The sequence below is a fragment of the Cytobacillus sp. FSL W8-0315 genome (assembly GCF_038002905.1).
GTDB classification, from domain to species: Bacteria; Bacillota; Bacilli; order Bacillales; family Cytobacillaceae; genus Cytobacillus; species Cytobacillus pseudoceanisediminis.
Genome location: NZ_JBBOOC010000001.1, coordinates 4,550,947 through 4,608,617 on the forward strand (window position 1 = coordinate 4,550,947; position 57,671 = coordinate 4,608,617).

A 57,671-nucleotide genomic window follows, 5' to 3' on the forward strand; every position below is an offset into this window, starting at 1 on the left:
TCGGCCAGACGGCTTCATGTACAGGCAAATCTTCCTCACCGAGGAGCATGTCCTTCTGAATGCCGATGTTGATAAATACACCGATGCCGGGCTTTACATCACTTACATGCGCCCATCCATATGTACCAGCCTGAACTTCCGGAATCACAGTTGTTGCTGCAATTCTTCCCTGAGAGTCCATATAAAGAAAAGCCTCGACTTCCTGTCCTTCCTCCAGCTTTTCATCTGTCTCGTTCTGATGAAGAAGAACATCTTCCTCTCCATCCGTCAAAAAATAGCCAAAAGCCGCTTCCCTTGAAACAATCAGTTTAGCAGCACGGCCTAAATTCTCTTCTAAAGCCATCCCTTTTCCTCCTTCTTAGTTTCCAGTAAACAAATATTCATTATATTAAATCTTTCCCAATTAAGATCACATAACTCCTAAAGTTGTTTGAACTGCTATATTTTACTATAATAAGGACAAGAAGTGAAACTTAAAATGTTATCTCCAAGGAGGCTGTCATGTCTAAAGAAAGCTCATTTGATATTGTATCCAAAGTTGACTTTTCTGAAGTAACCAATGCCATTAATATTGCCATGAAGGAAATCTCCACCCGTTATGACTTTAAAGGCAGCAAAAGTGATATAAAGCTCGATAAAGAAGAGCTCGTGCTTCTATCTGATGATGAATTTAAAATGGAACAGCTTAAAGATGTTTTATTGAGTAAATTGATAAAAAGGGGCATACCTGTAAAAAATCTTGATTACAGCAAGATTGAGGGGGCATCAGGCGGAACTGTACGCCAAAGAGCAAAGCTTGTCCAGGGAATTGATAAAGACAATGCCAAGAAGATCAATACCCTTATTAAAAACAGCGGTTTAAAGGTGAAGAGCCAGGTTCAGGATGATCAGGTCCGAGTAACCGGCAAAAACCGCGATGACCTGCAGAAGATTATTGCTGCTGTTAAAGAGGCAGATTTGACTGTTGATGTTCAATTCGTAAATTATCGGTAATTTTAAGCAAACGGAGAAAATCCGTTTGCTTTTATAATTTTTCAGAAAAACCAGCTTGCTTTAAATGAATTTATTTGCTGATTTTTTAATTTTCACCGTTTGAGAAAGAATGCTAAGGGTTATTTTACAAATTTATACATCATTAATTCATCTGCATAAGACCCATCGCTTCTTTTAATATGTTTAATTTTGCGTCCTTCCTCCTGAAATCCAAATCGCTTGTACAGATGGATTGCTCTTTGGTTATACGAAAAGACTTCCAGGCATACTTTTTCAAGACCCGGTTCCTCTTGCGCCCACTTCAAAAATTGCTCCATCATTTTGCTTCCCAGTCCCTGGTTACAATGCTTCTTCTGTATTGTAATCCCGAAATAACCCAGATGGTTTACCTTTTTGCTTTTTGAACGCCGAAAGTTCAGCATTCCAATCACTTCATTGTCAACTTCCGCTAATAAAATAAGATCTCCAGTTCTTATGCTCTGCTCAATCCACGCTTCCTCTTCTTCAATTGTTAAATTAAACTCATCCGCCTCAGTCATTAAAAAATCAGTTTCTCCAAATGCTTTCCGGCAATGCGCCAAAATGGCTTCTGCATCACTTTTGTCAGCTGATCGAATCTCCAAATCCTGTTCCACCACCCTTTTTTAAATCCATTATATAAGAGCAATGCAAATAATTTCCATGTTTTTTTACCATAATAAAATGGAATTAAAAGAGTATTAATGATTTGGAGGGATTTCGTAATGTCTAATACTCAAAACAATCCAAAGGAATTTCCGCCTCAGCATCAGGATCATCAGCCCGGCACAGAGGCGCCAATGCAGCCTGAGCCCCAAACTGTTGATCCAAATTATAAAGGGTCCGATAAATTAAAAGGAAAAGTTGTTTTAATAACAGGCGGAGACAGCGGCATCGGAAAATCAGCCGCCATTTATTTTGCCAGAGAAGGAGCCAGCGTGGCGATTGTCTATCTGGAAGAACATGAAGACGCAGAAAAGACTAAAGAGGCCATTCAGGCTGAAGGACAGGTCTGTCTGCTGATCTCCGGAGATCTCGGAAGCGAAACATTCTGTAAGGATGCAGTCAGGAAAACACTTGATAAATTTGGGCAAATCGATGTACTGGTTAATAATGCAGCCGAGCAGCATCCTCAAAAAAGCCTGCTCGATATCACTGCTGAACAGCTTGAAAAAACATTCCGAACAAACATCTTTTCATTCTTCCATCTGACAAAAGCAGTACTTCCTCACCTTAAAAAAGGGAGCTCAATTATCAATACTGCTTCGATAACAGCTTATGAAGGCAACGAGCAGCTAATCGACTATTCTTCAACAAAAGGAGCGATTGTCTCCTTTACACGCTCATTGGCCAAATCGCTGGCTGGACAGGGAATTCGCGTAAATGGAGTTGCTCCTGGACCTATTTGGACACCGCTTATTCCATCTACATTCACAGCGGATAAGGTATCAAAATTTGGATCAAATACCCCAATAGGCAGAGCAGGACAGCCTTATGAATTAGCTCCGGCTTATGTCTATCTTGCCAGTGATGATTCATCTTATGTGAGCGGCCAGATGATTCATGTCAATGGGGGCACTATTGTAAACGGGTAGAGTGAAACTTCAATCAGAAAGGGTTCAACTAACCCCTCTGATTGTTAGTTGAACCAATCTGGCCTATACGGGCAGTTTGACTCCCAATGATCTCTTATGAATCCTCTGGAGTCTTCCATTGGTGAGTCTTACTGACCGTTAGACGGCGATAAAAAAGGGAAGCCTGCATCAGGCTTCCCTTTTTTACGATACAATCTGTGGTTCTTCAGTTTTCGGACTGCTGCATGAGCAGCGTTTTACAATTTTATGGGGAATAATAATGCGCTTTACAGGCTCCCGCGGGTTTTCAATTCTGTATATAAGGCTTCGGGCAGATTCAAATCCCAAATCGAATATATTGATATCGACAGAAGTTAGAGGAGGTCTGGACATTTCAGCCAGAAGCACATTATTAAAGCTGATGATAGACATATCTTCAGGAACTTTTATACCCATTTCATCCAGAGTATTCAGGACACCCAATGCCATTAAATCGTCGGCAACCACAAGGGCGGTTGGAGGTTTTGTCAGGGAAATGAGTTCTCTGACAGCTTCCTGGCCTCCTTCTTTTAAGAATTCTTCATGAACAATATACTCATTTACCAGTTCAATTCCAGCATCCCTTAATGCTTTTTCATAGCCGAGCAGACGTTCAACTGTAACAGTTAGATTCAAGTTTCCGCCGACAAACGCAATTTGCTTATGGCCCAGCTTAATCAAATATTCCGTTACTTCTTTGGCTGCACGGAAATTATTATTATCCACGTAAGTGATTTCTTCTTCGTCCGAAAAAGGCTTGCCAATAACAACAAATGGGAAATCCCTATCTTTTAAGAAGGCCAGAACTTTATCCTCCACTTTTGAATACAGCAATATCACTCCATCTACCCGGCCGCCCTGTACCATTTGGACAACACCTTCATAGATCTCATCATCTGTTTTCCCGGTTGTCATATGGAGAGCATAATGCCTTTCATGGGCTCCCTCGCTCAGACCCCTAAGGACAGTTGGAAAGAAGGGGTTCTGAAATACAACATCCGTAGAACTGGGCATTATCAGCCCAATTGCGCGGGTTGATTGGCTTGCAAGGCTTCGGGCAATAAAATTCGGATGATATCCTAACTGTTCCATTGCTTCCCTGACTTTTTGCTTAGTTTTCTCGCTGATGCGAGGATTGTTGGCAATTACCCTTGAAACAGTAGAAGGCGCAACTTTTGCCATCTTTGCTACATCTTTAATTGTGACTGCCAATAGAATCACCCTCTCCGTGAGGTCTCTGTTATTAATATTATAATCAAAACAGGTTTGATTTTCTTTCCTTTTTTAAACAGTTAACAGGAATAGGAAGAAGGGGAGGCTCTAATGCCAAAATTACTCGGATTTCTTCTGTTTTGACCGCTTCCATAAAAGATAGATAAAAATCATAAAGGCTGAATAAACTGCTGCAAGTGCTGCAATCAGCGGAATATTCAATCCCGATTTTTCTGCCAGAACATATACTTCAGCCTCTTCCCGGTCAATGATCATCTCATATTTTCCGTCTTTATCTCGGATGAGATCATCAGCAATCATGCCGCGAAGCTCTTTTCCTTCTTCTAATTGAGTGGAATCAAGTACCGCTTTCTGTGACTTTGTTGAATTATTGATCACAATAACCGTTGTTTCATCTTCGTAATTCCGTTTATAAACGGCAAAACCGTCCTTTTCCTCCAGCAGTTCCATGTCGCCCCTTGTTAAAGATGGCAGCATTTGCCTAACTTCCCCAAGTTTTGCGATATAATCAATCAGTTCTTTATCTGTACGGAAATCCATTTGCCTGCGGTTGTCAGGGTCCTCACCGCCATCCATAGCTATTTCACTTCCATAATAGACAATTGGAATCCCAGGTGTGGTATACATGTATGTTAAGGCAAGTTTCCACCTTGGACCCGGATGATGATTTTTTGTGATAGCATCCCGAGTGAACCTGACAGTATCATGATTATCCATGAAGCTTCCCATTAGATAGGGATTTTCATAAAATGCCTTATTTCGGTCCCAGTTTGCAAAAAGCCAGCTTAACGATTTGTCAGGCTCTGCAAAGGCAGTTCTTAAATGATCATTTAAAGGATAATCAACAAAGCCGTCTATTCCTGTTTTTTCATATTCAGCAATATATTTTGGATCATCCGACCATACTTCCCCCAGCAAATAAAAGTCTTCTTTGACTGACTTTACATTTTTGGCGAATTCGGTCCAGAATGATTTTGGAACATGCTTTACAGTATCAATACGATATCCATCAATATCCGTTTCTTCGATCCACCACTTTGCTGCATCAATTAAATAGTTTTGTACCTCAGGGTTTTCCTGCTTTAAATCAGGGAGTCCATAAATCCAGCCATTTTCAATCTCAGATTGATTCGTCCAGTTGATGATATCTTGTTTTTCATGGAACCAGTCCTTTTTCCCGGGGTCATTAACCCATTCGTGATTGGTGCCCACATGATTTACAACAAAGTCCAAAATCACTTTCATGTCTCTTTTGTGAGCTTCTTGGACTAACTGCTTGAATTCATCCATTGTGCCAAAGTGCTCTTCCGTGTTATAAAAATCTTTAATCCAATAACCGTGATAGCCCTTCTCTTCATTATCAAAAACAGGAGTCAGCCAAATTGCGGTAAACCCCATATCTTTAATATAATCCAGGCGTTCTGTAATCCCCTTAAAATCTCCGCCATGATAAGCTTTTGGGTCCTGAACATCGACTTTAAAGTCATTGTTGGGATCTCCATTGCTAAATCGGTCAACCATTAAGAAATAAAATGTTTCATCTTGCCATTTACGCTCTTCTTTTTCAGCTGCTCCTGCCGGCAGGGCATAAAAAAGAAGAAACGGGATTAAGATGAAGGTTATGATTCCTTTATTCATCGCCGCTCCTCCTTCATTTTTCAAGCCGCTGAGAGACTGCAATCCAGTTCAGTTCGCAGACTGCAGCGGCCAGTAAAGTTTCAGCCCTTTAAGATTAGCCTTTTGTTCCCCCTGCCGTCAAACCAGATACAAAGTATTTTTGGAACATAAGGAACAGTGCAGCAATCGGAATGGCAATTAAAACAGAGCCAGCAGCAAACTTTGTAAATTCATTTCCAAATTGCTTCGCAACCATTTCATACAATCCTACAGCCATTGTGAACTTTTCATCTGTTCTTAATAAAATTCTTGCAAGGATAAAATCCCCAAAAGGAGCTATGAATGAAAATAGCGCAACTACCGCAACAATTGGTTTTGCCAGCGGCATAACAATTTGCCAGAAGACACGCAGATGGCTCGCACCATCCATTTTCGCAGATTCATCAAGTTCTTTTGGAATCGTATCGAGATAACCCTTCATCAGCCAGGTATTCATTGGAATCTGTCCGCCGACATACACAAGGATTAATCCAAGATGTGTATCAATTAAACCTGTTCTTGTCGCTAATACAAATATGGCAATCAGCGCTGCAAAGTTGGGTATCATTTGCAGTATCAGGAAAGTTAATAATCCATTTTTCCTTCCGATAAAGCGGTAACGGGAAAATGAGTACGCAGTGAAGGATACTGTAATAACCGTTAAAATCATGGTCAATGTACTTATTTTCAAAGAATTCCAGTACCATTTAACATAATTGGATTTATCTGAATCAAAAAGGTATTTGTAATGGTCTAATGTCGGATTTTCAGGAAACATTGTGGATCCCGACAAACTTTGGCCTGGATTTAAGGAAGAACCCACTACCCACAAAAGCGGATAAATCACAATAAAGCTCATCAAGGTAATGATTACATAGGAAAAAGTCAGCCGGATAATTTTATTTTTCTTCATGCTCATAGCTACATCAAATCCTCTTCTTGGAATGATTTTGTTCTTCTAAACTGCCATAGGGCTACCGTGATGACTATGAGTGATAGGATCATGGTAACTGCAGCGGCTTTGCCGTATTGGGCAGAAGTCATTGTCAGTTTATAAATCCAGGATATAAGAATATCCGAACCGCCGGCATTTTGGCCCGGAATGGCCGGTCCCCCGCCATTAAACAAGAAGATAACATTAAAGTTGTTGAAGTTGAATGTATACTGAGTAATGATAATGGGTGCCGTTGCAAAAAGAACCAGCGGCAGAGTGATTTTTGTGAATTTCTGCAGGATCGTTGCACCATCCACTGTTGCAGCTTCATAAAGCTCATCCGGAATGGACTGCAGCACACCTGTTGTCATAGCAAAAATGAACGGGAATCCAAGCCATGACTGAATGAAAATTAATGCTAAACGTGTCCAATTTTCCTCTGTCATCCATGGAACAGGACCGATGCCAATTGCATCCAGAATCGTTTTATTAATCACACCAAATGTCTCATTGAACATCCCTGAGAAAATCAGGATCGATATAAATGCAGGAACTGCCCAAGGGAGAATGAAAATTGTTCGGATAATCGCTTTCCCTTTAAGATCCTTCTGGTTAACGAGAATTGCCAGGAAAATACCCAGAGCTACCTGCAAAGAGGTAGCTACAAAAGTCCAGACTATTGTCCAGCCCATTACGCCAAAGAAGGTTTTTCTCCATAAATCCAGCTTGAAGATATCGATAAAATTCTGAATGCCAACCCAATCTACCAGTTTTGCAGGCGGAGAATGATATAGATCATAGTTTGTAAATGCAAGAAGAACTACGAATAAGATATGAAAAATAACTACGAAAACTAAGAGAAAAAATCCTGGTGATATCATTAAATATGGAAAACCATTATCAAGGAGATTGTGGTACTGTTCCCTGACACTGTTTAATTTCAGCCCCAAATCACGTTTTTTTCCATTATTATATGCATCATAAATATTGAAAGCATATATGATAAGTCCCAATGCTGTTACAATCAGTGCGATAATTCCATCGATCAGGAGAAAAATTGAGTGGTCCAGAACTGGAATTTCCCCCAGTGTAATAAGTCCCCAGAATCCCCAATTTAGTGTGTCATAGAATGCTGCAAAGAACGAAACAGTAAGAATTAAGAATATGGCACCTTTCACGAATTGTTTATTATAAAACTGTCCAAATCCAGGCAGGATGGATAATAGAGCAGCATTTCTTCCATGATTGGATGTCATTTTTTTTGTTTCCATATGGCTGTGGCCTCCCCTTTCTTTATAGGAGAAAGTATTTTCTATTATTATAATTCATTTCCAAAATAATAGCGGCTGTTTTTGTGCAAACGGTTGCTTTAAAGAGGAACAGGAAAGCGGCTTCTGCCGCTTCTATTTAAAGATATGAATGTATTAATTCTGAAGTTGATTAACTGTCTAGCTCCAGACAACAGCGGCTCTTGGAGCTAAGCCAAGCGGGCTCCTTCTGCTTTTTTTGGCATTATATAAAAATGATGGGCAATACCTCCTGGGAGGTACCGCCCTTTGTCTGTCAAGATTTACTTGGCAGGGTGATTTGTTTCGATATTTGTTTTAATCGTTTTTACTGCATCGTCAAGTGCTGCCTTTGGTTCAGCTTTTCCTGTTGCAATCGTTTGAAGTGCAGAGGCCATTGGTCCCCAGACTTCAGCCATTTCAGGAATGTTTGGCATTGGAACAGCATATTGAGATTGCTCTGCGACTGCTTTTGCAGCTTCATTATCTGCAATTACAGGATCTTCAATAAGAGATTTTACAGGAGGGATTTCCTGAGTTGTCTCGAAACGGATTTTTGAGTTTTCTTCATTTGTAATATGCTCAACAAATTTTGTTGCCCAATAAGGGTTTTTAGTGAATGCAGTTACATGCCAGCCTTTAACACCCATGAATGTTTTAACAGGCTCACCGTTAGGAAGCTTTGGCATTACAGAAACTCCAACATCAATTCCTGCATCCTTCATGCCTTGAAGTGCCCATGGACCATTCATAACAGAAGCAGCTTTTCCTTCATTGAATAAGCCATCCATTGCTGCTCCGCCGCTTTCCCCGATGATTCCTTTAGGGAATAAGCCCTCACTGTACCATTTTTGAATGAACTCAGCACCTTCAACAGCGCCTTCGTTGTTTAAGCCTACATCTTCACGGTCTAATGCACCGTCATTTTCCTTGAAAACATATCCGCCCATGCCAGCAATAGGTCCGTGTGCGAAATAGAAGTTATCGAATAGAGCCAGGAATCCGTACTGTCCGCCAGCCGTCAATTCTTTAGCTTGAGTGTAAAGCTCATCCATTGTTTCAGGAGCTTTTTCCATTAATGCTTTATTATAGATGAAAACTGGTGTTTCAGTTGCTTTTGGAAGACCATATAATTTTCCGTCAAACATTTGAGCAGTGATGGATGATTCTGTGAAAGTATCAAGAACACTGTCTTCTACCTGGATTTCCTGAAGAAGACCTTCAGTTACAACCTGGCCAATCTGGTCATGAGGAAGTGTAACAACGTCAGGTGCATTTCCCGCAGGTCCATCAAGTCTTAATTGGTCACGGATCTTATCTGCCATGCCCAACTCTTTAAATTCAACTTTAATTCCATATTCTTTTTCAAAAGACTCAATGGCAGGCTTTAAAGCTATGCCTTTATCTGTGTCTTCCCAAACTACTAATTTTTCCGGTTTTGGCTCTTCAGCCTGGTTTTCGCTTGTGCCGTTATCTTTATCTGTGTTTTCCGGCTGTGCCTCACGCTGAGGACCGCAAGCTGCCAGCATTCCGATCACTAATACCAGCATCATAAAGAAAGATAGTGACTTTTTCATGATATTGCCCCCTTTAAATAAATCTGTTGAGTAATGCAAAAAGTACAACCGTTTGCACAAAAGTGTAAACGCTTTTATCTATTTCTAAAAAATATGAGCGTTCACTTAAACTATTACCCAATGAAACCGCTTAATGAAAACGATTGCACAATTTCTAATTTTTATTATACAAGGTTTTTGGGCTTTTACAACTACTTTTTTCTAAATATTTTTAAGCGAAAATTAATTTCAAAAGATTGATACTCATTTCTCTACTATATTTTCATTTCTTTCATATGGTATAATGCAAGCGATTGCACTTTGAAAGGGGAATTTCAATGGAAAAAGCAGCTATCATACATTATCCTGCTGATCATTATGTTTATCCCATCAGCAAGAAAACCTTACATATTAGACTGCAAACAAAGAAAGAAGATGTTTCTGAAGTCACTTTAATACACGGTGATCAATATCTTTGGGCAGATGGAAAATGGCAGTATGAAAAAACGGAAATGAAGAAATCCGGATCTGATGGCATTCATGATTATTGGCATGTATATATTGACCCGCCACATAGAAGATCCAGATACGGCTTTCAATTAAAGTCTGGTGAAGAAAAATTAATTTTGACCGAAAAAGGTTTTTACGAGGAGGCTCCTTCTGATTCAGGTTATTATTTCAACTTTCCTTATCTGCATCCTGAAGAAGTATTTAAAGCTCCTTCCTGGGTGAAGGATACAGTCTGGTATCAGATTTTCCCAGAAAGATTTGCTAACGGGAATCGCGGCAATGACCCCGAAGGAGTTCTTCCCTGGGGCAGTGAACAGCCTTCTAAGGATAACTTTTTTGGCGGTGATTTTGAAGGTGTCATTGAACATCTTGATTATCTTCACGAGCTTGGCATCACCGGCATCTATTTCACGCCTGTTTTTAAGGCATTTTCCAACCATAAATATGATACAATAGATTATCTGGAAATTGATCCCCAGTTCGGTTCAAAGGATACATTAAAAAGACTGGTTGAAGAATGCCATAAGCGGGATATTAGAGTGATGCTCGATGCTGTTTTCAACCATAGCGGATACTATTTTCCCCCTTTCCAGGATGTGCTTGAGAAAGGAGAAAAATCAAGATATAAAGATTGGTTCCATCCTCATAGTTTCCCGCTAAAAGGCGGGGAGTATCCTAATTATGAGACCTTCGCTTTTGTTGAGCAAATGCCAAAGCTGAATACACATAATCCAGAGGTAAAAAATTATTTGCTCAAAGTGGCCAGTTACTGGATTGAAGAATTTGATATCGACGGCTGGCGGCTGGATGTGGCCAATGAAGTTGACCATCAGTTCTGGCGTGAATTCAGACAGACTGTTAAACGAATTAAACCAGATCTCTATATTTTAGGGGAAATCTGGCACAATTCTATGCCCTGGCTGCGCGGAGACCAGTTCGATGCTGTCATGAATTATCCTTTTACCACGAACTTGCTTAATTTAATTGCAAAAAAATCCATTACCGGAACTGAATTCGCCAACAATATGACCGCTGAAATCCACAGCTACCCGGCCAATGTCTATGAAGCTGCATTCAATCTGGTTGGAAGCCATGATACACCCAGAATTTTAACGGAATGCGAAGAGGATAAAGACAGGGTAAAACTTATTTATACACTTTTATTTACCTTTATGGGTTCACCATGCATATATTATGGTGATGAAATTGGGCTAAGCGGTGAAATGGATCCCGGCTGCAGAAAATGCATGGAATGGGATGAGGAAAAACAGGATCGTGATTTACATTCTCATATTCAAAGGCTGATTAAGCTGCGGAAAGAGGAAAAGCTGCTGGCAAATGATGGCCATTTTGAATTTATTCAAACTGATTCTAATGTAGTTGCCTACCGCAAATACGATGACTTTAAAACAATCATCGTGCTCGCCAATCCTGCGGATGAAAATGCGGAAGTTACTTTGCCTTATCCGCTGAAAGGTGTAAAAGTTACTAATATGCTTACAGACGAAGAATTTGCAGCAGAAGCGGAGAACCTTAAAGTTCAGCTTGATGGGTTTGGGTTTGAAATCCTGTCCTTCCCCGCCAGCTTCAATAAATAGGAAACCTGATTGAAGTAAGGAAAGTTCTTAAGGGCAAGACCTTAAGGCTTTTCTTTTTTCGTTTTTAATTGTCGTCGGCCCCTCCTATTTACATGAAAATTTATTTACAAACAGGGAGAATAACCATGACTAAGAACCAGAAAAAATTGACATTATTTGCATTAACCTGGCCGATCTTTATAGAAATATTGCTTCACATGCTTATGGGGAATGCTGATACGCTTATGCTCTCGCAATATTCGGATGAATCCGTAGCTGCAGTTGGTGTGGCAAATCAGATCCTTTCTCTCGTGATCGTCATGTTTGGATTTGTTGCAACTGGGACGTCCATCCTTATTGCTCAAAATTTAGGCGCAAAAAATAATAAAACAGCTGCTGAAATTTCAATTGTCTCCTTAGGGGCAAACCTTGTATTTGGAATCATCTTAAGTATCCTTCTATATGTATCTGGCAAACCGCTGCTCCGGATGATGGATTTGCCGGTGGAACTTTTAAGCCAGGCAAACGCCTATTTGGTCATCGTTGGCGGCTTATCCTTTGTCCAGGCATTAATTATGACAATTGGAGCCATCATCAGAAGTTATGGGTTTACCAGAGATGTTATGTACATTACCATCGGCATGAACATATTAAATGTTATAGGCAATTACTTATTCATTTTTGGCCCATTCGGCTTTCCTGTATTGGGTGTAGAAGGAGTGGCGATATCCACTGTCATCAGCAGATTGATCGGATTTGCTGCTGCTGTCGCTGTCCTGCTTAGAAGAACAGAAAAAGCGCTTCCGTTCCGCTTACTTTTCCGCTTTCCAAAAAAACATATCAAAAATCTTTTAAGAATCGGGATCCCTTCAGCAGGTGAACATTTATCCTATAATGGGTCGCAGATGGTCATTACCATTTTCATCGCTGCTCTGGGTACAGAAGCTCTGACTGCAAAAGTTTATGCACAAAATATTATGATGTTCATTTTCCTTTTCAGTGTTGCCATCAGCCAGGGCACTCAAATCTTGATAGGCCATATGGTAGGTGGAAAGGATTATGAGGCAGCCTATAAAAGGTGCATGAAAAGTCTGCGCCTTGCCATCATGATTTCGTTCGGAACAGCCGTTATTTTCTCCTTATTCTCAGAAGAATTGATGGGCATATTCACTTCTAATCCAGACATCATAAAGATTGGCAGTGTTCTCATTCTTCTAACCATACTCCTGGAGCCCGGCAGATCGTTTAATTTGGTCGTCATTAACTCCCTCCGCGCAGCCGGCGATGTAAAATTCCCCGTTTATATGGGGATCCTGTCCATGTGGGGTGTAAGCGTCACCCTTTCCTATGTTCTTGGAATTCATTTTGGACTGGGACTTGCCGGCATTTGGATCGCTTTTATTGCCGATGAATGGCTTAGAGGATTACTCATGTTATGGCGCTGGAGATCCAGAGTCTGGGTTAACAAATCGTTTGTGTCATCAAAAGCAGTCTAAATAAGAAAAGCGGAAGCGCCTTGCTCACTGAGGAACGCAGACTAAATACGCCACGTCCTCCCAAAAGCTACCGCTTTCGGCCGTGCGATGTATCGCTGCGGCAGCTTTCCTTATCCTGCGGCAGCGTCTGCATGACCCCCATAATGAAAGCGGCAGTTAAGACTGCCGCTGTTTTTTCATTCTAAAATATTTATATTATAGTCTTTAAACCAAATATGAATCTGTGCAAGATGTGCTAACAGCTGAGGACCAGTCATAAGCTGCCCAAACCATGGTTCCTGGAATGAGTCACCGCCCGATTCTATTATATTCTTCAGCTGGCTGTAATCAAAGAATTCATACAGAGCGGATGACCGGTCTTCCAGGTATCCAGTGAGCATCTTTTGGACTGCTCCCGTATATTCCGGATTATGCGTTTTAGGGTACGGGCTTTTCTTTCTGTATAAGACTTCATTCGGCAGTATGCCTTCGAGTGCTTTGCGCAGGATTCCTTTTTCGCGGTTTCCATGCATTTTGATCTCCCACGGAATATTCCATACATATTCCACCAATCGATGATCGGCAAAAGGCACCCGGACTTCAAGGCTCGCCCCCATGCTCATTCTGTCCTTACGGTCCAAAAGGGTCGTCATAAAGTAAATCATATTAATATAGAAAAGTTCTCTCCTGCTTGCGTCTTCCTTGCTTTCCCCGTCTAAGGCAGGGGTTTCAGAGATTGCCTGAAGATATTTTTCCATGGCATAGTCATGGATATTTAATTTCTTCCTCCAATCTTCTTTCAATAGCCCCTGTCTGGCTTCGAGCGACCTCATCCACGGGAAGCCCTTGCGCTTTAAGTCTTCCTCTCTATGGAACCATGGATAGCCGCCAAATATTTCATCCGCGCATTCACCTGATAAGCTTACAACAAAATCCTTTTTTATTTCCCTGCAAAACCATAGCAGGGAGGAATCGACATCAGCCATGCCCGGAAGATCCCTTACATGCACGGATTCGATTAAATCCTCTGCCAGCTTCTGCTGGGTGATTATACAGCTGTTATGTCTCGTATTAAAGGACTGGGAAATTTTTCGGATAAATGCTCCATCCGAATTGGGCTGAAACTCATTTGCCTTGAAAAACTCTTCATTTCCCTCATAATCTATCGAATAAGTGTTCAATTGGCCTTTTCCATCTCTTTCGTAAGCTTTTGCCGCAATAGCGGTAATCGCACTCGAATCCACACCGCCGGAAAGGAACGTGCATAAAGGGACATCCGAGACCAGCTGCCTTGTTACAGCATCCGTAAATAATTCTCTCACTCGTTCAGCAGTTTCCTCAACATTATCCCCATGATGCGCACTTTTTACATTCCAATAACGCCATACCTTCAGTCCATTTCTCGAAAAGGTCAGCGCATGTGCAGGCCTTAATTCATCAATGCCTCTGAAAACTCCTGACCCTGGGGATCTTGATGGCCCCAGTCCAAAAACTTCTGCCAGACCTTCCCTGCCGATTTCAGCCTTAACATCAGGATGGGCCAAAATAGCCTTCAATTCAGATCCGAATATAATGCCCTGCTTCGTTTCTCTATAAAATAAAGGTTTTACCCCTAAACGGTCCCTGCCTATAAATAATTGTTCTTTCTTCTCATCCCATACAGCGAAAGCATAGATGCCATTCAAAAATTGAAGGCAATTTTCTCCCCATTCTATATAAGAAGTCAGCAAAACCTCAGTGTCAGAATGGCCATCAAACGAATATCCTTTTATAAGGAGTTCTTTACGGAGATCCTCCGTATTATAAAGCTCTCCATTATAGCAAATAGTATAGCGGTTTTGATGTTTTTCCCTAGTCATTGGCTGTTTTCCGCCTGCCGGGTCTACAACAATTAACCTTTTATGGCCGAATCCAGCATGCACATCTGTCCATATGTTTGTTTCATCTGGACCCCGCTTTGCCAGCGTATCCGCCATTTTTCCAATTGCTGCCGTTTCTTTTCTCATATCTTTTTGGAAATCAATCCAGCCGGTAATTCCACACATTTTACATCATCCTTTCAAAGCGGAATCGCATGGGCACATTTTTCATGATGCTATTGTATGCACAGCCTAGAAAAAAGTTAATTGTCCACATACAAGCGGTTATAAAAATCGCCAAAACTGTCTAAAAAGAAGTTGAGGAAGTTAATGGAGGTTTTATATGAATAGACAGCAGCGAACAAAGCTTATTGAATATCAATCCCGTGCTTTTACAGAAGGCACTGTAGAGTATATTAATGAACAATGGGTTTTTTTCGACCATGAAACAGATGAAGCATCATTATTGGATGAATTCCTCCATCAGGAAATGGAAATATTTCGCTTTAAACGGTGGAAGAAAGGCATTTTATTTGAGGATGGCAAAGTGGCCTTTGATGATGAAATATTCCACTTAAAGAATCAGGACTCGATCCGCATCCGAAAACATCTTGTTTTCTCCCTCGAGAGATTACTGGAGGAAATGAATGATGATGCCTTTTACCAGTTCGTAACCACTTTAAATTCCATGCAATTTTCGGTTTATGACTGTATTTATTGCTATAATCAGCTGGCATTTTTCAATGATAAAGACAGAAAAAGCGGTGTGAATTTTATCGTTTTTGATAATCAGGATCATATTTGCAATGTGCAGCACCATTTTTGCTATTATGAAAAAATGAGTGATCGGTTTGAATTTACCTTAAACAGCGGAAAAAGAATGGTTATTGAAAAGATTTCTTCATAAGAAATACGGAAGCGCCTTGACCACGAAGGAAAGCAGACTAAGAACGCCACGTCCTCCCAAAAGCTAACGCTTTCGGTCGTGCGAAGTATCGCTTCCGTAGCTTTCCTTGTCCTGTGGCAACGTCTGCATGACCTGCATCCTGCGGGCCTCAGGCATAAGACGGTTCCTGAAAGAAGGTGTTCTTCCTTCTGAAAGGAAACGGCTTATGACCCCGAGTCCCTATGAGCCGAAACAACACAAGCTTGTGATCTCGAGGGGGTAGGCAGATTGCACTAGTTCGACGTTCAAAATCTTATACTTTTTTCATAAAAAAACAGCAGCCTGCCTTTAATGGCGGTGCTGCTGTTTCTTTATTCTAGCTGTGCGTTTGGGCATATTTAGATAAGCCTTCCTCAAACTCACTGGTCATAAGCGGCTTATGAATATAGAAGCCTTGTGCATAATGGCATTTCAATTCTTTTAACAGCTCAATCTGCTCCTGTGTTTCCACCCCTTCTGCCACGACTTTAACAGCAAGTCCGTGTCCCATGGTGATGATGGCTTTTACAATGGCAACATCGGATGTGTTTAATCGCAGATTATTAATAAAAGACCGATCGATCTTTAATGTATTGATTGGAAGGTCCTTTAAATAACTTAGGGAAGAATAGCCTGTGCCAAAATCATCAATTGATACTTTGACTCCTATATTCTGCAGCGACTGCATGACTTGTATACTGTGCTCAACATTTCTCAGCATCGTGCTCTCCGTCAGCTCCAATGTTAAATATTGCGGCTCCATACCGGAAAGTTCCAATGCCATCTTAACTTCTTGAAGAAATCCTGGCTGCTGGAATTGATAGGCCGATACATTCACAGAGATGGAAAGCGATTTATAGCCAAGCATTTGCCAACGTTTATTCTGTTTACAAGCCGACCGCAATACCCAGCCGCCGATATCCTTAATGAGACCTGTCTCTTCTGCAAGAGGAATAAATTCACCGGGTGAAACAAGTCCAAGTTTTGGATGATTCCAGCGGATTAGGGCTTCGCTCCCGTATAAATTGCCAGTGTCAAGATCAATTAAGGGCTGATAGCATAGAAAGAATTCATTTTTCTGCAAAGCTTTTCTTAAGTAGCTTTCAAGCTCAAGTCTGACCATTGCCTGCTGATTCATTTCCATTGAGAAAAAGGTGACCCTGTTTCCTCCCTGCTGCTTGGAGCGATTTGTGGCAATATCCGCATTTTTCAGCAGCAAATGCTCATCGGCCCCATCATCTGGATGCAGGCTCGCACCAATGCTGGCAGTGACAATAAACTCCTGATTCGACTGAGATATAGGATGCGATATTTCATCTAATATCTTTTTGGAGACATTCATAACCTTCTCGATAGTTGCTTCCCTTGATAATACTAAAGTAAACTTATCACCGCTGAACCTTCCCAAATAAGAACCCGATGGCAAAACCCTTTCTATTCTTTCGGAAATTTCCTTTAACACCATATCCCCAGCAAAGTGACCCAGACTATCATTTATGATTTTAAATCGGTCGATATCAATAGAAAGAACGGCAATTTTCTTCTGTTTTTTTCTGGCTCTCTTTAATTGCATTTCCAATTGTTCTGTAAACTTCATTCTGTTTGGCAGCCCCGTATCCCGGTCAAAAAAAGCCAGTTCTGTTATCTTCTCTTCAATCTTTTTCTGTTCTGTAATATTTCTGCCAATTCCATAAATACCTACACATTCCCCATTAACAGTAATCGGAATATTTTTGAGCTGAAAAAGATTGGTTTCGCCAGATTTTGTATTGATATAAACGTTATAATATTGCTCTTTCCCTCTTAACGCCCGGTAAAAGTGCATTCTGACCCTTGGCACATCCGCATCACACACATATGAAAGAGCTGTTTTTCCGATTATTTCATCCTGCATGAACCCAAAAGTTTTCTCGAATGCAGGGTTAATACTTGTGAAATTCCCCTTCAAATCGGTTGAATAAACAAAATCTGCATTATTATCAAATAGAGATTTATAATATTGTTCAGACATTTTCAGACTGCTGTTTAATGCATTAATATCATCCTGAGAAGCATGCATTAAATGAGTCAAAGAAGTAATCGTTTTAAATTGGGCCGTCTTTTCATAAGAATATAGTTTTGGCTGATTCTTTTTTGATTCAGCAACATTTTCTGATAGAGCAAGATATGTAAGAGAATGTCCGACCATCTGCGGCACTCTGCCTTTTCGGAAAGAAATTTCCCCGTATGAAAAGAACCCATTCGCCGGGGCTATCCCCTGGAACATCTCCAGTTCTTTTTCCGTAAAATCTCTTGCAAACTGTTTTCGTGCCATACAATTGTATATAAATATGCTTTCAGGAGCTAACTGGTCAAGCTCTTTTAATTCCTGTAAAGACCGTTCAATGATGTCTTCCAGATTAGCATAAGCAAACGTGAGTGTGTCTCCTTCTTCAACCTTCCTGTTTACTTTAATAGCACCATTTCCGAGTAGTTTTATAATAAAAACAGAAACTTTTTCCCCGCGGTACTTTAACAGGAAAGGGAATTCAGTACCTGATTCCGGTAAATCCTTAATAAAAGCCTCACCCAAATAGTGCTTTAGAATATTTAAGGGCTTCTTATGATCTAAGGAATAGATGATAGATCCTTCGGCCTTTGTAACAGTAAAGCTTTTTCCAATCTCCTGCCACTGATAATTTGCAAACGGACGGACTGAAAGATGGCCGCTTTGAAGCGCAACTGCTGCAAGCCCATCGCTGGTGAGTCCATCTTGAGTAAAAGCTAAGCCCTCCTGAAATAAGCCATTATCTCCCGCAAGGCCCCCTGAAATCACTATATCTGGATGGGTTTCATTAATCCCCTCCAGCAAGGCTGTGGAATCTACATCAAATCCAGCAGGGAAAATAATTACAGCTTCTGTATTGAAGATAGCAAGTTCCCGTGCTAAGGTCTTGCCCATTTCATAACTATTCTTAAAATCAGTCCTGTTAAACAGGAAAGATTTTAATTCTGTTTTTTCAAAGACAGTAAAGCAGATCACTGTTTGTTTTTCCGTAATCCGGCCTTCATGAATTTCACCAGAAGTCGAACAGCCTGCTATTTGTGCAAATGGAAGCTTGTCTGCCAGTTCTTTTTGAAGTTTCGCGATATTTAGACTTTCAGGGTTTCCTGTAAAAACCTGCACCAGCAAATTAGGATATTCATCTAATTCGTTCAAGTCTATAAACCTATTCAGCTGGCTGGTATTCTTATATAAACATGAAATCGTCTTTGCCATAAAAACCCACCATCACAGTAAGATCATTAGAAAAATGCCAGTTACCCGCTAAAGGAACGCTCCTTATACAGCAGAGACTCCCATTTCTAATTTTTTATCATAGAGTTAGTTATATTTTTAAATTACCATATTTAGTGAAGTCATGACATGACAAAATTAGAAAAAGCTGCCTTTTTGGCAGCTTTCTCAAAAAATATCTTTATTTACGTCATAAATGTTAATGGCAATTTAACAAAGCCTAAATATAAAACCAGAATTAAAGCAACAACAAACTGCCCCCATAAAATAGATGTCTTTTTCCCTTTAACAGTTCGGATAATAATCATTTCAAACATAGCTATTACCCAAATGCCTACCAGGGACTTCAGCACATAAAGAAGGTCAATGCTGTTAAGGCTGCTTAAAATCCAAACCCCTGTTCCAATAATCAGCAAATAGAACAGTCTCAAGATCATGTGAACGACTTTTAAACCTTTTTGCTTGCCGCTTTTATGCATCATAAGGGCAATAATAAATAAAACTAGTGCCAAAAACCAAGTTGTTATATGGGCATGTATCATTCCAGTGCCTCCTATAGTAAAATTCGATACCATCATACCATATTGGCATAGAAAATCCTAAAATTATGGTGCTGCTAAGATCATTTAAGAACAACTTTGTGAACTATTTAAGGCAATATGTGATATTTTTCATGGACACTCTGAAAATATAAATTAATACGTAATGGCCTGTGATTTTGTACACAGGCCACCTGTTTATTTTTCTATACAATTTGTTAGAGTTCCTATTTTTTCAACTGTAATTTCCACTTTATCTCCCGGCTGAAGAAAGCGTGGAGGCTTGAAGCCTTTGCCTACACCTGCGGGAGTTCCAGTAGCAATAATATCTCCCGGCTCAAGGGTCATGCCTTTTGACAGGACCGAGATGATTTCTTCGATTGGGAAGATAAAGTTTTCAGTATTTGAACTTTGTCTCAATTCTCCGTTTACCTTTGTTTGAATATCAAGCTGATTCGGGTTTTCAATTGCAGATGAATGGACGATCCATGGACCCATCGGGCATGTGGCATCCAGGCTTTTTCCGATAAAAAATTGCTTATGGCGTGACTGCAGATCCCTTGCTGTCACATCATTAATAATGGTATAGCCAAAGATGTGATCCAATGCTTCTTCTTTGGGGATAGCCCGTCCTTTTTTTCCGATTACAACGGCAAGCTCTCCTTCATAATCCAGCTCTGCTGTAACATTATGATGATTTAATACCGTTTCATTATGGCCTATTACCGTTGTTGGCGATTTCGTAAATACCATTATATGCTCAGGAATGTCTTCTTTGCTTCCCATCTCAATTGCATGCTCGGCATAATTCTTGCCTACACAAAAGATATTCTTATCGGGACGGGGAATCGGGGCCTCCAATGCAACAGAAGCGAGCGGCCGGAAGAGTTCTTCCCTGCCGGGATTGCTGCTTAGCCAATCTTTTAATCTATGTACCTTCTCAATGAACTTATCTCCTAAGGCAATACATTCCTTCAAAGTCGCTGGCAAATCACTTTTGCCTTCCATTTTTACTAAAGCTGCATTTAGCGGAACAACCTTTGTGCCGGTTCCGTCCAATAAACCTGCCACACTTCCGCTGCCATCCTTAAAAGTAACAAACTTCATTCCCATCACCTCATTTTATTTTTCACTTTTTTAGTATAATATAAATTTTCAGATTTTTGGACTATTTATAAGTGAACCCAAATATTAACCCTTTCTCTTCCAACTAGGGATTTTCAAATAGGTGAAGCTCCTCCAAAGCCATTCAACCGGTCCATAATAATAGCGGGCAGCCCAGAAGCGGCTGATTATTACCTGAAAAGCGAAAATGAAAATAACCAGAAGTGTCCCCCAAAAAACAGATACCTTTCCATAGAAACCTAATCCATAACTATAAAAAATAAAAGTCGAGATAATAGACTGGAAAAGATAATTTGAGAGCGAAAGTTTCCCAACATATGAGAGCGGCAGCAGGAATCCGGGACCTTGACCATTTTTTATCATCACTGCTATCCCTAAACCATAAGCAATAGCCAGCAGCGGGCCTCCAAATATATCCTGCACGTAATCCAGTCCCAGATTGCTTTCCATCATGTATGGCAGCAATTTAAACAATACCCCTGCAGCCAAAGAGACCAGCATTATTTTCGTGAGGAATGCACGATTTTTTTCCGGTTCCTCCAGCCATTTCAGCTTGGCAGCTCCTCCTCCTATTAAAAATAAAGGAAAAATAGAGGCAATCATGATAGGCAGTGAAGCAAGATTATTAACTCCTGACCAGTCCTCTGCCCGCTGTACGGTAACCTCAGTAAAGCTTCCATTTTGATAGACCTGTAAAGAAGCTAATGCCGCTTGAGGGTCATAGATTGATAGCTCATCAGCAGGAACAAACAGAACAGTTGCAAAAAACAAAAGGGAAAATAACAGATTGGGAATGATGTAAAGCAATATTCCGATCAAAAGCATATTTCTTCCGGACATCTTTACAAACAGTAAAAACATAAAGCCAAAGATTGCATAATTAATTAGAATATCCCCATGCCATATGAGAAAAGCGTGAATGATGCCTAACAGCAGCAGAAGGGAAAATCTCCTTGCAGCCATTACTCCAAATCCAAGGCCTTTAGCCAGTGCACTCTCCCTCAGAATGACTAATCCGTAACCGAACAGCATGGAAAATAATGGATAAAAGCTGGCCTGCACAAAGATATCAATAAAAGCATAGGCTGCTTTATCTGCCGGGCTGTCCCACCATTCAAAAGGATCAATGTATAGATATGGCGAATGGAAAGAAAGCATATTAACCAAAAAGATCCCGAGGATGGCAAATCCCCTCATAATATCCAGCGAAATGATCCGATCCTTCTCCAGCACCGGACTGACTTGCCTGTCCATAAAACGCCTCCTTCTTTGGAAAGAAAATCTAACCTTAATGATAGAGAGCAGAATTCTAATTGTCCAGAAAAGAAATGCGGAAGCTCCTTGCCCACGAAGGAACGAGAGACTAAGGGGGCAGGCTGCTTGTGCTAGACAGCTATCATCATTCTTTTTGAAAAAAAAGACCCCAGCAAATGCTGTAGTCCCGGCTTTCAGTTAATTAACAAAACGGCCTGTTTTCCCTTTCAACTCCCAGTAATCATTCCGAAGATGGATTTTTTGGATTTTCCCCGAAGCTGTTTTCGGCAGCTCTTCGACAAAAGTCACTCCCGTTACAGCTTTAAAGTGGGCAAGTTTCTCCCTGGTAAAACTGATAATTTCCTGCTCAGTCAGTGTTTTCCCGTTTCGCAGCACGATGAACGCGTGCGGCGTTTCCCCCCACTTTTCATGAGGTACAGCTATAACGGCTGCTTCCAGTATTGCAGGATGCTCGTATAAAGCCCCTTCAATTTCGATGGATGAGATGTTTTCACCGCCGCTGATAATGATATCCTTTTTACGGTCTACGATATCGATATTTCCGTATTCATCTACATTTGCCATATCACCGGTATGAAGCCAGCCGCCTCGAATAGCTTCCATTGTTGCCTCTTCATTTTTCCAATAGCCTTTCATCACTCCGTTGCTGCGGACAACGACTTCACCGATTTCCAGGCCATTATGGGCCACTTCTTCACCCTGTTCATTAATTACCCTGACTTCACAGCCTATCATCTGGTGTCCTGCCTTTGCTTTCATCCGGTACTGCTGAGCAAGTGGAAGTTCTTTAAGATGAGATCGAATCGTCGATACAGTGCTTAATGGAGATGATTCAGTCATTCCATATACCTGTATGAACTCCCATCCAAGCTCCTTTTCTACTCTTGTTACAAAAGCTGGCGGTGGGGCGGAACCAGCTATAACAACTCTGACATCTTGTTCAACAGCCGGAACAAATTGTTCATAATGCTGCATCAGCGAATTCAGGACTGTAGGAGCCATATGCATGACGGATACTTTATGTTTTTGCACTTCATCAAAAATCCTTTCCGGAGTCGCTTTTCTTATACACACCTGAGAAGCTCCATTTGCCGTGTAATAAAAAGGAGAGCCCCATCCATTCACATGGAACATCGGGAGGACATGAAGCAATACATCCTGATCACTGACCCTTAAATGATGCATAGTTGACAATGCATGCAGGTAATTGTTGCGATGGGTCAGCATGACACCTTTTGGATTGCCTGTTGTACCGCTGGTATATAGAAGGCTGCACACATCATTTTCATCGAGGACTTCCCTCTGATATGGACTGCTGTCCTGGCTGCTGAGCCATGAATCATAATCACTCTCTTCAGTCTCTTCCTCTTTATAATGCACGAAGATTTTTTTCACAGTTTTCAGCTGATCTTTCACGGGAAGTATAAGGTGATAAAGATCCTGGTCTACAAATAGAATTTTGGATTCACTGTGATTTAATATATACAGATAATCTTCCGGCTTCAGCCGTATATTTAGAGGGACGATAATTCCTCCCAGCTGAAAAATGCCATAAAAGCCCTCCAGCATTTCGACGGAATTTGGTGCAAGAAAAGCCACCCTGTCCCCTTTTTCAATCCCTGAAGCCTTTAAGCCATGGGAGAGCTGATTAACTCTCGTATTCAATTCCTCATATGTAAAAACTCGATCATCTGCAAAAATGGCTTTCTTTGAACCGTAAAGAGACACAGCACGATCTAAAAACTGCGTTACTATTAATGGGACATTCATCTTATGGCCACCTCACTGAAAATTTAGTGAATTCTATATTTTCTATATTATCATAAAAAATATGACAGTTTCACCTGAATTTTGTCTGTTATATAACATTTGCAGGCCTTCTTATTAAACGCATTTCAGATATTTGGGCTAATTAATCACAATCAGCTAGCAGGCACATACGATATACAAGAAATCATTTTAAAGGGTGTTATGTATGCCAGCTATTGTCGGAGTCGCACAGGTCATATCAATCGGAAGCAGTTCTGTCTTCAACATTGGGGATGTCTATAAAATCATGCCTGTTTCTAACGCTAAGACCTTTTCAGGCGCTGGATCGTTTAACACAGGGGATGGCCTGAATGTCTACAATCACCGGAGCACAACAAACACTTATGATTGTGATGGCGTGGATCAGGGCAATTATTTCAATGCTTAAACGGGTGATCTTATGAATTTTTATATACAGCAATCCATTCATATTAATTTTATTAAGATAGGCGGGATTTCAAACTCTTCCGTCATGCAGATTGGAAGTGCAGGCATAATAAAGCCAGCGTCTTATTTGTATAATACTGGCGGCTTTACTGAGCCTGCACCTGAAGCGGAATTGCCAACGCCGGCGGGGCCAGCAGGGGGGAGTGTTTTGCTGGCACCTTCTGTCCCTTTGACTGGAGCGCAGAAACGTTAAGTTCATTTTTAATAAAGCGAGGTGGTGCGCTTGAATCAGCAATTAAATACCTATCTTCAGCAATTGCATGCTTTTGTGGAGGCACAGGAAAAACGAATACGCAGCCTGGAAGCAGCGGTCAAAAAACTTCAGGAAGAGACTGAAGTTCTGAAAAACCGCCCGCCGATGCAGGTCGATCGGATTGAATATAAATTCGACCAGCTTAAGGTAGAGTCTCTTGAAGGAACTTTAAATATTGGCTTAAATCCTTCTGAGCTGCAAAACATTGAAGATTTTGCCGTAGATAACAAAAACATCAAAGCACCTATTTCGCCTAAGAATCAAATGAAGAGAACAATGGAAATTGAAGATGCCATCTATCAATATTTAGAACGGGAACTTCCTGACATTACAGCTTCTGTACAGAAGAAGTTAAATGTCAGTGTGGATGATTCCTATATTGCATTTATCAAAGAGGATATCAAAAAGCAGCTGCCTAACAGGATTGACTTCTATATTAAACAGCAGCAGGCTTCAAATCGATCAGGGCAGGAAAATGATAACGCAGAAATTATTGAGCTTATTAAAAAGGAAATTTACAATGGAGTCCATGCCTTTATCTCGCATTTGCCGGAGAATATGAAAGGGATGAATAACGAATGAATTATCAGGTATATAACAGAGATTTGTGTGTTGGCAGCATAAGAGTGCTCGGTGTATCCAGTTCATCTGTTTTAATGGTGGGAGATACGCAAACGATCCAGCTGGCAGCCACCTTTGATACACCACCAGAATCACTTCTGATTGGGCCGTTTGTGCCTCTGACACCGGAGTAAGCTGCTATGCTGCAAAGAACTTCATCCGTTGACAGAATCAATATTGACACCATCGCCTTTTCTTCTGTATTTGAAATTGGGGACTCCTGTTTTATTAAAGGATTCTCCAGAGCAATTGCCGATCAGCGTGAAGCTGAATATTTCAACGCAAAGGAAGGGAATTTTTCAGTCTATCCCGTATTCAGTGAACCCATTCCTTTAATCCCAATTGAAGAAGACATAACCATGCAGACAACACAGCTCAATCCGATCATTAGGGTTCAAAACATTGATATTATCGGGGTTTCCTCATCATCTGTCGTTCATATCGGCAACAGCGGAAATATTTCAATGGAAGCCCGGGTCAAGCATATCCGTCAGGTTTATCCCAAAACGGCGCTTCTTAAGGATGAAAATTTTTCATAAAGGATGTTTTACATGCCAGCTATAATCGGACCGGTACAAATCATCAATGTCGGCGGGGGGATTGTGCAATTTGGGGACTCCCTTTATATCTCTCCAAAAAGCAATTCAAAATCAACGACCGGACAGGGTGCCGCAAATACGGGCGGCTTAGTCATTACAAACAATGGCCTGAGTGCCAGCAATGTACTGGATACCAGTCTGGTTGATCAGCCAAATGTCGGCAATAACTAATCCATTATCAGAAATTCAGGACGATAGCACATTTGTTATCGTCCTTTTGATTTCCTGTCATTGGACTTTTTGGCTTTCGTTAACTTGGTTGAAGGCTGCTTCCTGATCCATTTCAAATATTTTCGGATTTTATCATCCTGCTGCAATAACTCTATTGAATTCAGCCTTACAGCTAGCTCTGCATTCGTATATAAAGCGTGAATCTGCTTATGGCAGGGTATGCATAATTTCGCGGTGGGCAGGAAGGTGCCTCCCATTTCTTTCGGCGTTAAATGATGGACTGTTATATCAATATCCTCCCGCAGGCATAATTCGCAGGTTCCCGCCTCTATTTGCCTTTTTCCCATTGCAAGCCTCCTTTATATTTAAATTACCCTTTATATTGGGGCGGCAGTAAATTTATATTCTCGTTTTTGCGCGCGGTGATGTTTCCTTTGCGCGCGGGAATTCACTGGTTGTGCGCGGCTTTTCGGCTATTACGCGCAATACCATTCCTAGTAACGCACAAAAAACCGGCAAGTTCTCTTGCCGGCTTTCCCTATAACTTAAGTGTATGAGCCCCGTCAAAGAAGAATAGGTATCTTTCATTGACTTCTCTCTTTAATATTTGTTCCAATGCTCTGGTGTACATATCAATTTGAACTTTGTACCTGTTTTCGAGAACGGGTTTGGCTTCAGCAAAGCCTCCCTTAAACCGGCCGCTGATTCCATCCGTTTTATAATCCAGAAGCACCAGGCCCTGCTCATCTTCAATTACACAGTCCACAATCCCCTGGATGAGAACCGTTTCATCTTCTCCCTTCCAATCTGAATAGATTTCCCGGGCTGGAAAAGATAGACTGAATGGGATTTCTCTTCGTACCGATTTAGCCTGAACGATTCTTTGTCCCAGTTTGGTTTCGAAAAACTGTACAATCAGCTGTGGTTCAATGCTGGCATGCTGCTCTTCTGTCAGCAATTCGTTTTGAAGCATCTCTGCCATTTTGGAAGATATTGTTTCCACAGTTGCAGGCCTGCTGAAATCAATATGCTGCATGACAGCATGCATAGCAGTACCCCGTTCAGCTGGAGAAAGAGATTTTTCTTGCATGAATCGAGGCCTGCCAAGCAGGGGTTTATTGATTTTACGGATTAATTCAGTTCCGCTGTCTTCTTCAGAAAAAATCTCCCGCTGCCGCTTCACTTCCGAAACGGATTGTTTAGATCTAGCTTGAGCAGCCTGCTTAAAGGAATATTTCCAGGAAAGCTGTTCCTCAACTTTATCCTTATAAGCCGATTCAGCCGGAACAGGTTTTCCTTCATAAACCAATTGCAGCAAATCCGTTTCGCCCTCATTGGCTTCTTCTGAAAGAACTGCAGCTTCTTCGCTTTTGATTATGGTTATATTCCAGCAGGAAGGGTGTTCAAGTATTTCTGCAGGAACGAGAGGATGAACCGGCCCTTCTCCTCTCAATGCCTCACAATCTCTATGTCTGACAAGCGATGGACCAATCCAGTCCAGGTAACTGTTTGCAGAAGCCCTGTCATACTCATTCAGGAGCCACTCTTTATGCTCCGATGCCTGCAGCCACTGATTTAATTTTTTATCTGCACTTTTGACGGACGATACCAGGAAAAGCTTTTCCTTCGCCCTTGTTAAAGCAACATATAGGACCCGCATTTCTTCAGCAAGCATTTCCATTTTCTTTTTTCGTTTAAAAGCAATCTGCGGCAAAGAGGGGTAAGAAATTCTCTTCTCGGCATTTACATATTTTGCAGCGAATCCAAATTCCTTATCAAGCAAGTATGGCTTTTTCAGATCCATCGTATTAAAATTGCGGGCAAGCCCTGCAATGAAAACGAAAGGAAATTCCAGCCCTTTGCTGCTGTGGATCGTCATAAGACGGACAACATCTTCCTGCTCACCCAAAGCACGGGCAGCGCCAAGATCATCGCCTCTGTCCCGCATTCGTTCAATAAACCTTAAGAAGCGGAATAATCCTCTGAATGATGTTGCTTCATACTGTCTTGCTCTATCGTACAATGCGCGAAGGTTTGCCTGCCTCTGCTTTCCGCCCGGCATGCCGCCGACGAAATCATAAAATCTGGTTTCTCTATACAGATGCCAAATCAGTTCGGAAAGCGAACCCTGGCGGGCCATCACACGCCAATCTTTAAGCTGGTCAAAAAACGGCCGCACTTTCTCATATAATTCTTCTGTTTCCAGGGTTGGGTCATTCCGGCAAAAAGAAGTCAATGCTTCATAGAAAGACCCTCTTTTATTATGGATTCTGATTTGTGCAAGCTCTTCTTCTGTCAGCCCCAAAATAGGAGATCTTAGAACTGATGCCAGCGGAATATCCTGATACGGATTATCAATCACTTTTAGAAGTGACATCATAATCGCTACTTCCGTTGCTTCAAAATAGCCGCTGGAGAGATTGGCATAAACAGGGATTCCCTGCTGTTTGAACTCCTCCATTATTTGCGGAGCCCATGTCATGGAACGAAGCAGGATGACAATATCCCTGTACTTGGCAGGCCGCCCGGATTCGGTCTTTGTGTTGTAAACTTCTTTCCGATTCCCAATGATTTCTTTTATTTTCGACGCCATAAATCTGGCTTCGAGCTGTGACTGGGCTAACTCTTCGCTGTCAAAACCCTCATCCATTGATTCAGGCTCAGGTTCGTTTTTTTCATTTCCTTCAAGATCAATAATGGCTATTTCCACAGGGTGTTCCTGACTCTCTGAATAAGGTGCTCCTTTAATAAGCTCAGCTGCCTGATCATACTCAATTTCACCAACAGATGTCCCCATAATTTGCTTAAAAATATAGTTGGTCCCGTGGAGGACTTCTTTACGGCTTCTGAAATTTCGCGCCAGATCAATTCTAAGGCCTGTCTCTTCTCCGTCCCGTCCGAACCGGGTGTACTTACTCAAAAACAGATTAGGCTCTGCAAGGCGGAAACGGTAGATCGACTGCTTTACATCGCCTACCATGAAAAGATTCCCGTTTTCTTCTGAATCTGCTGTTACCAGCTGCAAAATAGCTTCCTGCACCATGTTGGTATCCTGATACTCATCAACCAGGACTTCTTTGAACTGATTTCTGCAGGCAAGAGCTGCTTCTGATGGCAATAGCCTTCCCTCTTCATCTGATGATGAAAGAATTTCAAGGCAATAATGCTCAAGATCGGCAAAGTCAACCAGCCCTTTTTCAGTTTTAACCTGGTCAAAGCGAATTGAGAATTCTTTAACTAACGAAACAAGCGATTCTATATGGGGCTTCATTTCCGCCATGTCACGCATGAAGCTTTCCTGTTTGCGGAAAAACAGTTCTTCCTGCAGGCCGGTTATGATTTTCTTGGCCTGGTCCCTGAGTTTCTTTGCCTTTTCAACCAGCCCTTCATCATAATCATTGCCTTTACACGTTTTGGCTCTGCCAAAAGACCATGATTGCATCGCTTCATATAGCATCGGCCACGAATCGTTTTTCGCTTCGATTAGAGTATTGACAACGTGCAGATCTGCGATAAAGTTTTCTGCTCTCGGAGCCGGTCCTCCAGGAAGCTTGGTCAGCTCCAGCCCATATTCCAGCAGCTGCCTGGCCCCTTTCAGCTGAAGATCTATATCCTCCAAAAGGGAACGGACAAATGGAAGCTTTTCAAGACTTTCAACACCGTCCACGTTATACATCTCAACAATTGAATCAAGATATTGATCAGGTGAAGGGTTGGAGCGGGCAAAATCGTATAAGTCCCTTATTATATCCTGAAGGGCAGTGTCACTTCTGTCATTTGTAAAAGTATCCACAAGTGCAAAGAATGCTTCGTTTCCCTCTTTACCGTATTCCTCTTCAAAAAGCTCCTCGAGTACTTCATCCCTTAAGAGCTGTGCTTCTGTTTCATCAGCGATTCGAAATCCGGGATCAATATCGGTCATGTAGTAATATTTACGGATCATCTCTAAGCAAAATGAATGCAAAGTCGAGATGGATGCCCTGTTTAATAAGCTTACCTGCTTTCTGAGGTGAGCAGACTTCGGATCGGCATTAATCGCTTTTTCAAGCGCCTCGCCGATTCTGTGCCTCATTTCGGCAGCTGAGGCATTTGTGAAGGTCACAACAAGGAGTTCATCGACATTAATAAGATCTTCATCAGCGATAATCTTATTGATAATCCTTTCAACCAAAACAGCCGTTTTCCCTGAACCGGCTGCAGCAGCCACCAGAATATCCTGTCCCTTGGCCATAATTGCTTTCCACTGGTCATCAGTCCAGGTTGCATCTTCCGGCTTAGGCGGTATGGCCATTTTCATCGCCCTCCACCTCCTTCTTGATGATTTCAATCATGTCTTCTTTTGGCTTAGGCACAAATAACCTGTAATCATTGGTTTCGAGCGATTCGTCAAATTGGCATACAGATTTATAGGCACAAAATGTACATGGTGTTTTTTCCTTCATTTTATATGGGGCAATTTTAACATCGCCCTCTGTAATCATATTGCCAGTATTCCTATACATCTTTCTTACGTAGCGGCGCAAATAATCAAACTCCTGCTTGCTTGCCACTTTTGATCGCTTTGAAAGTGTCCCGTCTTTTTTAAATCCGGCTGAGATAATGGATGAATCGCCTGTCTCAATTGTCTGGTCCATTAACCTGATGACATTTTCATCTCCCAGCAGCAGGCCATTCATTTTAAATTTCTTATAGAGTTCCTGCTCGATATCCTCTAATGTCAGCATTTTTGAAGTGCTGACGATTGGATTATGGACATGGAAATAAAGGACTCCTGCCGGATCGGCTTCAGTCCCGATCAAAGAATTGGAATGGGCAATAATGATGTCCAGATACGTGAGCATCTGCAGAGCAATCCCATAATATACCTCACTGACATTCAAATCCTTGGAGCTGGATTTATAGTCAATTACCCGTAAAAATGTCCCGTTTGTATCCTGAGCCTTGTCTACTCTGTCAATTCTTCCGACAAGCTCCATTTTAGTCCCATTTTTAAGAGGAAAAACAAGCGAAGGGAGTTCTCCTTTTGGTCCAAACCCCAATTCCAGCCCCACTGGCGAGAATCCGCTTGATTTGGCATGCTCACTGATAACATAGGAAGCCCTGCTGATGATTTGCTCAAGCTTTCTCTTAATATAGTGATGTCTGTTCGAGCTTAAAAGAATTTCATTTTGCAGTTTAGGAGCAAGCATTTCAACTGCTTCTTTTGCAAGGATTTCACACTGTTCCCTTGTCATATCTGTCCATGAAAGCTTCTGGGTCATAACTGTTTCTGCGATAAATTTTAAAGCTGCATGGAATAAATCCCCGATATCCGGAGCTTCTAAGCGGTATACCTGTCTTTCCCGCAGCCTTAGTCCATGCTGTGCAAAATGGGAAAATGGACAGCTATGGAATAATTCCATCCTGGAAACACTCGCCTGAATATGATCACCATACAATTCTTTACTGATGTCTGCGCCAAGCTGAAGTGTCCGGTTTTCATAATTCAGGCTGGAAAGAACCTTTAATGCCGGCCTTCTCCAATGCTCATTGTTAAGATAGCAGTTATAAACATCCCACCACAGGTCATAAATTGGATAGCTGCGTTTTTTCAGCTGAAGCTGTGAAGTCAAATACGAAAGTGCAGTATTTAGATTATCCGCATATTCCAGCTGCTCCGTTTCCGGCAGTTCTGCCGGATCCGACATGAAGGAATGCTGCCTGCAATCAGGGAATAAATCTCCCAATCTCTTAATATAAGGAGAAGGCATAAGTGCTTTACCTTCTTCATTTGCCAGCGGGTAACTGATAAAAAGTTTTTCTGATGGAGTAACAAACGCTTTATAGGCTATAAATTCTTCATCAAGAAGTCGTGTACGGCTTCCTGGCGCCAGTTTCATTCCGTTTGTGTTCAGAATTTCTCTGTCATCATCCGCCAGCACACCGTCCTCTGAGAATTTGGCAGGTATTACTCCTTCATTCAGACCAATGACAAAGGCAGCTTTAATATCAGTTAGCCTTGACCTTTCCAAATCGGCCGCCATGACCTGATCGATGGCAGGCGGAACAAGTGTAAATCGAAGCGACTCCAGACCGGCATCCAGAACGGAAGCAAAGCGCTTTAGCGTCACTTCTTCTTCACCAAGCATTTCTACATACTGATCGAGAAGCTCCATAATGGCATTCCATGCTTGTCCATGCTCCCTTGATTTAACAAGGTTCCCTTTTTCCTCTTCAGCTGATTTCCACTTTTCAATCTTCACAGGCACATCCAATTCTTCCAGGTATAAAAATAAAGCTTCACAATATCCGCGGCCATCAGCAGCTTTTTTTAAGCGCCTGTGCAGCCTTAATATTGGGCCTGTAATCATTTCGCGCAAATCACTTAACTCATCTTCTATTCTCTTCTCGGAATCTGTCTGGGCAACCGCTTCAAACTCCAGCCCCCTGATTCTCCTGTATATCCATCTTTTCTTCTTCGTCCATTTGTCTCCTTGAATTCCATAGGCAAGAACATAGTTCTCAAGTCTGTCCATTTGCTCACGAAGCTTGCCGGCGTTTAATTTGGACGGAAAAATCAGTTCCGTTTTTACTGCTCTGAAGATCGGTTCATACCGCCAATTCCCATTGATGATTTCAAGAGTTGACCTAATTAACTCCACAAGCGGATGATTCAGCATAGTTCTTTTTTGGTCAATAAAAAATGGGATTTCATAGTCATGGAACACTGTTTCAATCATGTCATGATAATCCTGTCCGTTTCTTGCAAGTACTGCAATATCACGATAGCGATAGCCATCTGTGCGAACAAGCTTATTTATTTTTCTGGCAACGCCCTCGATTTCAGCCCTCCTGTTGACAGCCTGTCCGATGTGAATGTCTGCTTCCCCCAGAAATGCCTCAGCAGGCCTGCTGTCAAAATGTGCCTCAAGGTGCCTAAGAGAAGGGCTGCACCACCTTTTTTGCTCAGTAATGACCATTTCTTCAATACCCAATCTGTTGCGGGAAGCCATTTCTTTGATTGTCTGATAGTTTTCTCCGGCCATTCTGAATAAATGAAGTTCTTCAGTTGCACTATGTTTAAACTGCTTGTCAAGTGTCAGTGTAATAGTGACGTTTTTACACTGCTTCATCAGCTGTTCAACAATCGAATATTCCTGTGATGTAAAGCTGTAAAAGCCATCTATATAAACCTCGGCATTTTTTAGATACTCTGAATGGGAGGCCTTTTCAGCAAGAAGGCGGAAGTAGTCTTCTGAATCAGTATATTTGCCTGCAAGGGATTCTTCAAAATTTTTATAGATTAACTCAAGGTCATGAAGCTTGTCCTGAAGTGCCTTGTTCGATTTTCCTGTTCCTGAGAGCTGCTGCTGCCTTTCAGCCAGTTCATCGGGTGCTACACAATAACGTTTGAATTCAGTCATCATTTGTTCAATTTGCTGAATAAAACCATTTTTATCGGCAGCCCTCTGAAAAAGCTTCAGCTCATCCTTTTTATCTTCGATGATCTTGCGGATAAGCATGCTGATGCCAACACTGTTAAGATGATATCTGCTCATGCCTCCTGTTTCCTGAAGAATTCTCCAGGCAAGGCGCGTGAAAGAATATACCTGGCTGCGTATCATTCCGCCAAGGCCGGGCGTGGTAATTAATTTATATTCTGAAAGGAACGTCATTTGTTCCGGAACTAAATAAATGATTGGATCTCCATCCGGGTTAAGCCGCAGTTCATCGCGGATTTCATTTAGGCAGTATTCCGTTTTGCCGCTTCCGGACCGGCCTATCAATAAACGTACGGTCATATTTTTCCTCCTTAAAAAAACTCTCACTCTATCATTATTTTATCATATAAGCTGTTCAATTTTTCGAATGGGGTTCTTCAAAATTGTGGAAATGACAACTTACCTATACGAGGTTTTGTGCATAAAGTATATCGGCAGGTGATAAGGATGATTTCAAAACAGATCCTGATTGCAACTTCAGTCATTTTGACAGTTACAGGAGTTTTTGTGGCCAGCAATATTTATACACTAATCCCTATTTACGGGGATATTGCTGACTCTTTTCAGGTAAATGAAAATTATATTGTTGGCGGTGGAAGCCTGTTTGCATTTTTTTATGCAGCCGGCCTGCTATTCTTTGGCCCTGCTTCCGATACCTTTGGCAGGCGCAGAATTATTATTACAGGTTTGTTTGCTTCTGCTTTGTCCACTTGTGCTGTAGGGCTTTCTCCTAATGTAGAGGCTCTCTATATAACCAGGTCGATTCAGGGGCTGACTCTTGGGAGCTTTGCTCCTGTTGCCTTCGCTTATACCTTTGATCTTTTCAGGCAGAGGGGCCGCACCCTGCTGCTTGTTTTTATCAATACAGGATTCCTTGTCGCCGGCATTCTTGGACAGCTGATCAGTTCGACAATTACTTTTTATTTTAAATGGAACTATGCTTTTTATTTCTTTGCGTTTTGCTATTTTATTCTTTTCCTTGTATCGTATAAAATACTTCCAGGCACTTCTCCTCCTTCCAAATCAGGGGTTTCCGTTATTTCTATTATGAAAAAACTATTAATGAAGGGAAGCCTGCTCCAAAGCTATGCTATTACCTTTACTTTGCTGTTTGCCTTTGTAGCTTTTTACGATGCAATAGGAAGGAATTTCGAGGGAACCATGGAGGAGCTGTTCACATTAAGAGCTGTGGGACTAATCGGGGCGCTGCTGTCTCTCTTTACGGGAAAATTAATTGAGCGGATTGGTGCCCATTCGACATTAAAGCTTGGTTTACTTTTAGGGATTTTCAGCATTATTAATATGTTTTTCTTCAGCAGCACTATTGCCTTAATGGCAATTTCCATTATGTTTGTGGCTTCCATATCCCTTCTTGTTCCCACTGTTATCACACTGATTGGCATGATTGCAGGGGCTGACCGTGCAAAAGCGCTTTCTCTCTATTCTTTTTTTCTATTAACCGGAGCAAGCCTTGCCCCGCCGGCAGTTATGATTCTTGAATATTATTATGTACTGTATCTGCTTCTTGCCTTTTTCCTGACGAATATCATTCTTAGCTATTACTTGTCAAAAGAATTTACTTTTGTCAGTCAGCCAGAATAAATCTTATAAAGCGCGGAATTATTCCGCGCTTCTTCACTCTTTCCACTCCTTTCTCAGGAGCCCGTATAGATACATATCATGCCGTTTTCCATCGCGCTCAAGAAACTCTCTATAGCAGCCTTCTCTCTGGAATCCAAGACTTTCATAAAGAGTTTTTGCTCTAGTATTATAGGAAAATACAGAAAGCTGAAGCCTATACAGATTCAGCTCCATAAAAGCATAGCGAATCAGGCATTGCATGGCTTCCTTTCCATACCCTTTACCCCATTCGGCTTCATCTGCAATGGCAATGGTGATCCAGCTTGTTCTGTGTGGCCATAGAATGCCGTTTAGCTCCGCATATCCTATCAGTTCATTTGCTTCTTTTAACCTAAGCGAAAATCTGAAGGTGTTTTGCGGACATTCATCAAGCCATTTCTTAATTTCCATTTCCTGTTTGGGTTTTACCGGCAGAGCATCCAGGTTTCGCATGATTTTTTCGTCTGCATGCCACTGGATTATCTTTTTAATATCATCCTCAATAAACGATCCCAGAATGATCCTCTTTCCAGACAATATCGTACTGCTTATCACTTTCTTCACCTCCGGAAAAATCAATTCTGCAGGATGGGATCCGCTTATTGGATAAATAAAGAGCCCCCGAAGGAACTCTTTATTCGTACGTTTCCACAAATATTGTGGCTCCCATCCCGCCTCCGACACATAGAGAAGCTATTCCTTTATGGCCGCCTCTTCTCTTTAATTCATGAACGAGACCCACAACAAGGCGCGCACCGGTACATCCAATAGGGTGTCCCAGACTGATTCCGCTTCCATTTACATTTACTTTGTCCCGGTTTAAGCCTAACTCTTTCTCAACCGCCAAATATTGGGCTGCAAAAGCCTCATTTATCTCAATCAAGTCTGCATCATCAAGCGACCAGCTTACATTAGCAAGACCTTTTTGTACTGCCGGCACAGGCCCTATTCCCATTACTTTTGGATCTACTCCTGCCACGGAGAAGCCAGCAATCTTTGCCAGAGGCTTCAGTCCCTTGTCCAGAGCCAGATCTTCCGGCATCAGGACAAGTGCTGCTCCGCCGTCATTCAGGCTTGATGCATTTCCTGCTGTAACAGAGCCACCCTTTCTGAAGACAGGGCTCAAGCTTCGCAGCTTTTCGGCTGTTAAATCTGCCCGCGGGTTTTCATCTTTTGTAACGGTTACTTCTCCTTTCCTGCTTTTCACAGTAATTGGAACGATCTGCGAATCAAAGTAACCGTTTTCAATTGCATGCAAGGCTCTCCTGTGGCTGAGCAAGGCTGCTTCATCTTGTTCTTCTCTTGTAATGGCATGCATTTCTGCCAGGTTTTCTGCCGTTTCCCCCATCATAATATGATGGATTGGATCTTCGAGAATTTCCCATACGGTATCGGTTACCTGCCCATGCTGCATGCGGGCGCCCCAGCGATGCTGTTTTAATACATAAGGGCTGGAGCTCATGGCTTCAACTCCTCCAGCAATCACGATATCTGACATCCCTGACTGAATCTGCAGTGCTGCAGACATAATTGCCTGCATACCGGATGCACACTGCCTCTGGACTGTGAACCCTGTTGTTGTATCGTCAAAGCCTGCAAGCAAAGCTGCTGTTCTTGCTGTATTCGGTTCATCTGTACGCTGAATGCAGTGTCCCAATATCACTTCATCCACCTCATTGCTCTGCAGGCCGCTTCTCCCGGCAGCTTCTTTTAATACAGGCACAATCAAATCCGTCGGCAGCAGATCCTTAAACGCTCCTCCAAACGTGCCAACCGGTGTTCTGACTGCTGATGTTATGACAACATTTCTCATCTTTTCCACCTCATTAATCTTCTGATTATCGAGCACAGGCTCGAAGTCAGTTCATTACATCATGATGCCGCCATCTACATGAAGGACCGTGCCATTCACATAATCCGACTCATCGGAAGCCAGAAACAGGTATGCATTCGCAATATCTTCCGGTTTTCCAAGTCTGCCCAGGGGAACCATGCCCTGCATTTGGCCAATAACCTTTTCCGGTACTTTTGCTGTCATACCGGTTGAGATGAATCCTGGGGCAACGGCATTTACGTTGATTCCTTTTCTGCCGAGTTCTTTTGCCCATGTTTTGGTCATCCCCAATACACCCGCTTTGGCTGCCGCATAGTTTGTCTGTCCGACATTCCCATAGACTCCCGATACAGAGGACGTATTGATTATTTTTCCGCTTCCCTGTTCCAGCATGAATGGAAGGACTGCTTGTGTACAATGAAAGACACCTGTCAGATTCACGTCCATAACCGCCTGAAAATCATCTGCAGCAAGCTTTGCCAGCATCCCGTCCCTCGTAATTCCTGCATTATTGATCAGGATGTCAATTTTTCCAAATGCCGCTTTTACAGCTTCCGCCATACTGTCTATGCTTTGCCTGTCCGAGACATTAACCTGAAAAAACTCAACCTGAAGACCTTTTTCCTTCAGCTCTTGTGCCCTGGTAATTCCCATGTCTGCATCATAATCAGCCATAGCTACCACCGCTCCTTCACCTGCAAACTTTTCGGCAGCAGCCAGACCAATTCCATTCGCCGCACCTGTAATAATGGCGACTTTATCCTTCAGCCTCATCAATTGCACCTCCGTGATATATTTAAATATTCCGACATTGGATTCTGGAACAGATCCTTTGCGTTTACTCAGGCTATTATTCGACAAAGCCTGCAGTTTCTCCTTTGTCCCCTGCAATATAATCTCATGGTTAAAAAGCTTTCCCGGTCTTCCAGGGAACTGATGGTAATTTTTTGAATCGGTTTAGCCGCTGTAAAAAAAGGCTAAGAAATATAAAACAAAAGACAGCAAAATTGAAAGGAGCATTTATCATGAAAGTTGTTTATGGCTTGATGGCTCAAAACGGAGATGCCCAGGAGCTGTTATGGGATTTGGGATTTTGGGAAAGTGAAGAAACGGCAAAGGAATATTTAAATGCCGAAATGGCCAATACACGCGGAGTTACCGTAGAACCCATTACAATTAATGACGCTATCCCAATTCCCCCAGAAGAAATGGAAGAAGAAAAAATGGTTGCCTGCTCCCTTTGCGGAATTGAATACAATCGTGAAGATGTCAATATGACTGATTATGATGAAGACGTATGTGTAAACTGTGAACCTGAATATAGGAATAATCCTAATTTGCATGTTATCTGAGATGTCTTGCCTGCAAATTAGAAAAGCGCAAGAGCCTTGCCCACCCCCGACACCTCGAGGGGAGGCGCTGCGAAAGCTAGACAGTAAAATAAAAGGGACTCGAATAATTAGTATTATCGAGTCCCTTTTTTCACAAGATAAGTTAGTTTAGAATGACGCATCCATTTCATCAAGCGGCCAATAGCGCAGGTTTACTTTTCCTACAACCTGGCCGGCTGAAATAAATCCAAAATGTCTGCTGTCCCAGCTTCCGAGGCGATTATCTCCCATAACAAATAGTTTTCCCTCTGGAACCGTTTCAGTGCCCGTCATCTCCAGGAGTGTAAAATCACCTGTCAGTTTGCCGCCCAATGTTTCTTTCCGGTATTTCTCCAAGTATGGCTCATCCACTTTTTTACTATTTATAAATAGTTCATCATTGCGGTATTCGATTTCATCCCCTGGCATCCCTATAATTCTTTTTACAAAATCCTCTTCATCATTATGATGAAAAACAATTACGTCAAAGCGCTCTAAGTCGCTGACCTGGTAACCGATTTTATTCACAATCAGTTTATTTCCATCCTGAAGAGTGGGCATCATGGATTCACCTTCCACAACATAATTGGAGAAGAAAAAAGTCCGTATAAAAGCAAAGATAATGATGCCAATTGCAAAAGCCTTCAGCCATTCCGCTCCTTCTTTTCTCAATCCTTCCTTCACATTTCATCTCCCCCAATGCTTATGCATTCATTGCTTTTTATTCCCGCGATCTTTTTCTACGCTCATATTCATCTTTATTTCAATGATTTTGCCGACATACCAAAGAATGAAAATGACCAATGCAACAATGGCTGTCCGAATTGGCTGTGTTACTAATGATTTGATATCATATCCGACAAAGCTTATTGTAAAAATCATCACTATTTTGCCACTCAGGACTGCCAGCATATATTGAGCCATGCTGATATTCGAAAGCCCTGCGACAATATTTACGACTGCCGAAGGAGTAAACGGAAAACAGAGCAGGATGAACAATGGTCCAAACCCATGCTTTTCCACCCATTTCATAAGCCTCTGTACCTGCTTATGCTTCTTCAAAAAACGGAGTATTCGTTTCTGGCCATATTTCCTGACCAGCAGGAAAACGAGCAGCGCTCCTGCGACCGCGCCGAGCCAGGAGTATAAGAAACCCAGCCAGAGACCAAATGCACTCGCATTTGCCATAACAAACAAAACCAGGGGCAGAAAAGGCAAAAATGCTTCTAGCATTGGAAGCAGAATACCGGGGAGCGGTCCAAATGAACGATATTCCCGAATTAAATCCATTATATTATCCAATGTTAACCAATCTTTGAACAGTTCAAAATCCATTTAATATCTCCTTGTCCAATATGCAGCAAAGTCCTATTCGTTCGATTATCATTAAAGGGAAGTTTCCCCTAGTTTTACCACTTACCCTTTTATTGTACACCTAATCCGCCAAAAACTGTGTTTCTACCTTTTTATTTCGAAAGAAACTCATGGATAGCCGCTTTGTTTGCCTCTTTATCAATGCCTAAAACAGCAGCACCATTAATTCTCTGGTTTTCAAATGTTCCATCAACAGGAACACGAAGAGTCTCTACATTCCTGTTATCCTTAGATAAGAAATCTTTCCCGATATAAAGAATATCTCCCGTATCCATATTAGTATTTACAAATGGAGTTACTACCCCGATTAGTTTCGGAAGCTTTGTAATGGTCTGAAGGCTTGTAAACTGGCTTGCTACTTCTTTCATTACCTTCTGCTGGCGTTCTACTCTTCCAAAATCCCCTACGGCATCCTGCCTAAACCTGACATACCCAAGGAGATGCTCTCCATCAAGGCGCTGCAGACCCGGTTCCAGAGTAACACCGATATTGGCAGACATTCTTTTTTCTACATCAATTTCTACCCCTCTTGGAAAAGCTTCATCAATTAAATGAACAAAGCCTTCGAAATCAACAATTGAGTAATATTTAATATCTATATCAAAGTTTTCCTTAATCGTTTGCCTTAATAACTCAGGACCACCATAAGCAAGAGCTGAATTTATTCTGTTTTGCCCATGGCCCGGTATGTCCACGTACATATCTCTCATAAAAGAAATAAGTTTATATGTTCCCTTTTCAGGATGATATTGGGCAACCATGATGGTATCTGCCCTTGATTTCTCTTTTCCCCTTGCGTCACTTCCAAGGATCAGAATATTCGTTCCTCCATATTTATCTTTTTCACCGTTAAATTCAAACTCTTCTGTCTGTATATTTGCCTCTCCCTCTGTCTGGGAAACACCTTGCTTGAACTGAAAATACGAATAGCCAAGGGTTCCTGCAATCAAGAGAAACAGAATCAGGAGGACGGACTTCCATTTTTTTTTCTTTTTCTTCTTTTCATGTCTATCTGATCTCATAAGAATAAGTCCTTTCTTTGCAGTTAAATTATCATTCTGCCGCGGGTATGAAAATACCTTCACCTATATTCGACTTCGGTTTCCATAAAAAAGTTTCGATATCACTGCTGGTATATCCTGTATACCCTTATACTTTGCAGATGAATGGGTTTCGTTGCAACTTATTTTAAATAGTTTCTTTACCCTATATGAAAACTGATTTCATTGATATATCGGCGATTTTGATGTTACTTTACAGCTCTATTAGAAAAAGCTCCTTGCCCACCCCCGAAAAGCACAAGTCGAGCCTCACAGAAAGGCGTCCTTTGCCTTTTGGGAGGATTGCCCGAAATGTAGAGGCGACTGCCCAGGGACGACAGGCATAAGACGGTTCCTGTAAGAAGGCGTCCTTCCTTCTGGAAGGAAACGGCTTATGACCCCGAGTCCCTAGGAGCCGAAACAAGACAAGCTTGTGACCTCGAGGGGGTAGGCTGCTTGCGCTAGACAGCTCTCGAAGTACAAAGGTATAAATTTTGATATTATCAAAAAACCGCAAACCCAAAGGCCTGCGGTAACTTTTTTATAGATATTCATTAAACCAGCCGGCAATGTAATTCAGGCGGCTGATTCTTAAATTCGGTTTTCCGCTTCTGGAAAGCTCATGGTTGGCTTCAGGGAACCGCACAAATTTTGCTGTTTTCTTCCGATGCTTTAAGGCTATGAATAATTGCTCTGCCTGCTCAATTGGACAGCGATAATCCTTTTCGCTGTGCAAAATCAGCAGAGGTGTATTCATATCATTCACATAAGCAAGCGGGGAATGTTTCCAAAGCTTTTCTATATCATTCAAATCACTCTTGATTTGCCAATCAGTAAAATAGTAGCCGATATCACTTACTCCATAAAAGCTGATCCAGTTGGAGATGGATCGCTGAGTGACTGCCGCCTTAAATCGGCTGGTGTGTCCAATAATCCAGTTGGTCATAAACCCGCCATAGCTTCCTCCCGTTACGCCAAGCCGGTCTTTATCGATAAAATCGAAGTTTTCCAGCGCATAATCGACTGCATCCATAATATCTTCATAATCCTTGCCCCCGTAATCTCCTCTTACAGCATCTACAAAATGCTGGCCATATCCATGGCTTCCCCGTGGATTGATAAATAAGACCGCATAGCCTTTTGCTGCGAGACATTGAAATTCGTGAAAATATGAATTGGCATACATGGCATGAGGGCCGCCATGGATTTCGAGCACAAGCGGTACTTTTTCGCCCTCTTTCAGATGGGCTGGTTTCATGATCCAGCCATGCAGATCCCAATCATCTGAAGATTTAAACTGAATTGGCTCCGCATCTGCCAACTCTACACCTTTCAGGAACTCTTCATTCACATTTGTCAGCTGTTTTAATTCCCCTGTTGGGACATCAAGCAAAAATAAATCCCCTGGATATGACGGCTTGCTAATGGCTACAACAGCTTTATTGACGCTTCCTCCTGTTGTCAATCCATATACATGCTGCTGATCCAGCAGCGCAGGATATAATTCCCCATCTAAAGAGCCATAATAAACAACTGTATTACCATGGTCAGTTGCCAGGAAATAAAAGCTTCTGCTGTCCTCTGCCCAAAGAATTCCCGGTGTTACTGTACCCTGCTGGAAATCCCCGATGGCATAATCACCAGCCAATATATCTGATTCTGCAGTAAGGCACTGCAGATTTCCAAATTCGAGATTATACACCCAGACCTTTGTATGCGTAGCATTTTCGTATTCCCTTTCATGCCCGAACAATCCTATGTATTTTCCATCCGGCGACCATGTGGCGCTTCCAAAATAACCTTTTCCATTTGTAATCCTTTTCATGTCTTTTGTTTCAAGATGGATAATATAGACATCGCTTAGAAAAGAGAAATCTTTGTCTTCACTTAAATCTGCCGTAACAGCAATCCATTTTCCATCTGGTGACCAGTCTTGCAATTGGTAGTCATGTTCTCCGGATGTCAGCTGCTCCATTCCGCCAGTTTCAATATCTATTAATGCAACCTGGCTGTACCTTCCGCTCCAAAAACCCTGGGCGTCTGATTTGTGCTTCATTTTTTCAATTTCAAGAGGAAGGGGCCTGTCTGTCTGTTTTTCCTGATTTTCCTTTGTTTCTGCATCTTCTCCAGGCTTTACTGAAAGATTGAAAACAATCTTCTTCCCATCAGGTGACCAAACAGGCTTTGAAGCGCCATTTGCACAGTGTGTCAGCTGTTTGGCTTCTCCTCCTGCTTTGCTCATCACATAAATCTGTGATTTTCCGTCTCTGTCGGATACAAATGCGATTGACTCCCCATCAGGAGACCAGCGGGGCGAATGATTACGATGTTTGCCGTAAGTCCATTGAACCGGCATATTGCCTTTAATGGTATTTAAGTAAAAAATATTTGAACTATATGTATTTTCCTCATCAAGCATTCTGGTCTCAACAAAAGCTAAGTCATTTCCATTCAAGGATAGCTGCGGATCAGCTACTGATTTTAACTGATAAAGGTCTTCCGGTTTAATTGTATTTTTTTGCGTCATTTATTCCATCCTTTCTAACTGTGCTGTCCTCTTTATTTCGACATCAGAAATAAAATCCCTTCTCAATACGCTGCCGGCTGAAACTTTTTTTAATTATTGGAAATGATGAAGAATAACAGCGTTTCGACAAATATAGGCTCTTGCAAGAAAAAACATTCCTTTGTAAAATTAAATGAGAACACTTGTTCTGTAACACTAACAGGATACTATTGATTAAGGGAGCAGAAAAAACATGACCAGAATTCCTGAGGAAGACCGTAATATCATGGAACAGGCTATTTATTTGCCAATGGTGCTAACCATTTTAAATCGCGACTCCATCGTCATTAATAAAAGCCCGTTTAAACTAAAACAGCCTTATCTTGATTTGGTTGAAGAAACAATGAAGGTCATTCAAAGTGAACTCTCTGAGGTAAAACGCTATATGAATAAACACCAGCTTAAGGTACAGGAAATAAAGAGAGATGAGGCATTTACTATGTTCATGTTCCTTTACAAAGGATATGAGGAGCATCATAATTACTTTAACCCCCGCATCCGCAATAAAGTCCAGGAGCTGATGACATATTATCTTATTAAAAAACCTATGCCCAGGCCAGGAAAAAATCTGAAGGCAAATTAATATTTGGAATAAGAAAAGCCTGCAGCTAATAATGTAATATACACACGAAAAACAGAAGCATGAAATTCCGCATGCTTCTTATTTATCCTTTCCCTTCTCTATTGGTAGGCTCCAGTTCTCTCCGAAGCATTCATTATTTTGGAACCATTCACAAAGTACAATGCCTTTCTCTCTGAATCCTCTATCCTCCTTATCAATGTCGTTTTTAGTAAAGCTGTTCTGAGCACCTGATTATTAAGCGTAGTATAAGATACTGGAATAATGAAGCTTTGCTTATTCTTAAAAACCACTTGAGTATGTGCGTTTTCCGCTCGCTTGAAATAATTGATATGATCCAATGCAATCCAGATGCATTCAGGATTGTTTGGAGAAGCCGTCGGGAAAAAATAAATGAAATTTGTGGGGTCTATCGTTATTGGAGCTTTATGGGTAATGCCGGTTAATTGGCGTGTACCCTCTTTTCTGCCTTCATAGCTTGATCCAAAATATTTGCAGCTGCTTTTAATTATATCGATCGGCTTAAAAGGGGAAGTCACCTCATCATCAAGCTCCCAGATTTGCGAATAAACTTTCAGCCCATAAGCGAGGGGTTTGATAATCATTGTATTTGGATTGACTTCATACTCCTCGATCATTTGGGTATTATGGCTCATATGTTTTCATCTCCTATCTATTTTCGCTCTCGCTTTTCCATATTAACACCAATTTATCTAAAAATTACTAATTTATTTAATAGTTTCTAATTTGTTCACAATTTCGACATTCTGAAAATATTTTCTTAAAATTTAAAAAACTTAGTTGAATATTTAGAGGCAATTCCATATAATATTAAAAAGCTCAGGGGTGATTTCCATGAAGGAAAAATCATACACCGAATTGATGAAAACCAGTGGGATAAAACGGAAAAACCATAAGGATTCTTTTGTTCTTGACCTTTATATTGATATGCTTGTTACCGAGATTCTGCTGAATACTGAAAAAGAAAAGCTGATGAATAAAATAGACGCAGCAATTGATGAAAGAAATAAACCGTCATTTATGCATTTATCAAAGCAGTACAAAGAACTTTCCAAACGTTTTGGCACTTAGTAAACCAGTTTGCCCCCGCCAATCGGCGGGGTATTTTATTTTTAATAAGGCAGGAGAAAATTATTGGACAGCAGGCATTTATTTTTAATGGGCGGAAGCCCTCCATTCGGGCAAAGGCTTGGAAAAAAGTTTACGGAGCTGGCTTGTGGAGCGGCTGGCAAAATAGCTATACTCTTTTTGGAAAGGGAAGGCTGGGAAGGCTATATGAATAAGTATACTTCCGGCTTAACTCAAAATGGCGCAAGGAATTTCTGTTATCTGCCTCTTTCCCCTGCACCACCAGAATCTTTTCTTCAAGAATTGGTGTCCTGTACCGGGGTCATCATTGGAGGCGGTGAAACGGAAAAATACAGAAGTTATATTGTTGATACTGAAGTGGGAGAATACATTGGCAAGATGTACAAGAACGGTATTCCTGTAGCAGTTTTTTCGGCAGGTGCCCTAATTATCCCGGAGCATTGCATAATTCCCCCTATTGATACATCTGAAAAACAGCATCTCTTTCTGAAAGGTATCGGGTTAATCAGGGATTGTGTCATTAGTGTCCATTTCACTAAATGGAATGAAGGGGAAAATTTAAAGAGGGCAGCGGGGAAAACCAATGTCACGGCTGGTTATGGAATTGATGATGATGCAGGCATTTATTTTTATAATGAAATTCAGACTGATAGTGAAGGCGGCATACATATTTATAAGAATGAAATATAAAAAAGCAAGCCACATGGCCTGCTTTTTTCTCATATTATTGTCAAATCAGTCTGCCGCCTGCTTCCGTTCTTTTTGCCTCTGTTCCATTTCAAATTCTTCGAGCATGGAAATACGCTCCAGCATGGTTGGATGTCCATACCGGAATATTTTTACGAGAAGCGGCGGATTAACCTGGCTTAAACCGGCACGTGTCAGCTCCTGAAATGTTTCTATTGCTGCTTTTGAGTCCGTCGTCATTTCGATGGCATAGCGGTCTGCCCTTGTTTCCTGATACCGTGAAACAAAATTGGATAGAGGACTTGAAATAAAAAGCAGCATCGAAAGAATCATCAAAAACAGCGGCAGGGACCGAATATCATTTACCGCAGGAATTTTAAGCGCCCGTCCCCATTTATCGACTGCTTTCTCCATTATTTTGGCTGTCAAATAAAGGCCCAGCAGGGAAAGCAGCAAGTAACCGCCAATTCCGATATATATATGCTTTTCCACGTAATGGGCCATTTCATGTGCCATTATAAACAGGATCTGATCTTCAGTTAATTTATTCAGGGTTGTGTCCCATAGAACAATTCTTGAATTTGATCCGATACCAGTCACATATGCATTCAGCGCATTTGTTTTCTCTGCCATATCGACTTCAAAGACATGTTCCGCCGGTATTTTAGCCTGATTTGCCAAATCCAGAATTTTCGTTTCAAGTTCCTTGTTTTTCAAAGGATAGAAATCATTATAAAGAGGGTCAATGACAACAGGCTGCAGGAACATCATAAATAAGGTAAATGGAACAGACAATAACCAGGCATAAAGCCACCATCTCTTCCTGCTCTTATTAATCAGCCAGTACAATACAGACACTATGAGAACCATCATTCCATAATTAACCCAAAAATCAATGAGTTCATCCTTCATCCATCCGCTGAAGCTCTGTGTCGAGATATTATACGTTTTTGAAAGTGAAAAGCTGATATAGCTTAATGGCATAGTAGCAATAAACGCGAAAAAAGAAAGCCAAATCAAATAAATCGCCGTTTGCAGGAATTTATAAGGTGCAGTCTGTTCAGCCCACTTCTTAAAAGCCTTCGATAAGCCAAATAAGAGAATGAATAAATAGAAAATCCATTCAAAAGGTGTAGAAATAAAAAACAGCAGGTTTCTTATTTTAGAATATTCCTCACTGAGCATCAGTTCCCTGCCGTTCAGGAAAGTTGCCGGATCTGCCCGTGAGCCTTCATACTCAAAGGGCAGACTGCTGTCAGCAAAATAGAATAAATACCAATAAAAAAATAAACCGTATACAAAAAAGGCCAGCGCCCCGTAAAAGCCTAATTTCCGCGCCATCTGATCCCCCCTTATGGTACAACCTTTCTATATTTAGTTTAGTATAAAAATCTGGAATTAGAACTATTTTGATGGGACAATCCAAGTTATTAGCCTTTCACAGGAGTTCTATTGAAAAAGCCGGTTCTAGAAGGAACCGGCTAAAGAACATCAATAATAATCTTTTCTAAAATAAGAAAGAATATACAGATAACACAGCAATCGATCCTAATACAACAACAATCACATTTGCACCTAAAAAGGCTGCTAGAAAAGCAGCAGCTGCCCCGAGCAGCCCAAACCAAATATCTTCATTTATAAACAGGATGCCTGGAAAAATAAGTGCCCCTAAGGTCGCATACGGCACATTCTTTAATATCCCCTGAACGAACCCGGGAAGCTCCTTCCCCTTAAAAAGCACAAAAGGCAGCAGTCTTGGGATATACGTAACTGCTGCCATCCCAACAATCATCCACACGATATGGCTACTCATGCCCCTGCCCCCTGTGCCTGTTTTTTGCATTTTCAATCCATTCTACTATTACAGCTGACAAAAGCGTGGCCAGCACAATTGCCCAGCCAGTCGATAGCGTATTAGTCAAAGTGAAAATTGTGTTAAAACACGCTGCCAGTGCCGCAAGAAAAACAACTTTTGCACTCTTTTTCATAGACGGAACGAGAAGGCCGACAAACATGGCATAAAGAGCAACAGACATGCTTTCCTGCAAGGTTTGCGGAAGGCTCCCACCAATTAGGTGCCCAAGCCCTGAGCAAAAGACCCAGCTTAAATAGGAAACCGAGATAAGCCCAAGCATATAACCGCTTGTTACCTTTTCTTCACGTACTGCTGCAACTGAGAAAGTTTCGTCCGTAATCCCAAAAGATAAAATTACCTTGTTAGCAGCCTGTTCATCATCCCACTTTTCATTAAGAGAGGTTGACATTAAGAAGTGCCTGATATTCACGATAAAAGTTGTCAAAACAATTTCAAATATGCCCGTTCCCAATGAAAGAAGGCTCAGGGATATGTACTGTGCTGCCCCTGCAAATACGAGCAAACTCATTAAAGCTGTTTCACCAATTGAAAGACCAGTTGTTTTGGCGAGCAGCCCAAATGTTAAAGCGATGGGTGCATATCCTATCGCGATGCTGATTCCCGACTGCACCCCTTTCCTATACTCCCCGGAAGGCTTGCCGACTGCAAGTTCTGCCATAATGCTCACCGCCTTAAAAAATATAATACCAGCCTGAAAATTATACTATAATAGACTTAATATTAAAGCATGATGCGCTGGTATAGTATATTATACATTCGTGCGTTATATTACACAATAAACCTGGAGGATATAATGGAGAATATTCAAAAAAGTATTGGGGAAAACCTAAGGAATATTCGAAAAACAAGAGGATACAGCCTGGATGCAGCGGCAGAAATAACCGGGGTCAGCAAGGCGATGCTGGGACAGATTGAGCGGGGGGAATCCAACCCGACTGTCACCACGCTTTGGAAAATCGCGAGCGGCCTTCAAGTTTCATTTTCCTCACTTATTCATGAGGAACCATCAGATGTCCAACTCATAGAATTGAAGACTCTAACTCCAATAATGGAGAGCATGGGCGATTACAGGGTTTATCCCGTGTTCCCTTTTGACCCCCGCAAGAAATTCGAGATCTTCACAGTCGAAATTGAATCGGGCTGCCAGCATACATCTGATAAACATAATGAGGGTGTTGAAGAATATATCACTGTCATGTCCGGAACTCTTGAAATAGAGATCGGAGACCAGCGAATCACTGTCCGCTCCGGCAATTCAATAAAATTCTCAGCAAATAAAGCGCATACGTATAAAAATATCGGAGCCGAACTGATTCGCTACCAGGCAGTCATGTATTATCCATGAAAAAGTTGGCATATCGCTTCGGGCGGTATGTTTTTTTACTGGAATATTTCCAAAACAAACAAGCCGGACAAAGCCAAAAGCCTTTTGTCCGGTCTCCCTTTAGATTAATACAGCCTTGTCACTGCTCATTTTCTCTCCACGGATTTTTTGGAATTCTTCAAGCAGTTTTTCGACGGTCAAATCTTTCTTTTGGTCTTCATTTGTTTCAAAAATGATCTGGCCCTTGTCCATCATGATCAGCCTATTTCCCAGGTCAAGTGCCTGCTGCATATTGTGGGTCACCATTAATGTAGTAAGTTTATATGTTTCCACAATCTCTTTCGTAAGGCTGGTAATCAATTCTGCACGAGCCGGGTCCAAGGCAGCGGTATGTTCGTCTAAAAGCAATATTTTAGGCTCTGTAAAAGTCGCCATCAACAGGGATAATGCCTGCCTCTCCCCGCCTGACAGCAGTCCAACTTTTGCTGAAAGCCTGTTTTCCAATCCAAGATGCAGCATTTCCAGCTTTTCCTGGAAAAAGTCGCGTCGTTTCTTGGAAACTCCTTTGCGAAGGCCACGTGCCATAGTTCTCGAATAAGCAATGGCAAGATTTTCTTCTATGGTCATGGAAGGGGCTGTTCCTGCCATCGGATCCTGGAAGACACGTCCGATCAGCCTGGATCTTTTATGTTCTTTCACAAGAGTGACATCAGTGCCATCAACCAGCACTTCTCCTATATCAGGAATCAATTTGCCGGAAATCATATTCATAAGAGTAGATTTTCCCGCTCCATTACTGCCAATAACCGTCATGAAGTCGCCTGGCTTTAAATGAAGATCGATTCTGTGAAGTGCTGTTTTTTCGTCTGGAGTTCCCTCATTAAACACTTTATGAATCTGATTTAATTGCAGCAAGATGTTCACCACTTTTCCCGTAGGCATTAGTTTTTTTCGCTTCCGCTAATCTCCGCCGCTTTCTCTGCTTTTCTTTTTGCTGCTGAATAAGCTTTGGCAGAATCAGCGCACCAATCACGATTACTGCTGTGATTAGCTTCATATCTCCTGTTTCAAGAAATTCAACTCTCAATGCAAGAGTGACTATAATACGATATAAAATGGCTCCTCCAATGACAGCCAGTGTTGCTCGGACAATAGTTTTTGCGCCAAAGATTGCTTCTCCAATGATTACGGATGCAAGTCCTATGATAATCATCCCGATTCCCATTCCGACGTCACTGAATCCGTTATACTGTGCCACTAATGCTCCAGAAAAAGCTACAAGTGCATTTGAAATGCCCAAGCCAGCTATCTTCAGGATATCTGTATCAGCTGAAAAGCTTCGGATCATCGTCTCATTGTCGCCTGTTGCACGTATAGCCAGACCAATATCTGTCTTTAAGAAAAGATCAATCAATACTTTCGCAGCAAAGGCTAATATTAGCATTAAAATCAGAATCCCCCAGGTCTTTGGGATGAAACCCATTCCCAATGCCCCAAACAGGCTTTGAATAGCCTGATCAATCCCAAGTCCCTGCCAGAATGCTGTAAGCTTTGTGATAGCCGTTTCCTCAGACAGCAGTGGAACATTTGACTTGCCCATAATCCGGAGATTGATAGAGTACAATGCGATCATCATTAATATTCCGGACAAGAGGGCATTAATTTTTCCTTTTGTATGAAGAAGGCCTGTAAGGCAGCCTGCTGCAAACCCCGCAAGCAATGCTGTCATTGTTGCCAAAAATGGATTGTATCCTCCTACTATCATGACAGCTGCTACAGATGCGCCCGTTACAAAGCTTCCATCCACCGTCAGATCGGGAAAATCCAGTATTCTGAATGATAGGTAAACCCCCAATGCCATTAAGGCATAAATTGCTCCTGCCTCAATGGAACCAAAGATCGCTGTTGGCATAGTAATCTCCCTTTCTATTAGAAAAGCGCAAACGCTGGTGGGTTATTTACAGGTATTACTCCACAAACTCAGCAAGATCGCTCCATTCCTCTTTTAAGTCAATGCCCATTTCTTCTGCAGCCTTTTTATTGATTACCAGCTTTAGATTCTGCGGATATTGGACAGGAAGTTCGGATGGCTTCTTGCCGTCTTTTAAAATTTTTGCAGCCATTTCCCCAGCTTCATATCCGATATCTTCATAGTCAAATCCGTAAGCAGCAAAGCCCCCGCGTTTAACAGAGTCCAGTTCTCCCACGAAAAGCGGGATGTCATTGTCGTTTGAAACCTGAATGACAGATTCCAAAGCGGAAACAACAGTATTATCCGTAATAATATAGATGGCATCAGCTTTTCCGACAAGAGATTCTGCAGCCTGTTTCACTTCGGAAGAATTGGATACGGTTGCTTCAGCCAATTTCATATCTGTACTTGAAAGAGCTTCCCTCACCTTTTCAATCTGCACCTCTGAATTTTGTTCTCCAGAATTGTAAATAACACCCACTGTGCCTGCCTCAAACTGTTCATTTATAAATTTAACCATGTTGGGTATCGCATCAGGATGCGTATCTGTTGTACCTGTTATATTTCCTTCAGGAGAATCCATTGATTTTACTAATTGCGCACCCACTGGATCGGTTACTGAAGTAAATACAATTGGTATATCCTTTGTTGCATTCAGTGCACTTAATGCACTGGGGGTAGAGTTGGCAAAGATCAGGTCTACTCCATCTCCGGCAAAATTATTGGCAATGGATTGATTATTATTCTGGTCCCCTTGTGCAATCTGAACATCGTAGCTTGCTTCAATACCAGAATCCTCCAATGCCTTCTTAAAGCCCTCGAGTGCCGCATCTAACGAGGGATGCTCGACAATCTGCGTAACTCCTATATTAAATGATTCTTCCTTTTCTTTATCAGAAGAGCCTGCATCTCCATTTGTACTTTCACTCCCGCAGCCGCTTAGAAGCAAAGTTCCCATAAGACCTGCAGCAGCTATTGCTTTAAATGATTTTATTCTCTCTAACATACTAGATGATCCCCCTTTTATCTCTATCTTTTCACTTCAGCACTTTTATGCTTTTATGCTTTTATTCACTAAATTATATAGTTAATAGCGACACTATTCAAGATATTTTTTAATAATTTTCTAAAAATTTATTATTTTAATAGAAAGGACACAGCCAAATATTGCCGTGTCCCATTACCCGCTTATTCATTTTATTTCCCTTTAAACTCCGGTTTTCTTTTTTCAGCAAATGCTGCAAGAGCTTCAACTCTATCTTCTGTTGGGATAATTACTTCATATGCCTTCCTTTCAATCTGCAGCCCAGTCTGCAAATCGACACCCATGCCATGTTTTACAGCAAATTTAGCCTGCTGCAGGGCAAGCGGGCCGTTATTAAGCATTTGTCCGGCAAATTCAAAGCAATCATTTAAGAGATTATCTTTTTCAGTCACTTTTGTAAGGATGCCGTATTCAAGCGCTTTTTCAGAAGTAAGCCTTTTAGCCGTCAAAATTAATTCCAGGGCTTTGGCCTGGCCTATCAATCTTGGAAGTCTTTGAGTGCCGCCTGCCCCTGGTATTATGGCCAAACTTGTTTCTGTAAGTCCCATTAAAGTGCCTGAAACGGCGATGCGGAAATCGCAGGATAGAGCTAACTCCATCCCGCCCCCGAAGGCAAAACCGTTAATAGCAGCAATAGTAGGCTGCGGAAGCTGATCAACCAGTGAGAATACCTCACCTATTTTATATATATTTCTGCGGACTTGCTCTTCTGATAGTGTCCTGCGCTCTTTTAAGTCTGCACCAACACTGAATGCTTTTTCTCCAGCCCCTGTAAAAATCACTGCACGCACATCAGGGCTGGTGCGCAGCTTTTCAACTGATTCCTGAAGCTCCGATAAAGTATCAAAATTAAAAGCATTCAATGCATCAGGGCGGTTAATCGTTACGACCGCAATATGACCTTTTGTTTCGACTGCAATAGAACTCATATGTATCTCTCCTCTTTCAAGTACTATCTAATAATTCGATGAATTTCGTGAAAACCCTTTCAAATTTAGTCAATTTGAAATTGGAATAGAAAAGGACAGACACATCCCATGCCTGTCCATAAAAACCTATTTAGTCTGTAGAACCTGATTCTTCAATGCTCTCCTCAAAATTTTACCAGTTGTGTTCTTTGGCAGCTCTTCTAAAAACTCGATCGATGACGGCACTTTATATTTAGCCAGATGCTCAGCACAGTATGCAAGCAGCAGTTCTTCTGTCAGCTGAGGATTTTTAGTTACAACATAGCATCTCACCGCTTCACCCAGATTTGGGTCAGGCACACCCAATACAGCAACTTCAACTACATCCTCGTGATTATAGAGCACCTCTTCAACTTCCCGCGGGTACACATTATATCCGCCGACTAAAATAAGGTCCTTTTTACGGTCAACGATATAAAAATAACCTTCCTCATCCCTTTTTGCGAGGTCTCCTGTATAAAGCCAGCCATCGCGAATAGTTGCCGCGGTTTCTTCCGGCAGCTTGTAGTAGCCTTTCATCACGTTGGGCCCGCGCACAATCAGTTCACCTACTTCGCCAACGGAAACTTCCTCTCCCAGTTCATTTACGACCTTATTCTCAACGTTCATAATGGATTGCCCGATTGAGCCTGCTTTCCGCGGCTTATCAAGCGGATTGAAGCAGGTAACCGGAGAAGCTTCTGAAAGACCATATCCTTCTGAGACAATGACATTGAATTTTTTTTCAAAGCCATGAAGAAGTGCAACAGGCATGGCAGCACCGCCCGAAATGCAAAGCCTTAACGATTTCAGATCTTCCGTATTTCCATCATCAAACTGAAGAAGGAAATTGTACATGGTCGGAACGCCGGCAAAAACAGTAGGTTCATATTTTTTAGCGAGTCTAAATATTTCTTTCGGGCTGAATTTTGGATCTATTAAAATAGTAGCCCCATTCATCAGCGGTGCATTGAGAGCAACCGTTAAACAGAAGACATGAAACATAGGCAAAGTAGTGATAACCCGGTCATTTTCGTTCATGTGCAAATAGTCGCTGACATCCTTTGCATTGCAGTAGAGGTTTTTATGTGTCAGCATGGCACCCTTCGGCTTGCCTGTCGTACCGGATGTATATAGGATAACGGCTGTTTCATCATCTTTGAGCTCAGGGCCTTTAAAATCCAAATCTCCTGAAGCTATCACTTGTGTAAACGATTTCATTTTTGAGAAAGCTGATAATGCAGACGGATCCGCTTTTGAAGCCTGTCCCTGCGGGGTTTCACAAATAATAAAGTTCTCCACTCTTGGAAGAGCCTGATGCATCTTCTCAATCAAAGGCACTAACAGGTCAAGCGTAACAAGCGCTTTTACATCACCATTATTAACAATGTAGCCAATTTCATCCGGTGTATAAATTGGGTTGATCGGTATAACAGTTGCTCCAAGCCGCAGTGCTCCATGCAGGCCGATGACAAAATGCGGCGAATTCCCAAGTAAAAGAGCAATATGATCTCCTTTTTTCACTCCCAGCTTTGAGAGCCCATCCGCAAATTTAGTCACAGCACCATCAAGCTCCCCATATGTACTGGACTGGTCCATAAAATAATAGGCAGTCTTATTGCCCATTTTGATCGCCGTTTCATGCAGCTGCTCTGTTAAATTCATTTACACTCCCCCTGTAATGAATGAATAGTCATTCATTTTTATTAAATAAATTTTCTAAATATATTATATTGAAAGAAAGTTTTGTATTCAAGTAGGAAAGCGAATTGTTCACAATTTCTTTTTTATAGAGGACTGCCTTTCGCAAAACTTTATATAAATATAAGAAAAGCCGGCATAATGCCAGCTTTCCAATAAATGATCCCATTAATAAACCAGGTTGATAAATTCGGTCTTTGTCACATTTCCGAAGTAATGCTTAATGTCCACTCCTTCAAGGGCATTTTCAATCTCTGACTTTTCATAGCGAATTCCTGTAAGCTTGCTTTCAATTTCGCTTACATCTCCAACCCCAAAGAAGTCTCCGTAAATTTTACATTCCTCAATTTTCCCTTTTGTGACGTTAAGTCTAATATCAATTTGCCCCACTGGGAAACGATGCGAGTGCTGAAGATCAAATTTGGGTGATTTTCCATAATTCCAATCCCAGTTTTGATAGCGCTCCTTGGACAGCAGATGAATTTTTCCCCAATCATCATTCGTAAGCCTGTACTCTGCAATTTCATCTAAATCACCAAAAATATTCTTAAGCAGCAAAGTGCGAAATTCTTGAATTGTGATTTTTTTATCCAGGAACTCTGAGATATTAGCAACACGGCTTCGAATAGACTTAATGCCTTTCGATTCAATTTTATCTTTCTTTACCTTTAATGCCGAAACGACATTTTCTATTTCGGAATCAAACAAGAGGGTACCATGGCTAAACATTCTGCCTTTGGTAGAAAACTGGGCATTCCCGGATATCTTTCTGCCTTCTGCCATCAGGTCATTTCGCCCGCTCAATTCAGCATTAACACCAAGCTTCTGCAAAGCTTCTACAACCGGCTCGGTAAACTTTTGGAAGTTGTGGAAGCTTTCTCCATCATCTTTTGTGATAAAGCTGAAGTTGAGATTGCCTAAATCATGATAAACAGCCCCGCCGCCAGAAAGCCTTCTGACCACATGGATACCATTGTTCTCGACATATTCAGTATTAATCTCTTCAACTGTATTCTGGTTTTTTCCAATAATAATGGAAGGTTCATTAATATAAAAAAGCAAATAGGTTTCTTCAATATCAAGATTCTTTAGTGCATATTCCTCAATAGCAAGGTTAATTCTGGGATCTGTGATTCCCTGGTTGTCAATAAAAAGCATCTGTTTTCCTCCTCAAAAAGTATGGGACCATTGATAATCCGCAATAGAAATAGGACCGGTATATTTTGTTGAAGCCTCTTCCTTCAGCTTTCGCAGTTCACCATAATGAGGCAAATGAGTCAGCAGCAAATTTTTCACCTTTGCTTTGCTGGCCAATGTTCCAGCATCCAAGCTTGTCATATGCCCAGCATTTTTTCCATTTTGATGACCGTAAAAATTGCATTCGCAAACTAATAAATCAGCATTTTCGCTAAATGCTGCCAGCTCTTCTTTATATGACGTATCAGCCATATAAATAAGCGTTTTGCCGTCTGCTTCAATTCTCATTGCATAGCAAGGCACAGGGTGATTAGTCTTTAAAAAGCGAATTTGAAACGGCCCTGCAAAGAGAGTGCCATCAGGATCATAGCAGACTCCTTTTGTGATATCCTTGTATGTAAATTTGGCAAATTCATACTGATCAAGAGAATGACCATAGATCGGGAGGGTATCTGTTTTCCTGCCTAAAAAACTCTGAATGAGCCTGGCATGCTGCAGAACCCCTATATCCGCAATGTGATCTGGATGGTAATGCGAGATAATCACTGCATCCAATTCTTCTGGCTGAAAAAAATTCTGCATTTTTGAAAGTACGCCGCTTCCGCAGTCGATCAGCAAATGAAACCCATCATGCTCCAGCAAATACCCTGAACTCGCCCCATCAGCTTTAGGATAACCGCCCCAGCTCCCAATTACAGTTAACTTCATCACGTTTCCTCCTTATTAATAAAGCGTAAGTTCCTACGCTATGACTGATAACCAAACTCTCAGGGAAAGGCCCATCTTTACTATGTCCAATATACTCGATTATGCCTATTTTTTCACTTTTTTAATATTGTATTGAAACAGATGTTGACACAAAGATACTGTTATAATACAATCGACTTAAATAATCAAATTATTTAGAACAATATCACAAATTATCTCAAATTAGGAGGCTTCAACATGATTCAAAACATTATGGAGTTTTTCAGAAACCTGCCGGCAAAACAATGTTCAGAATGCGGGAAGTCGATCGACGAGCAGCATGAATGCTACGGAAACAAGTGTGATAAATGCATGGGAATAACAGATTTATAGAATAATATATTAAAAGCCAGCCCTGTGGGCTGGCTTTGTTTTTTGCTTATAATCAATCAGCCTTCCCTGCAGCAGCTGCAAATCTTTTCTTGTGCATTGCAGTAAAGTAAACAAAAGTTCCTGCAATGAACAGGGCAGCGAAACTCAATAGAATGACTGCATTCTCCCACATGAAATCAAAATTCCCGCTAGAAATGACAGCCTTTAGTCCGGAAACGGAATAGGTCATAGGCAAGTATGAACTGATTGGCTGAAGTGCATTAGGAATCAGCTCAAGCGGGAAAGTACCAGCACTTGTTGTCAGCTGGAGAATTAATATGATAATTGCAGCAAACCTGCCAGGATCACCCATTACGGTGACAAAAAATTGAATAAGCGCGATGAACGTAATGCTGGTTATGATGGTAAACAGAAGAAACAAAGGTACACTCTTCACTTCCAGGCCAAGTCCCAGCAATAGAATCAAGGCTGCAATGAGACCCTGAATAATGCCTATTCCAGCAAGAATCCCAAACTTGCTTGCAAACCAGCTAAATCCTGACCGTGGAACACCAGCCGGTTCACGAAGCGGGAATACAATAGAAAGAAGCAGAGCACCTACGAAAAGGCCAAGAGACAGAAAATAAGGCGCGAACCCAGTACCATAGTTAGGAACTTCTGTTATCTTCTCGTTATCTATTTCTACCGGATTTGCCATCATATTATAAGTTTTATCGCTGGCATTTACAGATGAGGCATTTTCAGCGCCATCCGCTAATTTATTTGCTAACTCAGCAGATCCTTCATAGATTTGTGCATTACCTTCGGCTACTTTGCCTGCGCCATCTTCAAGCTGCTTTGTGCCATCTGCAAATGCAGCTGAACCTTGGGTCAGTTTGCCAAGACCTCCTGACAAATCTGCTGCACCGCCTGCTAGCCTGTCTGCTCCGGCTTGGGCTTCACCAAATTTCTGAGCAAATGTTTCCATTCCAGCACCGAAATCTTTATGTCCCTGTACAAGCTGCTGAGAACCAGTTTCCAGATCGGATGCCCCTTGGGCAAGCTGATTTATTCCCTGCTGGAGCTGCAGCTGTCCTTCATTTAGCTGCCCCATTTTTTGGGATAATTCGGCTCCTC

53 protein-coding genes (2 of these 53 only partly in view) are annotated in these 57,671 nt (G+C 41.6%); 18 read left to right on the top strand and 35 right to left on the bottom strand.

Translation table 11 applies throughout. The features are described 5' to 3' along the window. Positions 1 to 343 carry the 5' end (the start) of a CvfB family protein gene (locus MKY20_RS23315; protein WP_009331261.1) on the bottom strand. Its footprint begins 521 nt before the window's first position, so 343 of the gene's 864 nt are visible here — the first part of the coding sequence; the start codon lies at positions 341 to 343; the stop codon falls past the left edge of the window. A gap of 158 nt (positions 344 to 501) precedes the next feature. On the opposite strand from MKY20_RS23315, the gene MKY20_RS23320 reads away from it, so the two are divergent. Beyond that, on the top strand, positions 502 to 993 hold the full coding sequence (locus MKY20_RS23320) for a YajQ family cyclic di-GMP-binding protein (RefSeq protein ID WP_009331262.1): 492 nt from the start codon (positions 502 to 504) through the stop codon (positions 991 to 993). A 119-nt stretch (positions 994 to 1,112) separates the two neighbouring features. Here the strand turns inward: MKY20_RS23320 and MKY20_RS23325 are convergent, their stop codons facing one another. Continuing rightward, entirely contained in the window at positions 1,113 to 1,616 is a 504-nt protein-coding gene (locus MKY20_RS23325; protein WP_071157551.1) for a GNAT family N-acetyltransferase, read from the bottom strand. A gap of 120 nt (positions 1,617 to 1,736) precedes the next feature. Here MKY20_RS23325 and MKY20_RS23330 point away from each other — a divergent pair, with 120 nt between their 5' ends. Further along, positions 1,737 to 2,606 carry an SDR family oxidoreductase gene (locus MKY20_RS23330; protein WP_251174416.1) on the top strand — a complete coding sequence of 290 codons (870 nt, stop codon included), beginning with the start codon at positions 1,737 to 1,739 and terminating at the stop codon, positions 2,604 to 2,606. 183 nt (positions 2,607 to 2,789) lie between these two features. Here the strand turns inward: MKY20_RS23330 and MKY20_RS23335 are convergent, their stop codons facing one another. The 5 genes from MKY20_RS23335 to MKY20_RS23355 form a co-directional block, all read right to left on the bottom strand. Beyond that, positions 2,790 to 3,836 carry a LacI family DNA-binding transcriptional regulator gene (locus MKY20_RS23335; RefSeq protein ID WP_009331265.1) on the bottom strand — a complete coding sequence of 349 codons (1,047 nt, stop codon included), beginning with the start codon at positions 3,834 to 3,836 and terminating at the stop codon, positions 2,790 to 2,792. 120 nt (positions 3,837 to 3,956) lie between these two features. Next, complete coding sequence (locus tag MKY20_RS23340) at positions 3,957 to 5,495, bottom strand: alpha-amylase family glycosyl hydrolase (protein WP_251174417.1); 1,539 nt, start codon at positions 5,493 to 5,495, stop codon at positions 3,957 to 3,959. Between the two features lie 94 nt (positions 5,496 to 5,589). Next, the gene (locus tag MKY20_RS23345; protein WP_009331267.1) at positions 5,590 to 6,432 is read right to left on the bottom strand and encodes a sugar ABC transporter permease; all 843 of its coding nucleotides are present in this window, start codon (positions 6,430 to 6,432) and stop codon (positions 5,590 to 5,592) included. Positions 6,433 to 6,434: 2 nt separating this feature from the next. Further along, positions 6,435 to 7,718, bottom strand: coding sequence for a carbohydrate ABC transporter permease (locus tag MKY20_RS23350; RefSeq protein WP_341003139.1), 1,284 nt, complete (start codon positions 7,716 to 7,718; stop codon positions 6,435 to 6,437). A 299-nt stretch (positions 7,719 to 8,017) separates the two neighbouring features. Then, on the bottom strand, positions 8,018 to 9,310 hold the full coding sequence (locus MKY20_RS23355; protein WP_009331269.1) for an extracellular solute-binding protein: 1,293 nt from the start codon (positions 9,308 to 9,310) through the stop codon (positions 8,018 to 8,020). Positions 9,311 to 9,627: 317 nt separating this feature from the next. On the opposite strand from MKY20_RS23355, the gene MKY20_RS23360 reads away from it, so the two are divergent. Next, positions 9,628 to 11,397, top strand: a complete 1,770-nt coding sequence (locus tag MKY20_RS23360) for an alpha-glycosidase (RefSeq protein WP_009331270.1) — start codon at positions 9,628 to 9,630, stop codon at positions 11,395 to 11,397. 125 nt (positions 11,398 to 11,522) lie between these two features. Beyond that, positions 11,523 to 12,872, top strand: a complete 1,350-nt coding sequence (locus MKY20_RS23365; protein WP_009331271.1) for an MATE family efflux transporter — start codon at positions 11,523 to 11,525, stop codon at positions 12,870 to 12,872. A gap of 176 nt (positions 12,873 to 13,048) precedes the next feature. On the opposite strand, the gene asnB is transcribed toward MKY20_RS23365, so the two are convergent. Beyond that, positions 13,049 to 14,896 (bottom strand): asparagine synthase (glutamine-hydrolyzing), encoded by a 1,848-nt coding sequence (asnB, locus tag MKY20_RS23370; protein ID WP_251174418.1) that lies wholly within the window; start codon positions 14,894 to 14,896, stop codon positions 13,049 to 13,051. A 157-nt stretch (positions 14,897 to 15,053) separates the two neighbouring features. On the opposite strand from asnB, the gene MKY20_RS23375 reads away from it, so the two are divergent. Further along, complete coding sequence (locus MKY20_RS23375) at positions 15,054 to 15,617, top strand: DUF2777 domain-containing protein (protein ID WP_009331273.1); 564 nt, start codon at positions 15,054 to 15,056, stop codon at positions 15,615 to 15,617. Between the two features lie 355 nt (positions 15,618 to 15,972). On the opposite strand, the gene MKY20_RS23380 is transcribed toward MKY20_RS23375, so the two are convergent. The 5 genes from MKY20_RS23380 to MKY20_RS23400 form a co-directional block, all read right to left on the bottom strand. Next, complete coding sequence (locus MKY20_RS23380; RefSeq protein WP_251266741.1) at positions 15,973 to 18,894, bottom strand: bifunctional diguanylate cyclase/phosphodiesterase; 2,922 nt, start codon at positions 18,892 to 18,894, stop codon at positions 15,973 to 15,975. 203 nt (positions 18,895 to 19,097) lie between these two features. Beyond that, the gene (locus MKY20_RS23385; protein ID WP_009331275.1) at positions 19,098 to 19,454 is read right to left on the bottom strand and encodes a YisL family protein; all 357 of its coding nucleotides are present in this window, start codon (positions 19,452 to 19,454) and stop codon (positions 19,098 to 19,100) included. A 195-nt stretch (positions 19,455 to 19,649) separates the two neighbouring features. Further along, positions 19,650 to 20,558, bottom strand: coding sequence for a fumarylacetoacetate hydrolase family protein (locus MKY20_RS23390; protein WP_009331276.1), 909 nt, complete (start codon positions 20,556 to 20,558; stop codon positions 19,650 to 19,652). Between the two features lie 84 nt (positions 20,559 to 20,642). Then, entirely contained in the window at positions 20,643 to 21,830 is a 1,188-nt protein-coding gene (locus tag MKY20_RS23395; protein ID WP_019381454.1) for a DUF418 domain-containing protein, read from the bottom strand. A 198-nt stretch (positions 21,831 to 22,028) separates the two neighbouring features. After that, a complete protein-coding gene (locus tag MKY20_RS23400) occupies positions 22,029 to 23,621 on the bottom strand; it encodes a long-chain-fatty-acid--CoA ligase (RefSeq protein WP_009331279.1) in 1,593 nt (530 codons plus the stop codon). A gap of 205 nt (positions 23,622 to 23,826) precedes the next feature. Here MKY20_RS23400 and MKY20_RS23405 point away from each other — a divergent pair, with 205 nt between their 5' ends. Genes MKY20_RS23405 through MKY20_RS23430 form a run of 6 tightly spaced genes read left to right on the top strand, consistent with a single transcriptional unit; the run spans position 23,827 to position 25,751 of the window. Beyond that, positions 23,827 to 24,048 (top strand): spore germination protein, encoded by a 222-nt coding sequence (locus tag MKY20_RS23405; protein ID WP_009331280.1) that lies wholly within the window; start codon positions 23,827 to 23,829, stop codon positions 24,046 to 24,048. Between the two features lie 12 nt (positions 24,049 to 24,060). Further along, positions 24,061 to 24,300 (top strand): spore germination protein GerPB, encoded by a 240-nt coding sequence (locus tag MKY20_RS23410; RefSeq protein ID WP_009331281.1) that lies wholly within the window; start codon positions 24,061 to 24,063, stop codon positions 24,298 to 24,300. Positions 24,301 to 24,324: 24 nt separating this feature from the next. Then, positions 24,325 to 24,942, top strand: coding sequence for a spore germination protein GerPC (gene gerPC / locus MKY20_RS23415; protein WP_269721465.1), 618 nt, complete (start codon positions 24,325 to 24,327; stop codon positions 24,940 to 24,942). Continuing rightward, positions 24,939 to 25,115 carry a germination protein GerPD gene (locus MKY20_RS23420; RefSeq protein WP_009331284.1) on the top strand — a complete coding sequence of 59 codons (177 nt, stop codon included), beginning with the start codon at positions 24,939 to 24,941 and terminating at the stop codon, positions 25,113 to 25,115. The genes gerPC and MKY20_RS23420 overlap by 4 nt, the downstream gene beginning before the upstream one ends. Positions 25,116 to 25,121: 6 nt before the next feature. After that, positions 25,122 to 25,520, top strand: a complete 399-nt coding sequence (locus MKY20_RS23425; RefSeq protein ID WP_009331286.1) for a spore germination protein GerPE — start codon at positions 25,122 to 25,124, stop codon at positions 25,518 to 25,520. Positions 25,521 to 25,532: 12 nt separating this feature from the next. After that, positions 25,533 to 25,751, top strand: a complete 219-nt coding sequence (locus MKY20_RS23430) for a spore germination protein (protein WP_009331287.1) — start codon at positions 25,533 to 25,535, stop codon at positions 25,749 to 25,751. Between the two features lie 35 nt (positions 25,752 to 25,786). On the opposite strand, the gene MKY20_RS23435 is transcribed toward MKY20_RS23430, so the two are convergent. The 3 genes from MKY20_RS23435 to addB form a co-directional block, all read right to left on the bottom strand. Then, on the bottom strand, positions 25,787 to 26,098 hold the full coding sequence (locus tag MKY20_RS23435) for a hypothetical protein (protein WP_009331289.1): 312 nt from the start codon (positions 26,096 to 26,098) through the stop codon (positions 25,787 to 25,789). A gap of 191 nt (positions 26,099 to 26,289) precedes the next feature. Further along, positions 26,290 to 30,048 (bottom strand): helicase-exonuclease AddAB subunit AddA, encoded by a 3,759-nt coding sequence (gene addA / locus MKY20_RS23440; protein ID WP_251174420.1) that lies wholly within the window; start codon positions 30,046 to 30,048, stop codon positions 26,290 to 26,292. Further along, positions 30,026 to 33,532: a helicase-exonuclease AddAB subunit AddB gene (gene addB, locus MKY20_RS23445; RefSeq protein ID WP_251174421.1), complete on the bottom strand. Its 3,507-nt coding sequence runs from the start codon at positions 33,530 to 33,532 to the stop codon at positions 30,026 to 30,028. The genes addA and addB overlap by 23 nt, the downstream gene beginning before the upstream one ends. A 147-nt stretch (positions 33,533 to 33,679) precedes the next feature. Here addB and MKY20_RS23450 point away from each other — a divergent pair, with 147 nt between their 5' ends. After that, complete coding sequence (locus MKY20_RS23450) at positions 33,680 to 34,834, top strand: MFS transporter (RefSeq protein ID WP_251266743.1); 1,155 nt, start codon at positions 33,680 to 33,682, stop codon at positions 34,832 to 34,834. A gap of 33 nt (positions 34,835 to 34,867) precedes the next feature. Here the strand turns inward: MKY20_RS23450 and MKY20_RS23455 are convergent, their stop codons facing one another. The 3 genes from MKY20_RS23455 to fabG are packed head-to-tail and all read right to left on the bottom strand — an operon-like array spanning position 34,868 to position 37,460. Then, complete coding sequence (locus MKY20_RS23455; protein WP_251157095.1) at positions 34,868 to 35,506, bottom strand: GNAT family N-acetyltransferase; 639 nt, start codon at positions 35,504 to 35,506, stop codon at positions 34,868 to 34,870. Beyond that, positions 35,487 to 36,665 carry a thiolase family protein gene (locus MKY20_RS23460; RefSeq protein ID WP_019381450.1) on the bottom strand — a complete coding sequence of 393 codons (1,179 nt, stop codon included), beginning with the start codon at positions 36,663 to 36,665 and terminating at the stop codon, positions 35,487 to 35,489. Before MKY20_RS23460 ends, MKY20_RS23455 begins: the two co-directional genes overlap by 20 nt. A 54-nt stretch (positions 36,666 to 36,719) precedes the next feature. Further along, positions 36,720 to 37,460, bottom strand: coding sequence for a 3-oxoacyl-ACP reductase FabG (gene fabG / locus MKY20_RS23465; protein ID WP_019381449.1), 741 nt, complete (start codon positions 37,458 to 37,460; stop codon positions 36,720 to 36,722). A 251-nt stretch (positions 37,461 to 37,711) separates the two neighbouring features. Here fabG and MKY20_RS23470 point away from each other — a divergent pair, with 251 nt between their 5' ends. Further along, entirely contained in the window at positions 37,712 to 38,038 is a 327-nt protein-coding gene (locus MKY20_RS23470; protein WP_009331304.1) for a hypothetical protein, read from the top strand. A gap of 147 nt (positions 38,039 to 38,185) precedes the next feature. Here MKY20_RS23470 and lepB read toward each other — a convergent pair whose 3' ends face one another. From lepB to MKY20_RS23490, 4 genes are all read right to left on the bottom strand, one after another. After that, positions 38,186 to 38,740 (bottom strand): signal peptidase I, encoded by a 555-nt coding sequence (lepB, locus tag MKY20_RS23475; protein ID WP_192908339.1) that lies wholly within the window; start codon positions 38,738 to 38,740, stop codon positions 38,186 to 38,188. A 27-nt stretch (positions 38,741 to 38,767) separates the two neighbouring features. Further along, entirely contained in the window at positions 38,768 to 39,391 is a 624-nt protein-coding gene (locus MKY20_RS23480) for a TVP38/TMEM64 family protein (protein ID WP_251174422.1), read from the bottom strand. A 131-nt stretch (positions 39,392 to 39,522) separates the two neighbouring features. After that, a complete protein-coding gene (locus tag MKY20_RS23485) occupies positions 39,523 to 40,452 on the bottom strand; it encodes an LCP family protein (protein WP_026041679.1) in 930 nt (309 codons plus the stop codon). 559 nt (positions 40,453 to 41,011) lie between these two features. Further along, positions 41,012 to 42,997 (bottom strand): S9 family peptidase, encoded by a 1,986-nt coding sequence (locus MKY20_RS23490; protein ID WP_192908337.1) that lies wholly within the window; start codon positions 42,995 to 42,997, stop codon positions 41,012 to 41,014. A 232-nt stretch (positions 42,998 to 43,229) separates the two neighbouring features. Between MKY20_RS23490 and MKY20_RS23495 the strand changes: the two genes are divergently transcribed. After that, positions 43,230 to 43,619: a hypothetical protein gene (locus MKY20_RS23495; protein ID WP_009331313.1), complete on the top strand. Its 390-nt coding sequence runs from the start codon at positions 43,230 to 43,232 to the stop codon at positions 43,617 to 43,619. A gap of 98 nt (positions 43,620 to 43,717) precedes the next feature. Here MKY20_RS23495 and MKY20_RS23500 read toward each other — a convergent pair whose 3' ends face one another. After that, entirely contained in the window at positions 43,718 to 44,272 is a 555-nt protein-coding gene (locus tag MKY20_RS23500) for a competence protein ComK (RefSeq protein ID WP_019381444.1), read from the bottom strand. 199 nt (positions 44,273 to 44,471) lie between these two features. Here MKY20_RS23500 and MKY20_RS23505 point away from each other — a divergent pair, with 199 nt between their 5' ends. Further along, positions 44,472 to 44,708, top strand: coding sequence for an IDEAL domain-containing protein (locus MKY20_RS23505; RefSeq protein ID WP_009331381.1), 237 nt, complete (start codon positions 44,472 to 44,474; stop codon positions 44,706 to 44,708). 63 nt (positions 44,709 to 44,771) lie between these two features. Next, positions 44,772 to 45,416, top strand: a complete 645-nt coding sequence (locus tag MKY20_RS23510; protein ID WP_251266744.1) for a Type 1 glutamine amidotransferase-like domain-containing protein — start codon at positions 44,772 to 44,774, stop codon at positions 45,414 to 45,416. A 45-nt stretch (positions 45,417 to 45,461) separates the two neighbouring features. Here MKY20_RS23510 and MKY20_RS23515 read toward each other — a convergent pair whose 3' ends face one another. From MKY20_RS23515 to MKY20_RS23525, 3 genes are all read right to left on the bottom strand, one after another. Next, positions 45,462 to 46,754: a M48 family metallopeptidase gene (locus tag MKY20_RS23515; protein ID WP_009331383.1), complete on the bottom strand. Its 1,293-nt coding sequence runs from the start codon at positions 46,752 to 46,754 to the stop codon at positions 45,462 to 45,464. A 166-nt stretch (positions 46,755 to 46,920) separates the two neighbouring features. Then, positions 46,921 to 47,226, bottom strand: a complete 306-nt coding sequence (locus MKY20_RS23520) for an AzlD domain-containing protein (RefSeq protein WP_009331384.1) — start codon at positions 47,224 to 47,226, stop codon at positions 46,921 to 46,923. Then, on the bottom strand, positions 47,219 to 47,947 hold the full coding sequence (locus MKY20_RS23525; protein WP_217026618.1) for an AzlC family ABC transporter permease: 729 nt from the start codon (positions 47,945 to 47,947) through the stop codon (positions 47,219 to 47,221). The genes MKY20_RS23520 and MKY20_RS23525 overlap by 8 nt, the downstream gene beginning before the upstream one ends. A 135-nt stretch (positions 47,948 to 48,082) precedes the next feature. On the opposite strand from MKY20_RS23525, the gene MKY20_RS23530 reads away from it, so the two are divergent. Continuing rightward, a complete protein-coding gene (locus MKY20_RS23530) occupies positions 48,083 to 48,634 on the top strand; it encodes a helix-turn-helix domain-containing protein (protein ID WP_009331386.1) in 552 nt (183 codons plus the stop codon). 99 nt (positions 48,635 to 48,733) lie between these two features. On the opposite strand, the gene MKY20_RS23535 is transcribed toward MKY20_RS23530, so the two are convergent. The 7 genes from MKY20_RS23535 to MKY20_RS23565 form a co-directional block, all read right to left on the bottom strand. Next, the gene (locus MKY20_RS23535) at positions 48,734 to 49,528 is read right to left on the bottom strand and encodes an ABC transporter ATP-binding protein (protein WP_019381441.1); all 795 of its coding nucleotides are present in this window, start codon (positions 49,526 to 49,528) and stop codon (positions 48,734 to 48,736) included. Further along, the gene (locus tag MKY20_RS23540; RefSeq protein ID WP_009331388.1) at positions 49,503 to 50,525 is read right to left on the bottom strand and encodes an ABC transporter permease; all 1,023 of its coding nucleotides are present in this window, start codon (positions 50,523 to 50,525) and stop codon (positions 49,503 to 49,505) included. Before MKY20_RS23540 ends, MKY20_RS23535 begins: the two co-directional genes overlap by 26 nt. A 55-nt stretch (positions 50,526 to 50,580) precedes the next feature. Beyond that, positions 50,581 to 51,591 carry an ABC transporter substrate-binding protein gene (locus MKY20_RS23545; protein ID WP_192908333.1) on the bottom strand — a complete coding sequence of 337 codons (1,011 nt, stop codon included), beginning with the start codon at positions 51,589 to 51,591 and terminating at the stop codon, positions 50,581 to 50,583. A 191-nt stretch (positions 51,592 to 51,782) separates the two neighbouring features. After that, positions 51,783 to 52,559 carry an enoyl-CoA hydratase-related protein gene (locus tag MKY20_RS23550; RefSeq protein WP_009331393.1) on the bottom strand — a complete coding sequence of 259 codons (777 nt, stop codon included), beginning with the start codon at positions 52,557 to 52,559 and terminating at the stop codon, positions 51,783 to 51,785. A 126-nt stretch (positions 52,560 to 52,685) separates the two neighbouring features. Then, positions 52,686 to 54,242 carry a fatty acid--CoA ligase family protein gene (locus MKY20_RS23555; RefSeq protein WP_192908332.1) on the bottom strand — a complete coding sequence of 519 codons (1,557 nt, stop codon included), beginning with the start codon at positions 54,240 to 54,242 and terminating at the stop codon, positions 52,686 to 52,688. Between the two features lie 204 nt (positions 54,243 to 54,446). Then, positions 54,447 to 55,436: a lipoate--protein ligase gene (locus tag MKY20_RS23560; RefSeq protein ID WP_341003171.1), complete on the bottom strand. Its 990-nt coding sequence runs from the start codon at positions 55,434 to 55,436 to the stop codon at positions 54,447 to 54,449. 12 nt (positions 55,437 to 55,448) lie between these two features. Further along, positions 55,449 to 56,183 carry an MBL fold metallo-hydrolase gene (locus MKY20_RS23565; RefSeq protein WP_341003172.1) on the bottom strand — a complete coding sequence of 245 codons (735 nt, stop codon included), beginning with the start codon at positions 56,181 to 56,183 and terminating at the stop codon, positions 55,449 to 55,451. A gap of 237 nt (positions 56,184 to 56,420) precedes the next feature. Between MKY20_RS23565 and yhfH the strand changes: the two genes are divergently transcribed. Further along, positions 56,421 to 56,555 carry a protein YhfH gene (gene yhfH, locus MKY20_RS23570; protein ID WP_251174426.1) on the top strand — a complete coding sequence of 45 codons (135 nt, stop codon included), beginning with the start codon at positions 56,421 to 56,423 and terminating at the stop codon, positions 56,553 to 56,555. Positions 56,556 to 56,607: 52 nt separating this feature from the next. On the opposite strand, the gene MKY20_RS23575 is transcribed toward yhfH, so the two are convergent. Next, positions 56,608 to 57,671: the 3' end of a YhgE/Pip domain-containing protein gene (locus MKY20_RS23575; protein ID WP_341003175.1), read on the bottom strand. It continues 1,105 nt past the right edge of the window; 1,064 of the gene's 2,169 nt are visible here — the last part of the coding sequence; the start codon falls outside the window, past its right edge; the stop codon is at positions 56,608 to 56,610.

What these genes read in the sequence shown, in the direction of transcription:
- MKY20_RS23320 (WP_009331262.1), top strand. Translation starts at nt 502, where the DNA reads ATGTCTAAAGAAAGCTCATTTGATATTGTATCCAAAGTTGACTTTTCT.
- MKY20_RS23330 (WP_251174416.1), top strand. Translation starts at nt 1,737, where the DNA reads ATGTCTAATACTCAAAACAATCCAAAGGAATTTCCGCCTCAGCATCAG.
- MKY20_RS23340 (WP_251174417.1), bottom strand. Translation starts at nt 5,495, where the DNA reads ATGAATAAAGGAATCATAACCTTCATCTTAATCCCGTTTCTTCTTTTT.
- MKY20_RS23345 (WP_009331267.1), bottom strand. Translation starts at nt 6,432, where the DNA reads ATGAGCATGAAGAAAAATAAAATTATCCGGCTGACTTTTTCCTATGTA.
- MKY20_RS23350 (WP_341003139.1), bottom strand. Translation starts at nt 7,718, where the DNA reads ATGGAAACAAAAAAAATGACATCCAATCATGGAAGAAATGCTGCTCTA.
- MKY20_RS23355 (WP_009331269.1), bottom strand. Translation starts at nt 9,310, where the DNA reads ATGAAAAAGTCACTATCTTTCTTTATGATGCTGGTATTAGTGATCGGA.
- MKY20_RS23360 (WP_009331270.1), top strand. Translation starts at nt 9,628, where the DNA reads ATGGAAAAAGCAGCTATCATACATTATCCTGCTGATCATTATGTTTAT.
- MKY20_RS23365 (WP_009331271.1), top strand. Translation starts at nt 11,523, where the DNA reads ATGACTAAGAACCAGAAAAAATTGACATTATTTGCATTAACCTGGCCG.
- asnB (WP_251174418.1), bottom strand. Translation starts at nt 14,896, where the DNA reads ATGTGTGGAATTACCGGCTGGATTGATTTCCAAAAAGATATGAGAAAA.
- MKY20_RS23375 (WP_009331273.1), top strand. Translation starts at nt 15,054, where the DNA reads ATGAATAGACAGCAGCGAACAAAGCTTATTGAATATCAATCCCGTGCT.
- MKY20_RS23380 (WP_251266741.1), bottom strand. Translation starts at nt 18,894, where the DNA reads ATGGCAAAGACGATTTCATGTTTATATAAGAATACCAGCCAGCTGAAT.
- MKY20_RS23385 (WP_009331275.1), bottom strand. Translation starts at nt 19,454, where the DNA reads ATGATACATGCCCATATAACAACTTGGTTTTTGGCACTAGTTTTATTT.
- MKY20_RS23390 (WP_009331276.1), bottom strand. Translation starts at nt 20,558, where the DNA reads ATGAAGTTTGTTACTTTTAAGGATGGCAGCGGAAGTGTGGCAGGTTTA.
- MKY20_RS23395 (WP_019381454.1), bottom strand. Translation starts at nt 21,830, where the DNA reads ATGGACAGGCAAGTCAGTCCGGTGCTGGAGAAGGATCGGATCATTTCG.
- MKY20_RS23400 (WP_009331279.1), bottom strand. Translation starts at nt 23,621, where the DNA reads ATGAATGTCCCATTAATAGTAACGCAGTTTTTAGATCGTGCTGTGTCT.
- MKY20_RS23405 (WP_009331280.1), top strand. Translation starts at nt 23,827, where the DNA reads ATGCCAGCTATTGTCGGAGTCGCACAGGTCATATCAATCGGAAGCAGT.
- MKY20_RS23410 (WP_009331281.1), top strand. Translation starts at nt 24,061, where the DNA reads ATGAATTTTTATATACAGCAATCCATTCATATTAATTTTATTAAGATA.
- MKY20_RS23420 (WP_009331284.1), top strand. Translation starts at nt 24,939, where the DNA reads ATGAATTATCAGGTATATAACAGAGATTTGTGTGTTGGCAGCATAAGA.
- MKY20_RS23425 (WP_009331286.1), top strand. Translation starts at nt 25,122, where the DNA reads ATGCTGCAAAGAACTTCATCCGTTGACAGAATCAATATTGACACCATC.
- MKY20_RS23430 (WP_009331287.1), top strand. Translation starts at nt 25,533, where the DNA reads ATGCCAGCTATAATCGGACCGGTACAAATCATCAATGTCGGCGGGGGG.
- MKY20_RS23435 (WP_009331289.1), bottom strand. Translation starts at nt 26,098, where the DNA reads ATGGGAAAAAGGCAAATAGAGGCGGGAACCTGCGAATTATGCCTGCGG.
- addA (WP_251174420.1), bottom strand. Translation starts at nt 30,048, where the DNA reads ATGAAAATGGCCATACCGCCTAAGCCGGAAGATGCAACCTGGACTGAT.
- addB (WP_251174421.1), bottom strand. Translation starts at nt 33,532, where the DNA reads ATGACCGTACGTTTATTGATAGGCCGGTCCGGAAGCGGCAAAACGGAA.
- MKY20_RS23450 (WP_251266743.1), top strand. Translation starts at nt 33,680, where the DNA reads ATGATTTCAAAACAGATCCTGATTGCAACTTCAGTCATTTTGACAGTT.
- MKY20_RS23460 (WP_019381450.1), bottom strand. Translation starts at nt 36,665, where the DNA reads ATGAGAAATGTTGTCATAACATCAGCAGTCAGAACACCGGTTGGCACG.
- fabG (WP_019381449.1), bottom strand. Translation starts at nt 37,460, where the DNA reads ATGAGGCTGAAGGATAAAGTCGCCATTATTACAGGTGCGGCGAATGGA.
- MKY20_RS23470 (WP_009331304.1), top strand. Translation starts at nt 37,712, where the DNA reads ATGAAAGTTGTTTATGGCTTGATGGCTCAAAACGGAGATGCCCAGGAG.
- MKY20_RS23480 (WP_251174422.1), bottom strand. Translation starts at nt 39,391, where the DNA reads ATGGATTTTGAACTGTTCAAAGATTGGTTAACATTGGATAATATAATG.
- MKY20_RS23485 (WP_026041679.1), bottom strand. Translation starts at nt 40,452, where the DNA reads ATGAGATCAGATAGACATGAAAAGAAGAAAAAGAAAAAAAAATGGAAG.
- MKY20_RS23490 (WP_192908337.1), bottom strand. Translation starts at nt 42,997, where the DNA reads ATGACGCAAAAAAATACAATTAAACCGGAAGACCTTTATCAGTTAAAA.
- MKY20_RS23495 (WP_009331313.1), top strand. Translation starts at nt 43,230, where the DNA reads ATGACCAGAATTCCTGAGGAAGACCGTAATATCATGGAACAGGCTATT.
- MKY20_RS23500 (WP_019381444.1), bottom strand. Translation starts at nt 44,272, where the DNA reads ATGAGCCATAATACCCAAATGATCGAGGAGTATGAAGTCAATCCAAAT.
- MKY20_RS23505 (WP_009331381.1), top strand. Translation starts at nt 44,472, where the DNA reads ATGAAGGAAAAATCATACACCGAATTGATGAAAACCAGTGGGATAAAA.
- MKY20_RS23515 (WP_009331383.1), bottom strand. Translation starts at nt 46,754, where the DNA reads ATGGCGCGGAAATTAGGCTTTTACGGGGCGCTGGCCTTTTTTGTATAC.
- MKY20_RS23520 (WP_009331384.1), bottom strand. Translation starts at nt 47,226, where the DNA reads ATGAGTAGCCATATCGTGTGGATGATTGTTGGGATGGCAGCAGTTACG.
- MKY20_RS23525 (WP_217026618.1), bottom strand. Translation starts at nt 47,947, where the DNA reads ATGGCAGAACTTGCAGTCGGCAAGCCTTCCGGGGAGTATAGGAAAGGG.
- MKY20_RS23530 (WP_009331386.1), top strand. Translation starts at nt 48,083, where the DNA reads ATGGAGAATATTCAAAAAAGTATTGGGGAAAACCTAAGGAATATTCGA.
- MKY20_RS23540 (WP_009331388.1), bottom strand. Translation starts at nt 50,525, where the DNA reads ATGCCAACAGCGATCTTTGGTTCCATTGAGGCAGGAGCAATTTATGCC.
- MKY20_RS23545 (WP_192908333.1), bottom strand. Translation starts at nt 51,591, where the DNA reads ATGTTAGAGAGAATAAAATCATTTAAAGCAATAGCTGCTGCAGGTCTT.
- MKY20_RS23550 (WP_009331393.1), bottom strand. Translation starts at nt 52,559, where the DNA reads ATGAGTTCTATTGCAGTCGAAACAAAAGGTCATATTGCGGTCGTAACG.
- MKY20_RS23555 (WP_192908332.1), bottom strand. Translation starts at nt 54,242, where the DNA reads ATGAATTTAACAGAGCAGCTGCATGAAACGGCGATCAAAATGGGCAAT.
- MKY20_RS23560 (WP_341003171.1), bottom strand. Translation starts at nt 55,436, where the DNA reads ATGCTTTTTATTGACAACCAGGGAATCACAGATCCCAGAATTAACCTT.
- MKY20_RS23565 (WP_341003172.1), bottom strand. Translation starts at nt 56,183, where the DNA reads ATGAAGTTAACTGTAATTGGGAGCTGGGGCGGTTATCCTAAAGCTGAT.
- yhfH (WP_251174426.1), top strand. Translation starts at nt 56,421, where the DNA reads ATGATTCAAAACATTATGGAGTTTTTCAGAAACCTGCCGGCAAAACAA.